The organism is Streptomyces sp. JLSY215 (assembly GCF_059682825.1).
In genome coordinates this window covers 1,841,181-1,897,284 of the sequence record NZ_CM185022.1, presented here as the reverse complement: position 1 = coordinate 1,897,284, position 56,104 = coordinate 1,841,181, and the positions used below count along the sequence as shown (strand labels likewise).

50 protein-coding genes and 1 tRNA gene (1 of these 51 running past the window's edge) are annotated in these 56,104 nt (G+C 72.4%); 30 read left to right on the top strand and 21 right to left on the bottom strand.

The annotated features are described in order from the left end of the window. Positions 1-142 precede the first annotated feature (142 nt). The 6 genes from AC5677_RS08520 to AC5677_RS08495 all read left to right on the top strand — a co-directional run bounded on the left by AC5677_RS08520 (position 143) and on the right by AC5677_RS08495 (position 8,144). Positions 143-1,837, top strand: coding sequence for an FAD-binding dehydrogenase (locus tag AC5677_RS08520; RefSeq protein WP_497194405.1), 1,695 nt, complete (start codon positions 143-145; stop codon positions 1,835-1,837). 259 nt (positions 1,838-2,096) lie between these two features. After that, positions 2,097-3,050 (top strand): hypothetical protein, encoded by a 954-nt coding sequence (locus AC5677_RS08515; RefSeq protein ID WP_497194404.1) that lies wholly within the window; start codon positions 2,097-2,099, stop codon positions 3,048-3,050. 68 nt (positions 3,051-3,118) lie between these two features. Then, the gene (locus AC5677_RS08510; RefSeq protein ID WP_497194403.1) at positions 3,119-4,741 is read left to right on the top strand and encodes an APC family permease; all 1,623 of its coding nucleotides are present in this window, start codon (positions 3,119-3,121) and stop codon (positions 4,739-4,741) included. Then, complete coding sequence (locus tag AC5677_RS08505; RefSeq protein ID WP_497194402.1) at positions 4,738-6,660, top strand: primary-amine oxidase; 1,923 nt, start codon at positions 4,738-4,740, stop codon at positions 6,658-6,660. Before AC5677_RS08510 ends, AC5677_RS08505 begins: the two co-directional genes overlap by 4 nt. Before the next feature lie 79 nt (positions 6,661-6,739). After that, entirely contained in the window at positions 6,740-7,495 is a 756-nt protein-coding gene (locus AC5677_RS08500) for a molybdopterin-dependent oxidoreductase (protein ID WP_497194401.1), read from the top strand. Then, positions 7,479-8,144 (top strand): cytochrome b/b6 domain-containing protein, encoded by a 666-nt coding sequence (locus tag AC5677_RS08495; RefSeq protein ID WP_497194400.1) that lies wholly within the window; start codon positions 7,479-7,481, stop codon positions 8,142-8,144. Before AC5677_RS08500 ends, AC5677_RS08495 begins: the two co-directional genes overlap by 17 nt. Before the next feature lie 30 nt (positions 8,145-8,174). On the opposite strand, the gene AC5677_RS08490 is transcribed toward AC5677_RS08495, so the two are convergent. From AC5677_RS08490 to AC5677_RS08475, 4 genes are all read right to left on the bottom strand, one after another. After that, entirely contained in the window at positions 8,175-9,359 is a 1,185-nt protein-coding gene (locus AC5677_RS08490; RefSeq protein ID WP_497194399.1) for a sensor histidine kinase, read from the bottom strand. After that, positions 9,356-10,132 (bottom strand): response regulator transcription factor, encoded by a 777-nt coding sequence (locus AC5677_RS08485; protein WP_497194398.1) that lies wholly within the window; start codon positions 10,130-10,132, stop codon positions 9,356-9,358. Before AC5677_RS08485 ends, AC5677_RS08490 begins: the two co-directional genes overlap by 4 nt. Before the next feature lie 100 nt (positions 10,133-10,232). Then, complete coding sequence (locus AC5677_RS08480; RefSeq protein ID WP_497194397.1) at positions 10,233-10,748, bottom strand: hypothetical protein; 516 nt, start codon at positions 10,746-10,748, stop codon at positions 10,233-10,235. Between the two features lie 116 nt (positions 10,749-10,864). Beyond that, a complete protein-coding gene (locus tag AC5677_RS08475) occupies positions 10,865-11,266 on the bottom strand; it encodes a (2Fe-2S) ferredoxin domain-containing protein (RefSeq protein ID WP_497194396.1) in 402 nt (133 codons plus the stop codon). Between the two features lie 52 nt (positions 11,267-11,318). Here AC5677_RS08475 and AC5677_RS08470 point away from each other — a divergent pair, with 52 nt between their 5' ends. Both AC5677_RS08470 and AC5677_RS08465 read left to right on the top strand, forming a co-directional pair. After that, positions 11,319-12,710, top strand: a complete 1,392-nt coding sequence (locus AC5677_RS08470) for a cytochrome P450 (protein WP_497194395.1) — start codon at positions 11,319-11,321, stop codon at positions 12,708-12,710. A 171-nt stretch (positions 12,711-12,881) separates the two neighbouring features. Then, the gene (locus AC5677_RS08465) at positions 12,882-14,510 is read left to right on the top strand and encodes an ABC-F family ATP-binding cassette domain-containing protein (protein WP_497194394.1); all 1,629 of its coding nucleotides are present in this window, start codon (positions 12,882-12,884) and stop codon (positions 14,508-14,510) included. On the opposite strand, the gene AC5677_RS08460 is transcribed toward AC5677_RS08465, so the two are convergent. The 5 genes from AC5677_RS08460 to AC5677_RS08440 form a co-directional block, all read right to left on the bottom strand. Then, positions 14,488-15,273, bottom strand: coding sequence for a PIG-L deacetylase family protein (locus tag AC5677_RS08460; RefSeq protein WP_497194393.1), 786 nt, complete (start codon positions 15,271-15,273; stop codon positions 14,488-14,490). The genes AC5677_RS08465 and AC5677_RS08460 overlap by 23 nt on opposite strands. A gap of 14 nt (positions 15,274-15,287) precedes the next feature. Then, on the bottom strand, positions 15,288-15,962 hold the full coding sequence (locus AC5677_RS08455; protein ID WP_497194392.1) for an HAD family hydrolase: 675 nt from the start codon (positions 15,960-15,962) through the stop codon (positions 15,288-15,290). Positions 15,963-16,045: 83 nt separating this feature from the next. Next, positions 16,046-17,047, bottom strand: coding sequence for a pseudouridine synthase (locus AC5677_RS08450; RefSeq protein ID WP_497194391.1), 1,002 nt, complete (start codon positions 17,045-17,047; stop codon positions 16,046-16,048). A gap of 83 nt (positions 17,048-17,130) precedes the next feature. Further along, positions 17,131-18,138 carry a DUF1259 domain-containing protein gene (locus AC5677_RS08445; RefSeq protein ID WP_497194390.1) on the bottom strand — a complete coding sequence of 336 codons (1,008 nt, stop codon included), beginning with the start codon at positions 18,136-18,138 and terminating at the stop codon, positions 17,131-17,133. A gap of 239 nt (positions 18,139-18,377) precedes the next feature. After that, positions 18,378-19,274 (bottom strand): SGNH/GDSL hydrolase family protein, encoded by an 897-nt coding sequence (locus AC5677_RS08440; RefSeq protein WP_497194389.1) that lies wholly within the window; start codon positions 19,272-19,274, stop codon positions 18,378-18,380. A 209-nt stretch (positions 19,275-19,483) separates the two neighbouring features. Here AC5677_RS08440 and AC5677_RS08435 point away from each other — a divergent pair, with 209 nt between their 5' ends. The 3 genes from AC5677_RS08435 to AC5677_RS08425 all read left to right on the top strand — a co-directional run bounded on the left by AC5677_RS08435 (position 19,484) and on the right by AC5677_RS08425 (position 21,862). Next, positions 19,484-20,674, top strand: a complete 1,191-nt coding sequence (locus AC5677_RS08435) for a PucR family transcriptional regulator (protein WP_497194388.1) — start codon at positions 19,484-19,486, stop codon at positions 20,672-20,674. A gap of 221 nt (positions 20,675-20,895) precedes the next feature. After that, the gene (locus tag AC5677_RS08430) at positions 20,896-21,162 is read left to right on the top strand and encodes a hypothetical protein (protein ID WP_497194387.1); all 267 of its coding nucleotides are present in this window, start codon (positions 20,896-20,898) and stop codon (positions 21,160-21,162) included. A 163-nt stretch (positions 21,163-21,325) separates the two neighbouring features. Continuing rightward, positions 21,326-21,862 (top strand): GNAT family N-acetyltransferase, encoded by a 537-nt coding sequence (locus tag AC5677_RS08425; RefSeq protein WP_497194386.1) that lies wholly within the window; start codon positions 21,326-21,328, stop codon positions 21,860-21,862. A 307-nt stretch (positions 21,863-22,169) separates the two neighbouring features. Here AC5677_RS08425 and AC5677_RS08420 read toward each other — a convergent pair. After that, a tRNA-Leu gene (locus tag AC5677_RS08420) sits at positions 22,170-22,254 on the bottom strand. Positions 22,255-22,562: 308 nt separating this feature from the next. On the opposite strand from AC5677_RS08420, the gene AC5677_RS08415 reads away from it, so the two are divergent. The 3 genes from AC5677_RS08415 to AC5677_RS08405 all read left to right on the top strand — a co-directional run bounded on the left by AC5677_RS08415 (position 22,563) and on the right by AC5677_RS08405 (position 25,339). Further along, positions 22,563-23,888: a M20/M25/M40 family metallo-hydrolase gene (locus tag AC5677_RS08415; protein ID WP_497194385.1), complete on the top strand. Its 1,326-nt coding sequence runs from the start codon at positions 22,563-22,565 to the stop codon at positions 23,886-23,888. A gap of 163 nt (positions 23,889-24,051) precedes the next feature. Continuing rightward, a complete protein-coding gene (locus AC5677_RS08410; RefSeq protein WP_497194384.1) occupies positions 24,052-24,285 on the top strand; it encodes a chaplin in 234 nt (77 codons plus the stop codon). Positions 24,286-24,463: 178 nt separating this feature from the next. After that, positions 24,464-25,339: a chaplin gene (locus tag AC5677_RS08405; protein WP_497194383.1), complete on the top strand. Its 876-nt coding sequence runs from the start codon at positions 24,464-24,466 to the stop codon at positions 25,337-25,339. Positions 25,340-25,438: 99 nt separating this feature from the next. Here the strand turns inward: AC5677_RS08405 and AC5677_RS08400 are convergent, their stop codons facing one another. Further along, positions 25,439-25,627, bottom strand: coding sequence for a DUF5703 family protein (locus AC5677_RS08400; RefSeq protein WP_030066661.1), 189 nt, complete (start codon positions 25,625-25,627; stop codon positions 25,439-25,441). Positions 25,628-25,674: 47 nt separating this feature from the next. Here AC5677_RS08400 and AC5677_RS08395 point away from each other — a divergent pair, with 47 nt between their 5' ends. Then, entirely contained in the window at positions 25,675-26,355 is a 681-nt protein-coding gene (locus AC5677_RS08395) for a hypothetical protein (RefSeq protein WP_497194382.1), read from the top strand. 511 nt (positions 26,356-26,866) lie between these two features. Here the strand turns inward: AC5677_RS08395 and AC5677_RS08390 are convergent. Together AC5677_RS08390 and AC5677_RS08385 are read right to left on the bottom strand one after the other, a co-directional pair. After that, positions 26,867-29,224: a helix-hairpin-helix domain-containing protein gene (locus AC5677_RS08390; RefSeq protein ID WP_497194381.1), complete on the bottom strand. Its 2,358-nt coding sequence runs from the start codon at positions 29,222-29,224 to the stop codon at positions 26,867-26,869. Further along, positions 29,221-30,204 carry an aldo/keto reductase gene (locus AC5677_RS08385; protein WP_497194380.1) on the bottom strand — a complete coding sequence of 328 codons (984 nt, stop codon included), beginning with the start codon at positions 30,202-30,204 and terminating at the stop codon, positions 29,221-29,223. Before AC5677_RS08385 ends, AC5677_RS08390 begins: the two co-directional genes overlap by 4 nt. A gap of 127 nt (positions 30,205-30,331) precedes the next feature. Between AC5677_RS08385 and AC5677_RS08380 the strand changes: the two genes are divergently transcribed. Both AC5677_RS08380 and AC5677_RS08375 read left to right on the top strand, forming a co-directional pair. Beyond that, positions 30,332-31,381 (top strand): LLM class F420-dependent oxidoreductase, encoded by a 1,050-nt coding sequence (locus AC5677_RS08380; protein ID WP_497194379.1) that lies wholly within the window; start codon positions 30,332-30,334, stop codon positions 31,379-31,381. 288 nt (positions 31,382-31,669) lie between these two features. Next, positions 31,670-32,458, top strand: a complete 789-nt coding sequence (locus tag AC5677_RS08375; protein WP_497194378.1) for a ferritin-like domain-containing protein — start codon at positions 31,670-31,672, stop codon at positions 32,456-32,458. Between the two features lie 34 nt (positions 32,459-32,492). On the opposite strand, the gene corA is transcribed toward AC5677_RS08375, so the two are convergent. Then, the gene (gene corA / locus AC5677_RS08370) at positions 32,493-33,485 is read right to left on the bottom strand and encodes a magnesium/cobalt transporter CorA (RefSeq protein ID WP_497194377.1); all 993 of its coding nucleotides are present in this window, start codon (positions 33,483-33,485) and stop codon (positions 32,493-32,495) included. Between the two features lie 59 nt (positions 33,486-33,544). On the opposite strand from corA, the gene AC5677_RS08365 reads away from it, so the two are divergent. The 4 genes from AC5677_RS08365 to mshC all read left to right on the top strand — a co-directional run bounded on the left by AC5677_RS08365 (position 33,545) and on the right by mshC (position 37,255). Continuing rightward, positions 33,545-34,243 (top strand): histidine phosphatase family protein, encoded by a 699-nt coding sequence (locus AC5677_RS08365; protein ID WP_497194376.1) that lies wholly within the window; start codon positions 33,545-33,547, stop codon positions 34,241-34,243. 122 nt (positions 34,244-34,365) lie between these two features. Beyond that, positions 34,366-34,956, top strand: a complete 591-nt coding sequence (locus tag AC5677_RS08360) for a DUF3090 domain-containing protein (protein WP_497194375.1) — start codon at positions 34,366-34,368, stop codon at positions 34,954-34,956. A 5-nt stretch (positions 34,957-34,961) separates the two neighbouring features. Then, entirely contained in the window at positions 34,962-35,903 is a 942-nt protein-coding gene (locus AC5677_RS08355; RefSeq protein WP_497196543.1) for an SCO1664 family protein, read from the top strand. A 122-nt stretch (positions 35,904-36,025) separates the two neighbouring features. Continuing rightward, a complete protein-coding gene (gene mshC, locus AC5677_RS08350) occupies positions 36,026-37,255 on the top strand; it encodes a cysteine--1-D-myo-inosityl 2-amino-2-deoxy-alpha-D-glucopyranoside ligase (protein ID WP_497194374.1) in 1,230 nt (409 codons plus the stop codon). A gap of 227 nt (positions 37,256-37,482) precedes the next feature. Here the strand turns inward: mshC and AC5677_RS08345 are convergent, their stop codons facing one another. Next, positions 37,483-38,538, bottom strand: a complete 1,056-nt coding sequence (locus AC5677_RS08345; RefSeq protein WP_497194373.1) for a PAC2 family protein — start codon at positions 38,536-38,538, stop codon at positions 37,483-37,485. Between the two features lie 391 nt (positions 38,539-38,929). On the opposite strand from AC5677_RS08345, the gene AC5677_RS08340 reads away from it, so the two are divergent. The 8 genes from AC5677_RS08340 (at position 38,930) to AC5677_RS08305 (ending at position 47,642) form a co-directional block, all read left to right on the top strand. Beyond that, on the top strand, positions 38,930-40,261 hold the full coding sequence (locus tag AC5677_RS08340) for an enolase C-terminal domain-like protein (protein ID WP_497194372.1): 1,332 nt from the start codon (positions 38,930-38,932) through the stop codon (positions 40,259-40,261). Further along, positions 40,258-41,046 carry an SDR family NAD(P)-dependent oxidoreductase gene (locus AC5677_RS08335; protein WP_497194371.1) on the top strand — a complete coding sequence of 263 codons (789 nt, stop codon included), beginning with the start codon at positions 40,258-40,260 and terminating at the stop codon, positions 41,044-41,046. The genes AC5677_RS08340 and AC5677_RS08335 overlap by 4 nt, the downstream gene beginning before the upstream one ends. A 51-nt stretch (positions 41,047-41,097) precedes the next feature. Continuing rightward, entirely contained in the window at positions 41,098-42,129 is a 1,032-nt protein-coding gene (locus AC5677_RS08330; RefSeq protein ID WP_497194370.1) for a sugar ABC transporter substrate-binding protein, read from the top strand. Positions 42,130-42,134: 5 nt separating this feature from the next. After that, the gene (locus tag AC5677_RS08325; RefSeq protein WP_497194369.1) at positions 42,135-43,763 is read left to right on the top strand and encodes a sugar ABC transporter ATP-binding protein; all 1,629 of its coding nucleotides are present in this window, start codon (positions 42,135-42,137) and stop codon (positions 43,761-43,763) included. Beyond that, entirely contained in the window at positions 43,760-44,809 is a 1,050-nt protein-coding gene (locus AC5677_RS08320; RefSeq protein ID WP_497194368.1) for an ABC transporter permease, read from the top strand. The genes AC5677_RS08325 and AC5677_RS08320 overlap by 4 nt, the downstream gene beginning before the upstream one ends. Before the next feature lie 13 nt (positions 44,810-44,822). After that, complete coding sequence (locus AC5677_RS08315) at positions 44,823-45,833, top strand: aldo/keto reductase (RefSeq protein WP_497194367.1); 1,011 nt, start codon at positions 44,823-44,825, stop codon at positions 45,831-45,833. Continuing rightward, positions 45,833-46,666 carry an amidohydrolase family protein gene (locus AC5677_RS08310; RefSeq protein WP_497194366.1) on the top strand — a complete coding sequence of 278 codons (834 nt, stop codon included), beginning with the start codon at positions 45,833-45,835 and terminating at the stop codon, positions 46,664-46,666. The genes AC5677_RS08315 and AC5677_RS08310 overlap by 1 nt, the downstream gene beginning before the upstream one ends. A 187-nt stretch (positions 46,667-46,853) precedes the next feature. Continuing rightward, complete coding sequence (locus AC5677_RS08305) at positions 46,854-47,642, top strand: 3-oxoacyl-ACP reductase family protein (protein WP_497196542.1); 789 nt, start codon at positions 46,854-46,856, stop codon at positions 47,640-47,642. 196 nt (positions 47,643-47,838) lie between these two features. Here the strand turns inward: AC5677_RS08305 and AC5677_RS08300 are convergent, their stop codons facing one another. The 6 genes from AC5677_RS08300 to AC5677_RS08275 form a co-directional block, all read right to left on the bottom strand. After that, on the bottom strand, positions 47,839-48,510 hold the full coding sequence (locus AC5677_RS08300) for a FadR/GntR family transcriptional regulator (RefSeq protein ID WP_497194365.1): 672 nt from the start codon (positions 48,508-48,510) through the stop codon (positions 47,839-47,841). Positions 48,511-48,627: 117 nt separating this feature from the next. Continuing rightward, on the bottom strand, positions 48,628-49,707 hold the full coding sequence (locus AC5677_RS08295) for a glycoside hydrolase family 18 protein (protein WP_497194364.1): 1,080 nt from the start codon (positions 49,705-49,707) through the stop codon (positions 48,628-48,630). 345 nt (positions 49,708-50,052) lie between these two features. After that, positions 50,053-51,657 carry a glycerol-3-phosphate dehydrogenase/oxidase gene (locus tag AC5677_RS08290; protein WP_497194363.1) on the bottom strand — a complete coding sequence of 535 codons (1,605 nt, stop codon included), beginning with the start codon at positions 51,655-51,657 and terminating at the stop codon, positions 50,053-50,055. 2 nt (positions 51,658-51,659) lie between these two features. Further along, positions 51,660-53,210, bottom strand: coding sequence for a glycerol kinase GlpK (gene glpK / locus AC5677_RS08285; protein WP_497194362.1), 1,551 nt, complete (start codon positions 53,208-53,210; stop codon positions 51,660-51,662). Between the two features lie 49 nt (positions 53,211-53,259). Next, a complete protein-coding gene (locus AC5677_RS08280) occupies positions 53,260-54,048 on the bottom strand; it encodes an MIP/aquaporin family protein (RefSeq protein WP_497194361.1) in 789 nt (262 codons plus the stop codon). A 225-nt stretch (positions 54,049-54,273) separates the two neighbouring features. Further along, positions 54,274-55,038: an IclR family transcriptional regulator gene (locus tag AC5677_RS08275; protein ID WP_497194360.1), complete on the bottom strand. Its 765-nt coding sequence runs from the start codon at positions 55,036-55,038 to the stop codon at positions 54,274-54,276. A gap of 238 nt (positions 55,039-55,276) precedes the next feature. Between AC5677_RS08275 and metH the strand changes: the two genes are divergently transcribed. Next, positions 55,277-56,104, top strand: partial view of a methionine synthase gene (gene metH / locus AC5677_RS08270; protein WP_497194359.1) — the 5' end (the start) only. The gene runs 2,682 nt beyond the window's last position; 828 of the gene's 3,510 nt are visible here — the first part of the coding sequence; its start codon is at positions 55,277-55,279; its stop codon lies beyond the right edge, outside the window.

Below are 56,104 nucleotides of genomic sequence, written 5' to 3'. Positions count from 1 at the left end.
CACCCCCTATTCTTGCGCGAGCCCGCCCGTACCACCGGGTAACAAAGGGTTGACGGCATGGTCCACCGCGCTGAGGATCGTGGACACCACGGCGTCCGGGGCGGCCGGCACGCTCCGGTGCGGAGAGCGGAAGAGAGCGCAGATGGCGTACGACGCTGATGTGATCGTGATCGGGGCGGGTCTGGCGGGACTCGCGGCCACCGCCGAACTGATCGACGCGGGACGCAAGGTGATCCTGCTCGACCAGGAGCCCGAGCAGTCCCTCGGCGGTCAGGCCCACTGGTCCTTCGGCGGCCTCTTCCTCGTCGACTCCCCCGAACAGCGCAGGCTGCGCATCCGCGACAGCCGCGAGCTGGCCTGGCAGGACTGGCTGGGCACCGCCGGCTTCGACCGGCCCGAGGACCACTGGCCGCGCAAATGGGCCGAGGCCTACGTCGACTTCGCCTCGGGCGAGAAGCGCGCATGGCTGCACCGGCAGGGCGTACGGTTCTTCCCCGTCGTCGGCTGGGCGGAGCGCGGCGGCTACGACGCGACCGGGCACGGCAACTCCGTCCCCCGCTTCCACGTCACCTGGGGCACCGGCCCCGGCCTCGTTGCGCCGTTCGAGCGCCGGGTGCGGGCGGGCGCCGCCCGCGGCCTGGCGGACCTGCGCTTCCGCCACCGCGTCACCGCCCTGTCCCGCAGCGCGGGCAGCGTGGACACGGTCAGCGGGGAGATCCTCGCGCCCTCGGACGCCGAGCGGGGCAGGCCCAGCAGCCGTGAGGTCACCGGGGCCTTCGAGCTGCGCGCCCAGGCCGTGATCGTCACCTCCGGCGGCATCGGCGGCAACCACGACCTCGTCCGCGCCAACTGGCCCGAGCGGCTCGGCAAGGCCCCCGAGCGGATGCTCTCGGGCGTCCCCGCGCATGTCGACGGCAAGATGCTCGGCATCACCGAGGCGGCCGGCGGCCGGATCATCAACCGCGACCGGATGTGGCACTACACCGAGGGCATCGACAACTGGAACCCCATCTGGCCGATGCACGGCATCCGGATCCTGTCCGGCCCCTCCCCGCTGTGGCTGGACGCCCGCGGCAAGCGGCTGCCGGTGCCGCTGTTCCCGGGCTTCGACACCCTCGGCACCCTCGAACACATCATGCGGACCGGCCACGACCACACCTGGTTCGTGCTCACCCGGAAGATCATCGAGAAGGAGTTCACCCTCTCCGGCTCCGAACAGAACCCGGACCTGACCGGCAAGAGCGTGCGCGAGGTGCTGGGCCGCGCCAGGGCCGGGGTGCCGGGCCCGGTGCAGGCCTTCATGGACCACGGCGCGGACTTCATCGTCGAACGGTCCCTGACCGACCTCGTACGGCGGATGAACGAAATCACCGAGGACCCGCTGATCGACGAGGCCGCGCTGCGCCGCGAAATCGTCGCGCGCGACCGCGAGATCGCCCACCCCTTCACCAAGGACCTCCAGGTCACGGCCATCCGCGGGGCCCGTAAATACCTCGGCGACCGGCTGATCCGCACCGCCGCCCCGCACCGCCTGCTGGACCCCGGGGCCGGCCCGCTGATCGCCGTACGGCTGAGCATCCTCACCCGCAAGACCCTCGGCGGCCTGGAGACCGACCTGTCCTCGCGGGTGCTGACGGAGGGCGGCGAGCCTTCCCCAAGTTCTGGGCTTCGCTCGAACAGGGGAGACCCCATTCCGGGCCTGTACGCGGCGGGCGAGGTGGCGGGATTCGGCGGTGGCGGGGTGCACGGCTACCGCTCGCTGGAGGGCACCTTCCTCGGCGGCTGCCTCTTCTCCGGGCGCAGCGCGGGCCGGGCGGCTGCCAGGGCGGTTTCCTGAACGCACCGGATCCGCCGCCGCCTTCCGGACGGTGATCAATCAATATCGTTTCCCGGAAGGGGAGTTGGGGGGATCCGGCCATTCCCCTTCCGGCCTTGACGCGACGCTGTGCGTACCGCTTTGCTGTCCGTGAACTTTCCGCGGTGGACCAGACCATTTCACGCCGGCGTGTTACGCGCGCAGATTCCGGTCCACTCCCCGGCCGGACGACACAACGAGGTGGAGCATCGGTGCAGCGCGTCATGGAGTCCTCCGGTCCATGAGTCCGCCTCTTCCGCCCCCGCTGGGACGCGCCCGCCGCAAGGACGCCCCGGTCCTCTCCCCGAGCCTGGACGACGCCCAACTGGTCACCGCCACCGCGGCGCTGACCCAGGGACGATGGACCGAGGTACGGACCCTGCTCGCCGAGACCGGCGCCGACTGGGATCTGCGCGGCCACCGATTAACCGTCCTGGGCGCCTGCGCGGGAAGCGCCGCCTGGGCCCGCGACTGGCAGCTCGCCGAACCGGACAGCGGCGACGCCGCCACCCTCCTGGCCTGCGCACTCGTCCACCTGGCGGTATCCGGGAAGGGCCCCGTCGAGGCCGCCGCCGACGCCTGCCGGGCCGCCACCGTCCTGCTGCCCGACGATCCGACCCCCTGGCTCGGCACGCTGATCCTCGCCCGCAGCACCGGCACCGTCGACGAACGCGAGCAGGCCTTCGACCAGATCCGCGCCCGCCACCCCGACCACCACCACGCGCACCACCTCATGACGGCCTGTCTGGCCGAACTCCAGCAGGGCGACCGCGACGACCCCCTGCACCAGGTCTACGACTTCGCCGCCTGGGCCGCCGAACAGGCCCCCGCCGACTCGCCGCTGGCCGTCCTCCCCGTCGTCGCCCACGCCGAGCGCTACCGTGTCCTCGCCGCCCACGGCCTGGAGCCCGCCGACCCCGCCGCCTGCGACCACTGGGCCACCCGCCGCGCCCGCCAGGCGATGAAGGCCGCCTTCGACTGGTGGCTGGAGTGGGAGGGCGAGGGCCACCCCCGCTCCAAGGTCGACCTCAACTTCCTCGCACACGCAAAGTTCTACGAGGGACGGATGGCCGAGGCGGCCGCGCTCTTCCACCGCATCGGCACCCACGTCACCCCCCAACCCTGGTCGTACGCCGACCGCGACGCCCTCAAGGCGTTCAAGGCCGCCCGCGCCGTCGCCCTCGGCGTCACCTGACCGCCTCCCACCGCCACCCCCGCATCCCCCCCATCGCCCCCAGCGTCCCCGGAAAGGACAACCCCGCCATGCCCATCGGCAGTTCGGGAAAGACGAGCAGCGCCCCGGCCACCGCCCGCCCCGGGCCGACGACCGGCCCCGACGGCGGGATCAGCACCTTCAAGGGCACCGAACGCGCACTGCGGGCCGACCGCATCGGCACCCCCGGTCTGCTGCTGTCCGTACTGGCCGCCAGCGCACCCCTGATGGTCGTCGCCGGCGTCATGGCCACCACCTACCAGGTCATGGGGATCGTGGGACAGCCGCTGCTGTTCGTCCTGCTGGGCGTGGTGATGGCGCTGTTCAGCGTCGGCTACGCCGAGATGAGCCGGCACGTCCACAACGCCGGTGCCTTCTACGCGTACATCGCCCGCGGCCTGGGCGGCACCGTCGGCTCGGGCGCCTCCTTCGTGGCGCTCGCCTCCTACAGCACCCTCCAGTGCGGCATCTACGGCATGTTCGGCTTCGAGGTCTCCGGGCTGCTGGAGCGGCATCTGTCGGTGAGCGTCGCCTGGTGGATCCCGGGGCTGGCCGCCGTCGCCGTCACCGGAGTCCTCGGCGCCCTGAAGATCGACCTCAACGCCAAGGTGCTCGGCGTCCTCCTGTGCATCGAGGTCGCCATGATCGTCGTCTTCGACACCGCCTTCGCCGCCCAGCCCGGACCGCAGGGCCTGTCCCTGCACGCCTTCGACCCCACCACCCTCGGCGGCGCGGGCCTGGGCACCACCCTGTGCTTCGCCGTCACCGCCTTCGTCGGCTTCGAACAGGCCCCCGTCTACGCCGAGGAGACCAGCCGCCCGGGAACGGTCGTGGCCCGGGTGATGTTCCTGTGCGTCGGCATCGTCGCGGTCTTCTTCGCCCTCAGCTCCTGGCTCATGGGCGTCGCCACCGGCCCCGCCCACATCGTCGCCGAGGCGGGCAAATACGGCCCGAAACTCATCTTCGCGCTGTCCGAACCCCGCCTGGGCACCGTCTTCACCGACGTCCTGCATCTCTTCTTCGTCACCGGGATCTTCGCGTCGATGCTCAGCTTCCACAACGTCGTCGCCCGCTACGCCTTCGCCATGGGCCGCGAGGGCCTGCTGCCCGCCCCGCTCGGCCGCACCGCCAAGGCCAGCGGCGCCCCGGCCCTCGGCTCCCTCCTCCAGACCGTCATCGCCCTCATCGTCGTCACCGCCTTCGCCGTCACCGACCACCACCCCGTGGGCGACCCCACCGCCCCCGTCATCCAGCTGTTCACCTGGGCCGGCAACGTCGGCGCGATCGGCGTGATCCTGCTGATGGCCACCGCCTCCGTCGCCGTCATCGTCTTCTTCGTACGCCGCGGAGCGGGCCGCGCCCAGGCCGGCCGACTGGTCTGCGCGGGCCTCGCCGCCATCGCCCTGCTGATCGTCCTCGGCTACGGCGTCACCGACTTCGACGTCCTGGTCGACGCCGACCAGGACTCCGTACTGAGCTGGCTGCTGCCCTCCCTGATCGGCGTCGCCGCCGCCGTCGGCCTTGTCCACGGCCGGGTGCTGCGCGCCCGACGACCCGAGGTGCACGCCCGGATCGGGCTGGGCAACGAGGCCTTCCAACTCGACAAGGCGGCCGGCGCACCGTCCCCGGGCGAGGCGTCCACCCCCACCCCGCACAAGGAGAACCGACGATGACCACCCCCCACGCGCACCCCCTCGACCCGCTGACCGCCGACGAGATAGCCACCGCCCGCACCGTCCTGGAGGAGGCCGGCAAGGCGGGCGAAACCACCCGCTACCCGCTCGTCCTCCTCGATGAACCGGACCGCCACACCGTCGCCGCCCACCACCCCGGCGCCCCCGTCACCCGCCGGCTGCGCGTCACCCTCCTCGAACCGGCCACCGGCAGCAGCCACGAAGCCCTCGTCGACGTCACCGCCCGCACCCTCCTCGCCCACCGCGCACTCGACCCGGAGACCGACGGCCAGCCGCCGATCCTCTTCGAGGAACACGAGCGCTGCGACCGGATCGTCAAGGCCGACCCGGACTGGCGCAAGGCCATGGCCGAACGCGGCATCACCGACACCGACCTGGTCGTCTGCGCCCCGCTCGCGGCCGGCAACTTCGCCGCCGAAGGGGAACGCGGCCGCCGGATGCTGCGCTCGCTGACCTTCCTGCGCTGCACCACCACCGACAACCCCTTCGCGCACCCGGTCGGCGGCCTCGTCGCCGACGTCGACCTCACCGAGGGCCGGGTCATCCGCCTCATCGACACCGGCCCGGTCCCCGTCCCCGCCGAATGCGGCCGCTACGAGGCCGAGTTCACCGGCCCGCCCCGCACCGACCTCACACCACTGGACATCAGCCAGCCGGACGGGCCCTCCTTCTCCCTCGACGGCACCGTCCTCACCTGGCAGAACTGGCAGCTGCGGGTGGACTTCAACGCCCGCGAGGGCCTCGTCCTGCACCAGATCGCCCACCGCGACGGCGACCGCCTGCGCCCCGTACTGCACCGCGCCTCACTCGCCGAAATGGCCGTCCCCTACGCCGACCCCGACGCCTCCCGCAACTGGGTCTGCTACCTCGACGTCGGCGAATACACCCTCGGCCGGAACGCCAACGCGCTCCGCCTGGGCTGCGACTGCCTCGGCGAGATCCGCTACCTCGACGCCGTCGTCGCCGACGACCACTGCGCCCCGCAGACGCTGCCCAACGCCATCTGCATCCACGAGGAGGACCACGGCCTCCTGTGGAAACACAGCAACATGTTCGACGACTTCGCCGCCGAGAGCCGCCGCTCCCGCCGCCTGGTCATCTCCTTCATCGCCACCCTCGGCAACTACGACTACGGCTTCTACTGGTACCTCTACCAGGACGGCACCATCGAGTTCGAGGCCAAGTCCACCGGACTCGTACAGACCACCGCGACCGTCCCCGGCGAGCGCACCGCCTACGCCACCGAGGTCGCCCCCGGCCTCCAGGCGCCCTTCCACCAGCATCTGTTCTGCGCCCGGCTGGACCCGGCGGTGGACGGCCACGCCAACACCGTCGAGGAGATCGACGTCGTCCCGCTCCCGATGGGCCCCGACAACCCCCACGGCAACGCCTTCACCACCCGCACCACACCCCTCGCCGACTCCGCCGACGCGGGCCGCCTCGCCGACCCGGCCGCCGGCCGCCGCTGGCGGATCACCAACCCCGCCGCCTACAACCGCATGGGCCACTCCGTCGCCTACACCCTCACCCCGCAGCCCGGCCCCACCCTCCTGGCCCGCCCCGGCTCCTCCGTCGCCCGCCGCGTCGGCTACGCCACCCGCCACCTCTGGGTCACCCGCGCCCGCCCCGAACGCCGCTTCCCCGACGGCGACTACCCCAACCAGCACCCCGGCGGCGCCGGCGTCCTGGAATGGTCCCGGCCCGGCGAATCCCTCCTCAAAACCGAACTCACCCTCTGGCACACCTTCGGCCCCACCCACCTCCCACGCCTGGAGGACTGGCCGGTCATGCCCGTCGACCGCTGCGGCTTCACCCTCCGCCCCACCGGCTTCTTCGACCGCAACCCCGCCCTCGACCTGCCACGGGAGAGCGGCGGCCACTGCCACACCGCCCCCTGACGGCACCCGGACATGACGAAAGTCTGACGCCCGGCCCCGGACACTGGCACCGGCCGCCGCACGGTGCTCGAATCGAGGAGTGACCAAGGACGCAACCGACCCCCCAGCGGCGGACCACGGCGACGCCGACGGAGCCGGAACCCCCGTCGGCCGCCGCCTGGTGCTCGGCATGCTCGCCGCCGGCGCCGCGGGCATCGCCGCCGGCCCCGTCCTCCAGCGCGCCTACGACAACACCATCGGCGCCGCTGCCCAGAAGGACCCCACCGGCATCTCCGGCCTGCTCCCCGCCGGCGGCGGCTTCCGCTACTACTCGGTGACCGGCGCCGTCCCGCACAAGGACGAACACACCTACCGCCTCACCCTCGACGGCCTGGTCCGCCACCCCGCCGACTACCGCCTCGCCGACCTGCGCCGCCTCCCGCAGACCCGGATCGTGCACGACGTCCAGTGCGTCACCGGCTGGCGCGTCCCGGGCACCCCCTTCGAAGGCGTACGCCTGGCCACCCTCCTCGACGCCGCCGACGTCAGCCCCCGCGCCAGGGCCGTCCGCTTCACCTCCTTCGACGGCGCCTACAGCGAGTCCCTCACCCTCGCCCAGGCCCGCCGCAAGGACGTCCTGGTGGCCCTGCGCATGCAGGACAAGCCCCTCGGCCACGACCACGGCGGCCCCGTCCGCCTCTACGTCGCCCCCATGTACTTCTACAAGTCGGCGAAATGGCTCTCCGGCATCACCGTCACCGACCGCGTGGAGCCCGGCTTCTGGGAAGACCGCGGCTACGACATCGACGCCTGGGTCGGCCGATCGAACGGACGCGACGATGCCCCGACCGGCTGAACACACCGGGCACGGCGCGACCGACGCCACCGGCCCGGCCCGCATCCCCCGCTTCACCCCCGCCGAACGCCGGGTGCACCGCGCCACCGCCACCCTGCTGACCGTCTGCATCCTCACCGCGGCCTGCCTCTACCTGCCCTTCCTCGCCGAACTCGTCGGCCGCCGCGCCCTGCTGGTCACCGTCCACGAATGGTCCGGCATCCTCCTGCCCGTCCCCCTCCTCCTCGGCCTCGCCTCCCGCGCCCTGCGCGCCGACCTCACCCGCCTCAACCGCTTCGGCCCCCACGACCGCCGCTGGCTCCACTCCGCCCTGCGCCGCCGCCACACCGGCCGCCCCGCCGGAAAGTTCAACGCCGGCCAGAAGCTCTACGCCGCCTGGATCGCCGGCGCCGTCCTGGTGATGATGTGCACCGGCCTCCTGATGTGGTTCACGCACCTGGCACCCGTGATCTGGCGCACCGGCGCCACCTTCGTCCACGACTGGCTCGCCCTCGCCGTGATCGTCGTCGTCGCGGGCCACGTCTGGATGGCGTTCGGGGACCCGGAGGCGCGCCGCGGCATGCGCACGGGCTCGGTCGACGCGCAGTGGGCGCGACGGGAACATCCGCTGTGGGTGCACAAGGAACGGGGAAGCGGACCCGGGGAGTAGACCGCCCCAGGGCCGCCCACGGCCCTCGGGTCAGCGGCTCTCCGGCGCCGGCACCGTCGGCTCCCCGGCCGGCAGCTCCACCTCGAACCGGCACCCGGCCCCCGCGTTGCGCACCGTGGCCCGCCCCTCGTGCGCCTCCACGATGCCCCGGACGATCGCCAGCCCCAGCCCGGCCCCGCTCCCGCCGACGGGGGCACCCGTCGCCCGACCGGAGCCGGGAGCGGGGGAGCGGGGGGTACGGGCCGGCGCGCCCCGCCAGCCCGTGTCGAAGACCCGCGCCAGGTCCTCCGGCGGGATGCCCCCGCAGCCGTCCTCCACCGCCAGCACCACCCGCCCCTCCTCCTGCCGCGCGCTGACCGCGACCGTGCCGTCCGCCGGCGTCGCCCGGATCGCGTTGACCAGCAGATTGCCCAGTACGCGGGTGATCTGCTGCGCATCCACCCGGACCGGCAGCGACACCACCCCGCCGTCCACCAGCCGCACCCCGCGCGCCCGCGCCAGCGGCCGCGCCCCCGCCAGCGCATCGTCCACCAGGTCGTACACCGACACCCGCGACCACGTCAGCGTCAGCGCCCCGGCCTGGATACGGGAGAGTTCGAAGAGATCGTCGACCATCGCCGTCAGCCGGTCCGCCTCGACCCGCATCCGGGAGTGATAGCGCCCGGCGTCCTCGGCGACGCCGTCCTCCAGCGCCTCGGCCATCGCCCGCAGCCCGGCGAGCGGGGTCCGCAGATCGTGGGAGATCCCGGCGATCAGCTCCCGCCGCGCGGCGTCCATCGCCCGCTCCCGCTCCCGGGCCGCCGCCAGCCGCCCGCTGGTCTCCTCCAGCGCCCTGGACAGCGCGGCGAGTTCGGCGGTGGGCGGTTCGGCGGGCGCCACGAAGCCACCCTCGCTGCCCACCGTACGGGCGGACCGCGCCAGCTCCCGGCTGCCCGCCGCGATCCGCCGCCCGAACAGCAGCGCGGCGGCCAGCGACACCACCCCGGAGACGCCGACGACGGCCATCACCACGCCCAGGTCGTGCCCCGACAGGAACATCGCCTGCGCGACGGCCACCGTTCCCGCCGCCATCGCGGCGACCGCCAGCGCCGCCACGGCGAACAGCGACAGCGCGACGGAGCGCCGCCGCAGGGCCCGTACGGCGGGCGCGGCCAGCATCCCGACGATTGCCGCACCGAGCGCCGCCAGCGCGACGATGACCAGGAAGTCCGTCATGGCCGCGGCCCGCCGTCCGCCGGCCGGGCCGCCGGGTCGAAGCGGTAGCCCGCGCCCCACACCGTCGTCACCAGCCGCGGCGCCGCCGGATCGTCCTCGATCTTCTCGCGCAGCCGGCGCACATGCACGGTCACCGTCGACAGATCGCCGAACTCCCAGCCCCACACCCGGTGCAGCAGCTCCTCCCGGGAGAAGACCTGCCCCGGGTTGCGCAGCAGAAAGACCAGCAGGTCGAACTCGCGGGCGGTGAGGGAGAGTTCCCGTCCGGCGCGGTCGGCGCGGCGGGCACCGGGGTCGGCGGTGAGATCCCCGGCCCGCAGGACGGGGGAGTGACCGGGGGACGGCGGCGCGGCCTCCGCCCGCCGCAGCACGGAGCCGATGCGCAGCACCAGTTCCCGCGGGCTGAACGGTTTGGTGACGTAGTCGTCCGCGCCCAGTTCGAGCCCGAGGATGCGGTCCGCCTCCTCGCCCCGCGCCGTCAGCATCACCACCGGCACGGCCGGCGCACCGGCCGCCCGGCGCAGCCGCCGGCACACCTCCAGGCCGTCGATGCCCGGCAGCATCAGATCGAGGACGACCAGATGCGGGCGGAAGGCCGCGGCCCGCTCCAGCGCGGCGAACCCGTCGGCGGCGTGCTCGGTGGCGTACCCCGCACGCGAGAGATAGCCGGTGACGACCTCGGCGACCGTCGGATCGTCCTCGACGATCAGGACACGCCGCGGCGGCCCGTGCGGCGGGACCTGCGCGGGCGGCGGGGACACGGGTGACGTCATGCTTCCAGCCAACACCACCGGCCGCCGTGCCGCGCGGACGCCCACGGCCCCGTAAGACTCCGGTAACCGGCCCGCGCACCGGCCCCCGGACCCGCGGGCCCTACGCCCCGTCCCCCCGGCCGTCCGCGGCCCCGAGCGGCGACAGGCCGTTCACCGTGCCGCCGTTCACCGTGCCGCCGTCCACCGTGCCGCCGTCCGGCGTCCGCTCGAAGGCGGCCGCGAGCACGGCGGGGACGTCGGCCTCCGGGACGTCGGCGCGCACCTGCGCCAGCACACCGGGGAACTCGTCATCGGAGACGACGCCCAAGTGCTCCTGCCGCAGCCGGTGAATGACCTCGACCAGCTCGGGCCGCAGCTGCATCCAGGCGCGGGAGGTGCGGATCTCCTCCGCGGCCAGGTCCATGAACCAGCGCATGATCTCGTACGGAACGTCCACCTGCGGCGCCTGGGGATGGAAACACACCACCGGTTCCCGCGCCGGGTCCTCGTCGGGCACGATCGCGGTCACCACGGCGGGCTGACCGCCCACGAGGTCCAGTTCCAGGTACCAGGCGTCGTCGGGTACGGAGTACATCGTGGTGATCGCGTAACGGCCGTCGGGGTGCGGGATGGGCATCGCCGCATGCTGCCACACCCGGCCGGCGGTGCACCCGTCGATTTCGCGGCCGCTCCCGCTGCGCGGCGGACCCGGCCCTGCCCCTCGGACCGCCCCCAACCCTCCAGCCCCTGCCGCTAACCCTCCAGCCCCTCCCGCACCCGCCGCGACACCGTGATCGCGTACAGGTCGAGAACCCCCGGCGGTTCGGCGATCCCGGGGCCCCCGGCCCGTATCCAGGCGGCGATGTCGGCCAGCGCGTCGTCGTCGTTGACCAGCCCCAGCCACACGGGCCGCCCGCCCGCCGCCCGGCCCGCCGCCGACGGCTGGACCACGACCACATTTGCCTGGTCGCACACGTCCAGACACTCCGAGGCGCGCACCGGCGCCGCCCCCGCGAGGGCCGCGCGCAGCCGCGGTATCTGCCCGCTGTGGTCGACGCCGGGGATCTTGGCGGGATCGCCGCAGCAGCAGCCGCGGCAGACCGTGACCCGGCAGGGAGCCTCGCCGGCCGCCCGGCCGGAACGCTTGGTGATCATCCGGCCCATGCTACGTGTCATATCCCGCACGCCCACCGGACAGGATTGCGCCATGACGACTTCCGCTTCGTTACGCCCCCACGCCCCCGGCCCGGCCGGCCTCCCGGTCCTCGGCTCGCTGCTCGACCTGCGCCGCGACTCGCTCGGCACCTTTCTCCGCGCCCGGCGCGAACACGGCGAGGTGGTCCGCCTCCAGGCCGGACCGCCCGGCCTGCGCAGCGTGTTCCACGCGGTGTTCGCGCCGCAGGGCATCCAGCAGGTCCTCGCCTCCGAGGCGGCCAACTTCCGCAAGGACCACCCGCTGTACGAGGAGGTCCGCCAGTCCTTCGGCAACGGCCTGCTCACCAGCCAGGACACCGACTACCTCCGTCAGCGGCGGCTGGTGCAGCCGCTGTTCACCAAGCGCCGGGTCGACGGCTATGCGGCGGCCGTGACCTCCGAGGCCGACGCCGTCGCCGCGCGCTGGCGCACCGCGGACGGCGGCATCGTCGACCTGGTGCGCGAGATGAACCGGCTGGCCCTGTGCACGGTCTCGCGGATCCTGTTCGGTACGGACGCTCAGGAGGCGGCGGACGCCATCGACCGCTGCGCACCGGTCATCAACGCCTATGTCGTCGGCCGCGCCTATGTCCCCGTGAAGCTTCCCCGCGAGTGGCCCACCCCCGCGAACCGGCGGGCGCGGGCGGCCACCGACGAGCTGAACGCGCTGTGCGACCGCATCATCGCCGAGCGGCGCGCGGCGGCCGGGACGCCCGGGGACGGTGCCGTGGCGGGCGACGACCTGCTCTCCCTGCTCACCCGGGCCGGCAACGACGCGGACGGCTCCCTCGACGCGACCGAGATCCGCGAACAGGTCCTGATCTTCCTGCTGGCCGGGCACGAGACCACCGCGACCTCGCTCGCCTTCACCCTCCATCTCCTCGCCCGCCACCCGGAGGAACAGCGCAGCGTCCGCGAGGAGGTCGACCGGGTGCTGGGCGACCGCGCCCCCACCGCCGCCGACCTGGACCGGCTGCCGTGTCTGACGCAGGCCCTCAAGGAGTCCATGCGGCTGTATCCGGCGGCGCCGGTCATCAGCCGCCGGGCGGTCGAGGCCACCGAGATCGGCGGATTCCCGATCCCGGCGGGCGCCGATGTGGTCGTCGCCCCCTGGGTCACGCACCGCGACCCGGCCCTGTGGGAGGACCCCGAACGCTTCGACCCGGGCCGCTTCACGCCCGAGCGCGAGGCGGCCCGGCACCGCTACGCATGGTTCCCGTTCGGCGGCGGCCCGCGCGCCTGCATCGGGCAGCACTTCTCGATGCTGGAGTCCGTACTGGCGCTGGCGACGCTGCTGCGCGCGTACGAACTGGAGGCGGTGGACCAGGAGGTGCCGGTCGCCGCCGGCATCACGCTCCAGGCCACGGGACCCGCCCGGGTGCGGCTGCATCCGCGCGCCTCATAAACGCAACGAAAATAGCGTTTGCGTTTCCGGGGCGGTGCGCGTACGGTCGATACCGGTCCAGCGCGCGCCGCCAAGGCGCCCCCCGCCCGACAGGAGAAGGCGCCCCTCGACGTTCTCCCGCGGTGTCTCCCTGCGCAGTCCCTACCTCGCCCCGCGCACCAGGAGACCTGTATGTCAAAGTCCCCCACCTCCGCCGCCTCCGCGGCCTCCATCGCCTGCACCGGCCTCGGCTTCACCTGGCCCGACGGCACCCCCGTCCTCGACGGCTTCCAGCTCGCCGTGGGCCCCGGCCGCACGGGCCTCATCGGCCTCAACGGATCAGGAAAATCCACCCTGTTGAAGCTGATCGCGGGCGAACTGACCCCCACCGAGGGCCGCATCAAGGTCGCCGGCGACATCGGCCACCTCCCGCAGCACGCCCCCCTCGACACCCACCTCCGCGTCGACCAGGCACTCGGCATCGCCGCCGCCCGCGCCGCCCTGCACGCCATCGAGAACGGCGACGCGAGCGAGGAGCACTTCACCGCCATCGGCGACGACTGGGACGTCGAGGAACGCGCCCGCGCCACCCTCGACCAGCTCGGCCTGTCCGCCCTCGACCTCGACCGCACCATCGGCGAGGTCTCCGGCGGCGAAGCCGTCCTGCTCCGCCTGGCCGCGCTCCTCCTGCGCCGGCCCGACGTCCTGCTCCTGGACGAGCCCACCAACAACCTCGACCGCGCCGCCCGCGCCCGGCTCCACGACGCGGTCGCCGGCTGGTCCGGCGTCCTCCTCGTCGTCAGCCACGACCGCGAACTCCTCGAACACGTCGACCGCATCGCCGACCTCCGCGACGGCGAAGTCCACTGGTACGGGGGCAACTTCACCGCCTACGAACGCGCCCTGGCCGTCGAACAGGAAGCGGCCGAACGGATGATGCGGGTCGCCGAGGCCGACGTCCAGCGGCAGAAACGCGAACTGGCCGACGCCCACATCAAGCTGGCCCGCCGGGTCCGCTACGGCAACAAAATGAGCGCCAACAAACGCGAACCCAAGATCATCATGAACGAGCGGAAAAGGGAGGCCCAGGTATCCGCCGGCAAACACCGCATCATGCACACCGAACGCCTCAAGGAAGCCAGGGAACGCCTCGACGAAGCCGCCGAAGCCGTCCGGGACGACGACGAGATCCGCATCGACCTGCCGCACACCGCGGTACCGCCCGGCCGCACCGTCCTCACCCTCGACGACCTCACCGCACGCCACGGCGCCCACGCCCACCTCGACGTCCGCGGCCCCGAACGCATCGCCCTCACCGGCCGCAACGGATCAGGAAAGACCACCCTGCTGCGCACCCTCGCCGGCGACCTCCCACCCGAGTCCGGCACCGCACAACTCCACGTCCCGCACCGCTTCCTCCCCCAACGCCTGGAGGTCCTCGACAACGACCTGACCATCGTCGAGAACGTCGCCCGCTTCGCCCCCGACGCCGGCAACAACCGCATCCGCGCCCGGCTCGCCCGCTTCCTGTTCAAGGGCGCCCGCGCCGACCAGCAGGCCGGCACCCTCTCCGGCGGCGAACGCTTCCGCGCCTCCCTCGCCGCCCTGATGCTCGCCGAACCCGCCCCGCAGCTCCTGATGCTGGACGAGCCGACCAACAACCTCGACATGGCCTCGGTACGCCGCCTCGTCACGGCCCTGGAGTCCTACGAGGGCGCGCTCCTGGTCGTCAGCCATGATCTGCCGTTTCTGCGCGAACTGGGGATCACCCGCTGGCTGGCCCTGGAGGACGGCGAACTCACCGACTCCGAGCCGCTGTAGCGGGCGCCGCCGCCCGCACCTCGGCGAACCACTCCCGCCCGAGCAGCACCCCGAAAACGGGGACCGGCAGGCGCACCAGCCCCCGCATGACCGGGGCGAGCCTGCCGGTCCCCGCCACCTGCGTCCGGTGGGCGGCGAGCGCCGCCTGCTTGTGCCGGGCGAACCGCCGCACATCCACCGTATGCGTGATCGCCGCCCGCGGACTGAACGCCTTCCGCAACGCCGCATCGTCGTGCCGCATCGGAACCCTCAGCAGCCGCACCAGACGCACCAGCCGCGCGACGACATCCCGCGGCACCGTGGCCTCCAACAAGCGCGGCACCCCGGCCAACTCGGCGGCCCGCCGGCCGACCCGGTGCACCTGGACGTGATCCCGGTGGCCGTACCCGCCATTGGCGTCGTAACTCACCAGCACGTCCACGTCCTCCTCCCGCAGCACCGCCGCCAGCCGCCCGGCCGCCTCCTCCGTCCCGGCCCGCACGAACCGCGCCCGGTCCGGCGGATCCGGATACAGCACCGGACCGTGCCCGCTGTTCGCATACCCGAGGTGAACGACCCGCGCCACCCCCAGCACCCGCGCACTCGCCCGCAGCTCCGCCATGCGCGGCGACTCCGCCGCCCCCTCCGGGACGGCGCCCATCAGACCGTCGGTCGCCACCACGACCACCACCCGATGGCCTTCGGCGGCGGCACGGGCCAGCGTGCCACCGGTCAGCAGCACTTCGTCATCGGGATGGGCATGAAACGCCAACAGGGTCGCCATGCGGGCAAGGTAGTTCAGAAGTGCCGCAGCAACTCGCCGAACGCAGACAACCGCAGCACCTTGTCATCCGCCGGATCCAGCTCGCTGTGCTCCAGCACCCACGTGTGGTCGTTCGGAATGAACACGGCATTGAGCCCGGCCGACCGCGCGGGCAGGATGTCCGACTTCGGGGAATTCCCGATCATCCACGTCGCGTCCGGCACCAGCGCATACGCCCGCACCAGCTCCTCATACGTGGCGACATCCTTCTCCGCCACGATGTGCACGCCCTTGAAGTGCCGCGTCAGCCCCGACGCCACCACCTTCCGCTCCTGCTCCGCCCGTTCCCCCTTGGTCAGCAGCAGCAACTCGTGCCGCCGCGCCAACTCCGCCAGCGTCTCGGCCACCCCCGGAATCAGCTCCACCCGGTCCCCGGCGAAGGCCGCCGCCCACCCCGCGATCCGCGCCGACTCCTCGGCCGTCGCCGCCCGCCCCCGCAGCCGCGCCAGGCACTCCCCGAGGCTGTGCAGAAACACCTTGCTGCCGTACCCGAGCGTCGGCGCGTTCGCCGCCTCGATCTCGTCGAGCACGGCCCGCACCGCGTCCCGGTCGAGCCCGGGACCCGCCATCCACCCCAAGAACTCGTCGATGACCCGCTCAAAGATCACGTTGTTCTCCCACAACGTGTCGTCCGCATCAAAGATCAGCACCGCGACCCCCTCTCCCGCCTGGGCTCTTCCGCCAGGCAACCCGGGCAGCCTAGACACGCCGGGCCCCGTCCCGCACCGGAAAATCAGCGCGCCGGAGCGGCGGCTTCCCACGCCGCCAGCCGCAGCCCGCTCTCGAAGCGGCGCACCCGCCCGTCCACCGGATCCGTGAACTCCAGCCGCTTCGCCAACAGCTGCAACGGCGCACCGAAATCCCCCGGATCCGGCTCGCGGCACCCACCCCGGCCGGCCGCACACCCCGCACCGGCCGAACCGCCCGAACAGCCCGAACAGGCCGGAAAGAGCGGATCGTTGAGGATCGGCAGCCCGAGACCGTTCATGTGCACCCGCAGCTGATGCGTACGCCCCGTGGCAGGCAGCAGCCGGTACCGCCCCAGCCCGCCGCGCCGCCCGACCAGCTCGATCCGGCTCTCCGCATTGGCCTCACCCGGCACCTCCCGGGCGGCCCGCACCCCGCGCTCCTTCACGATCCGGCTGCGCACCGTCACCGGCAGCGCCACCCCCGCGTCGTACGCCGCCACCGCCTCGTACTCCTTGCGCACCCGCCGCCCGGCGAACAGCCCCTGATACGCGCCCCGGTCCCCGGGCCGGACGACGAACAGCGCCAGCCCCGCCGTCAGCCGGTCGAGCCGGTGCGCGGGCTGCAGCTCCGGCAGCCCCAGCTCCCGCCGCAGCCGGGCCTGCGCGGTCTCGGTGATGTGCCGCCCCCGCGGCATCGTGGCGAGAAAATGCGGCTTGTCGACCACCACGATCCGCTCGTCCCGGTGGACGACCCGTATCGCGAACGGCACCGCGACCTCCACCGCGAAATCCCGGTGGAACCACACATACCGCCCGGCCCGATACGGCTCGGCCCCGGTCAGTACGCCTTCCGCCCCGACGAAGCGCCCCTCGCCGAGCATCTCCGCCACCCGCGCGGCCCCGATGGCCCCCGCGAACCGGCCCACGAGATGCTCGCCCACCGTGCCCCACGCCCCCTTCGGATCGGCCGGCAACCGCACCCGCACGGGGTCGATGCCGTGCCGCTGGGGCAGCGGGGCGGGCGGAACGGGCGATCTGCGTCTCACGGAGCCAAGGGAACCCCAGCCCGGCCACCGTTCTCAAATCGCACCCGCGGCCGGGGCGCCCCGGCCGCGGGTGCCCCGGCCGGTCAGCCGCCGGCCGGCACGACGTTGGTGGCCTCCACCGCCGGGCGCAGGGCGCGGGCGAGCAGGACACCGTCACCGACGGCCCAGAAGTGCGTGAAGTACAGATGGGGCTTGTCCGTCAGACCGTGGTTGTGCAGCTCGACGAGCGCGGCCCCGGCGCGCCGCAGCGCCACCAGCACATCCTTGACCTCCTTGGCGATCATGGCGCAGTCGCCGCTGATCGCGGCCCGGCCGCCCCCCAGCGCCTGGAAGTTGAGCGCGGTCGTCGACCCCAGGCCCGGAGGGAGCACCAGATGACCATCGGTGATCGTCTCGCGGCGCACGAAGACGCACTTGTAGATCCCGTCGTCGTCCACCGAACCCTTGACACCCAGCGCGTCATCGATGCCACGGGTGTCCAGACCGACGGGCTGCTGCGGCACGGACAGCAGCGGCGGCGGGGTGCCGGTGCGGTCGAACGCCGCGCGCAGTCCCCGGGCGACGGCCACCGGGTGGTGGCTGTGCGCGTGGAGATGGACCCACCAGATGTCGGGGGTCTGCGACAGCAGGTGCTTGTGGAGCGCGGTCTGCTCGATCCCGTGCTCCTGCAGAACGTCGAGGAACCCCTGCAGCTCCTCCTCGGTGACCACCACATCGCCCATCAGCAGCGTGCTGCCGTCGGCGTAGCGGACGAAGGACACATGCGAACCCAGGGCGAGCGCCGGTTTGACGACGACGCCACGCGAGACCACCAGAAGGTCCCGGCGCGGAAGCCCCGTGTGATACATGACCTTGCGCTTCATATCGCCGGTGCGGCCCAGGGCCCTGGCCACACCCCGCCAGTCCGACAGGGTGGTGTGCACCGGCTTGACCAGCCCGCTGCCGCTCGCCCCGGCCGCCCCGAGGGACCGGGCACGGGCCGGGGACGCCGCGCCCATCAGCACCGGAGCCAGGGCCGCGGCCGCGGCCAGCACGCGCCGCCGCGGCGCACCCGCCTGCGGATGGATCTCCTGCCGTCGGTCTCCACTCATCACATGAGCACCTCCATGACGAGAGGGAAGCATGATCGACCGGAGACTTTGCCCACCTCGCCACCGCTGTGCGGCCAGGTGGGCTAAGCAGTCGTCGCGAAGGGTGAGACAACCGGCCGCCGAGCGCCCACCGGGCCCTCGCGCACGGCCCGTCACAAGCGCCTGCCCGGCCTCCCCGGCGGACCGCCCGCAGTCCGATCGCCGGACCGGGCGACGGCCCCTCACCCGCACCCCGCCGATCAGCGCCCGAGCGCCCTCAGCACCGCATCCGCCATCACCCGCTCACCGGTCGCATTCGGATGCAGCGGCAACGTCGGCGAGGCCGGCAGAAGACCCTCGATCCACGGCTGTGACGAGCAGCTGTCATGGCCCTTGGTCGGACCGAGCGTGTCGACGTACGTGGCACCGGCCGCCTCGGCGGTCCGGCCGACCTTGTCGTTGAGCCGGCCGAGGACGGAGCGCAGAAACCCGAGGTCCCCGGTCGTGACGGGCATTTTCCCCAGGCACCGCTTCGGGTCGTCCGGCAGCACCGACGGATAGCCGACGATCACCACCCTGGCCTTCGGCGCCTTGGCACGGAGCCTGCGGAGGGCCTCGGTCAGCTGCGCGCCCGCCGAGTCCAGCCGGTCGTCGAGCGTGCTGCCGTAGAAATCGCGGCACGGAGCACCGAAGGGATGGGCGACGGCCAGGGCGATGCAGGTGACCGCGAGATCACCGAAGCCGAGATCGGAGGTACCGAGGTCGTCACCGGCGATCGTGAGCGTGACCAGGGAGGTGTCCGGTGTGACGGCATCGAGCTGAGGGCCGTTGACGACGATCCCGGCGTCCTTCTGGGACGCGGTGAGCGCACCCACCTTGGCACCGGCACAGGACACGTCCACATACGACGACGGGGCGAGGGCCGCGGCGACGAGATGGCCGTAGTCACGGTCGGAGCGCAGGCACAGGCCCGCGGAGGAGGCGGGAATCCCGGCACCGGCGGCATACGAATCGCCGAGCGCCACATACTTACCCGTCCCGGCCGGGGCAGCGGCCACGGCGGGCGAGACGGTGGCGGTGAGGGCGGTGGCGACAAGCGCGGCACCGGTCAACGCGGACACCCACTTCGGGGTACGCCTGCCGCGCGCGGCACTCATGTCGCTCGGTGTAGCGGCTCTGGACACAGTTCCTCCTGGGGAGGCAGCAAGACGGAAGGTAAGGTCCGATACCGGCCGGTAACGTGACCGCCATCGTGGCGGGCCGCTGCCCCAGGGGCCATGTGCCGGCACACAGCAGCACCACCGCCCCCGTTGTCCCCCGGCACAACTCCCCGCCTCCGCCCGCCGCTCTTTGTAACCTGCGGTTCATGCACCGCATCCCCGACCCGCCTCCCGAAGTCGCGCCCATCGCCGCCTCGTTGCGCAGCCGCGCCCCGGAACTGGGCACACGGATGGCCCGCCGCATCCGCGACGAGGTGGCGTACTACGGCAGTGCGGGCGGCGTGCCCTTCGCGGAGTTGAGCGCTTCGTGCCAACGCAACGCCGAGCTGGTCTTCCGGCACCTCGCCGGCGACCGCGGCTTCGACATGACACCGGCGCTCGAAACCGGTCGCCAACGGGCCCGCCGAGGCGACCCGTTGGCCGATCTGCTGCACGCCTACCGCGTCGGATCCGAGTTCCTGTGGTCCGAACTCGCCGCCGAGGCCCGTGTCGCGGACGGCATCACCACCGACACATTCGTCTCCCTGGCCGCATGGTGGGTGTGCGAAGGACTCGCCGCGGCGGCCAGCGACGCCTACCGCGACGAGACCTCCGAGCTGGTACTGCAACGCGAGCGCGAACGATCCGCCATGGTCGAGGCGCTGTTCACCGGGATGCTCACCGACCGCACCACCCTCTGGGGCGCCGCCGACATGCTCGGCCTGCCCACCGGCGGGCCGTACCTCGTCGTGGCGGCCGAAGTACCGGCCCCGGGCCGCGAGGCACTGCCCGGCATCGAGGCACGGCTCCAGGCCGAGCAACTGCGCTCGGCCTGGCGCCTGTTGCCCGACCTCCAGATCGGCGTGGTCGCCGTCCACCACCCCGGCGCCGAGGAAACCGCCCTGCGCGTCCTGGGACGGTCTCCCGACTCCCGGGTGGGCGTCAGCCCTCCGTACCGCGCCCTGCAGGACACCCCCAGGGCACTGCGTCTCGCGCGGGTGGCGCTGGCCGGGGTCCGCGGCCGCCCGGCCGGGCTCGCACGGTTCGACGACAGCCCCACCGCCCTGCTCGTCGCCTCGGCCCCGGACGAAGCCGGGCGGATCGCCCGAGCCGTCTTCGAGGGCGTACTGGCACTCCCGGCCACGGAGCGGGACCGCCTGCTGGAGACGCTGGAATGCTGGTTCGCGGCCGCCGGCTCCACGGCCGGCGCGGCGGAGCGGCTGTACTGCCACCGCAACACGGTGCGCTACCGGCTGCAGAGACTGGAGGAACTGACCGGACGCTCCCTGCGGGACCCACGCGCGGTCGCCGACCTGGCAGTGGCACTGCATGCGCTGCCGCTGCTGTCGCTGGAGTAACACCGGGGCGCCACAACCCGGCCGGGCCGCACGACGTCCTCCATACCGGCACACAAGGCACCACTCGCCGACGACCGGACAACTACACATCGACCACCGGCCGTTGACGATCCACGGACACCACGCAGAACGGCAGACGCATTCCGGAACGGAATCCGGATCGAGGGCACCGGAATCCGCCGTGTGCCACCCACACACAACAACAAAAAAAGAGGGACCGGATGTCACCGGGCAGAGAAAACTGGTACGTCGAACAAACCGGGCAGGCGATCGCCGAGGAGATCCTGCGCAGGCGCGCCATACAGCGCGCCAGGGCCGTCAAGTACAGCCGAGAGTTAGCGGAACAGAGCCGCAAGATCGCCCACGAAAACGAAGCCGCCGAACTGGAACGCCTCGCGGTCCTCGGCCAGATCCCCCAGGCCGAATACAAGGCCCGCATGGCCGCCCTGGCAGACGCCGCCGACGAAGGAACCGGACGGGAACCCTAGTCCTCGAACTCGCCCCTCAACGACATCGAAGCCGCGGCCATCGCCTGACCGGGAAGCCGCCAGGGAGCAAAGAGGACCCCTCGGCGCCCCGCCGAGGAGAACGCACAAGACGCAGCGCAGCAATTGCCTGGCCGCCGCACGCCGGAGAGATCATCATGTGGTGATGTCCGAGAAGCAGCTCTCGCCGGCACCGACCGCGGTACGGCTCACCCGGTACACCACGACGGACCAGGCCGAAATCCTCGGCGACGGCGCCGACCCCTTCGGCGTCGCCGCGACCGGTCTGACCTGGCTGCCCAAGGAAGAACACTTCGGCATCAGAATCGGCAACCGACTGGTGGCACACACCGGTCTGCGGCGGCTGCCGATCGCGATCGGCACGGCCGAGACCGAGGTCGTGGGCGTCGGCGGAGTGGCCGTCGCCCCCGACGTACAAGGCCAGGGACTGGCCCGGCTCGCCCTCACCGCCGCACTGGACCACGCCCGCACCATGGGCCCCCGGCACGCCCTCCTGTTCTGCCGGCCGCCCCTGGTGCCGCTCTACCAACACCTCGGCTGGCAGCCGCTCGACGAGGACGTACACGTCGAACAGCCCGAATCCCGCCTGGTGACCATGCCACTGCGGACGATGGTGACGCCCCTTCACCACAACGCACACTGGCCCCCGGGCCCGGTACGCCTGTTCTCCCTCCCGATGTGACGGACGCCTCCCGCCGGCAGCACCATCGTCGGCCGCCCCCGCCACCACTGCGCCGCCCCGGCTCCCGCACGAGCCGCCCTTCACGCCATTACCGAATGCGACCGACCAATTACCCAACCCCATATCGGGTGCCACCGGATACGGGAGCCGCCCCTCAGCTCGTCTCGGCTCATCCGCTCGTCACCGAATCGATCCACCGAACCGCAAGCCGAAAGGAATCGGCGCAACGCACGCACATCGACCCGAAACGAGAAAGAGGGCCGTGACGGTGAAGTCACAACCCTCTTTGCCGTGTACGTACACAGAGTGTCCGAGGGGGGACTTGAACCCCCACGCCCGATAAAGGGCACTAGCACCTCAAGCTAGCGCGTCTGCCATTCCGCCACCCGGACAAGGTGTCTGCCGTTCCGGCCTGGGCCGTTCCGACGTGGAAAACAATAGCAAACCTTCGGGGGTGGTCGATCACCCGTGCATCTGGCCGGTCGCAGGGCCGTGACCAGCGCATGTCGGGAGCATTACGGCCTTGGGCGTGGCGGGCGGGAGGGGGAGGATGGCCGTGGACCCCCGCCGCGGAGCGCGCTCCCCGGAATGCGCGCCGCGGCCGTGAACCAAGAGGAGGCAGTGTGAGCGAGCTCCGCGAGCGAACCATGGAAAGGTGCCGGCCCCGCGCATACGGGGCAGAGCGAAGCGAGGTTCAGGCATGAGCGAGTCGCAGCCGGCCCGTACGGTCACAGGCGAGGACGAGGTCGTCGACCTGTGCCGGGATCTGATCAGGATCGACACCAGCAACTACGGGGACCACTCGGGGCCGGGTGAGCGGGCCGCCGCCGAATACGTCGCGGAGAAGCTCGCCGAGGTCGGCCTGGAGCCGCAGATCTTCGAATCGCACAAGGGCCGCGCCTCGACCGTCGCCCGGATCGAGGGCGAGGACCGCTCCCGGCCCGCGCTGCTGATCCACGGGCACACCGACGTCGTCCCGGCCAACGCCGACGACTGGACCCACCACCCCTTCTCCGGCGAGATCGCCGACGGGTGCGTCTGGGGCCGCGGCGCGGTCGACATGAAGGACATGGACGCGATGACGCTCGCCGTCGTCCGCGACCGGCTCCGTACGGGGCGGAAGCCGCCGCGGGACATCGTGCTGGCGTTCCTCGCCGACGAGGAGGCGGGAGGCACGTACGGTGCGCGTTTCCTCGTCGACAAGCACCCCGAGCTCTTCGAAGGCGTCACGGAGGCGATCAGCGAGGTCGGCGGCTTCTCCTTCACCGTCAACGATCAGGTCCGGCTCTACCTCATCGAGACTGCCCAGAAGGGCATGCACTGGATGAAGCTGACGGTGGACGGCAACGCCGGGCACGGCTCGATGATCCACAAGGACAACGCGATCACCGAACTGTCCGAGGCCGTCGGGCGGCTGGGGCGGCACGAGTTCCCGGTGCGGGTGACCAAGACGCTGCGGTCGTTCCTGGACCAGCTCGGGGACGCGCTGGGGACCGAACTCGACCCGGAGAACATGGACGCCACGCTCGCCAAGCTCGGCGGCATCGCCAAGCTGATCGGCGCGTCCCTGCGCAACACCGCCAATCCGACGCAGCTGGGCGCCGGGTACAAGGTCAATGTGATTCCCGGGCAGGCCACCGCGCACGTCGACGGGCGCTTCCTGCCGGGCTACGAGGAAGAGTTCCTGGCCGATCTCGACCGGATCCTCGGCCCGCGCGTCAAGCGCGAGGACGTCCATGCGGACAAGGCGCTGGAGACGACCTTCGACGGGGCGCTGGTGGACGCGATGCAGTCCGCGCTGCAGGCCGAGGACCCGATCGCGCGCGCGGTGCCGTACATGCTCTCCGCCGGTACGGACGCCAAGTCCTTCGACGACCTCGGGATCCGGGGATTCGGGTTCGCGCCGCTGAAGCTGCCGCCGGAGCTGGACTTCGCCGGGATGTTCCACGGTGTGGACGAGCGAGTGCCGGTGGACGGACTGAAGTTCGGGGTGCGGGTGCTCGACCGGTTCATCGACCAGAGCTGAACAGGGGCTCCGTTCAGCGGAATTCGGTACGAACCTCCTGTCATTCGTGTCGAATTAGCTGAAAAGAGTGAATGTGGCGATGTGTTCGTAGCTTCAACGGCTCGGTCCTCGTTGCAGTGTGTGCGGTCCGCGGCTGGGACCGCATTGCCTACAAGGAGGAACAATGATCAAGAAGGTCGTCGCAGCTGCGGCAATCACCGGCGGTCTCGTGCTCGCCGGCGCGGGGCTGGCCGTTGCCGACTCGGGTGCTCAGGGTGCGTCCCTGAACTCCCCCGGTGCGGTGTCCGGCAACACCGTCCAGATTCCGGTCCACGTGCCGATCAACGCCTGCGGCAACACCGTCTCCGTGATCGGGCTGCTGAACCCGGCCTTCGGCAACACCTGCATCAACAAGTGACGTTCTGACGTTCCGACGTTGTTAGGCGTTGCACAAGAGCCCGTAAGGGCCTGATCCAGTTCGGCTCCGGAATGCATCCCGTGCATTCCGGAGCCTCTGGGTATTTCTGCGCCGTGGTGATCATGTATGAGGGTCGCCCGCGCGCATTCCCGTAAGGCACAAGGCAGGGGAACAACCTATGAGACAGGTCGCACGAAGGGGCCTGATCACGATCGCGGCCGCCGGTGGCGTACTCGCCGCCGTCAGCGGATCCGCACAGGCGGACTCGGGCGCCGCCGGAGGCACGTCACACTCGCCCGGCGTCGCCTCGGGCAACACCGTCCAGGTGCCGGTCCACGCGCCGGTGAACGTGTGCGGCAACACCGTCGACGTCGTCGGGCTGCTCAATCCCGCGTTCGGCAACAACTGCGCCAATGGCTCCGGCGGCAAGCACCACGGCAGTCACTCCGGCCATGGTGGCCAGGGCGGCTCTGGCAGGCACGGCGGTGCCACCGCCGAGGGCGGGGCGTCGCATTCACCCGGCGTCGCCTCGGGCAACACCGTCCAGGTGCCGGTCGACGCGCCGGTGAACGTGTGCGGCAACACCGTCGACGTCGTCGGGCTGCTCAATCCCGCGACCGGCAACGACTGCGGCAATGAAGCCAGCCCGCAGCCGCCGCATCACCCGGGTCACCCCGGGCAGCCGGGTCACCCCGGGCATCCTGGGCACCCTGGTCACCCGGGCCACCCCGGTCATCCCGGGAACCCGGGTCACCCCGGGAACCCGGGTCACCCCGGGAACCCGGGCCACCCCGGTCAGCCGCCCGCCCCGGGCAGCCCGCACAGCCCTGGGACCGGGGGAGGCTCCAAGCCCACTCCGGTGCACCAGCACGGGCCGGGAGTGCGGCCGCAGGCCGAGGCGCCGGGCAAGTCGGCCATCGTCGCGACGCCGAAGGCCCCCGGACATCTCGCTCACACCGGCGCCGACATGATCGGCTACGCCGTACCGGCGAGCGCCGGCCTGCTGCTCGGCGGGGCCGTGCTCTACCGCCGGGCGCGCACCGCGCGCAGGTGATCCGCGCCACGTAGCGCAACACACACAACGCAGCACACGCAACGGAGCGGGCCCTGTCGGTGCGGGGCCCGTTCTGCCGAGGTCATGCCCCAGCGGCGCTCACCAAGTGGCGCGGAGCTGTCGAATGATCCGTCGGCGCAGCCGCACCTTGCGGCTCCCATCGGGGTTGAGGCGAAGTCGGTCCAACTCCCAGTGTCCGTACTCGGCATGGTCGGTCAGCAGGCGTGTGGCGGCCGACCGGGAGACCCCCCGGGGCACGTACACATCGCAGAATTCGTATTCCGGCATCGCATCTATTGTGCGGGACCGGCCCCGGTACGGATAGCGTCTGCACTATGTCTGATGCTGCGCAGCCTTCCGCTGCCGAGGTACGTGCCGCCGCCGAGGCGGTCAAAGCCGCGCTGGACCGTCACCTCGACGCGGTCGAACGCCGCTCGGGGCCGGACGATCCGGCTGTCTACGCCGCGTTCGACGAACTCGCCGCGGCCGCCGAGGTCTATGACGAGCTGCTGTACGACACCCACGACGAGGTCACCCCCTTCGAGATCCCCGGGAACGAGGCGCTGCCCGTCTATGGCGGCCCCGAGGAACCCAGCGCGCTGAGCGTGCTGATCCGCCGCGACTACACCGTCGCCGAACCGCAGCGGCTGCTGCATCAGGCGCAGCGCATCGCCGATCTCGATCCGGACGCCGTCGACGGGACGGCGGCGAACGGCTCCGGTGAGGCCGCCGGCGTGGTCGGCACCAGCGTGCATGCGGCGCTGGGCGTGCTCTTCGGGGAGTTCGAGCCGGACGAGATCGCCTCCCGGCACAAGGAGTTCGGCCTGGAGGAGGGTGACTCCACGCTGTGGGTGGCGGCCGCCGACGAACCGACCGAACCGGGGGAGTGGCTGTCCGCGCCGTTCGATCAGGCCGATCCCCAGCGGGTGGTGTGCCGCTTCGACGTCAGCTCGGTCTTCGACGAGGAGCTGGGCGATGACGATGACTTCCTGGAGCCGCTCGAACGGGAACACTGACCCCCGTCGCCCCGGGGGCCGCGCGGCTGCCCTCGGGGCCCGCATGTTTGGCCGCCCGCCCGCACGACACATGTTTGGCCCGCCTGCACGACGCGAGGGGCAGTCGGGCCGCGGGTGAATGCTCCGGGTGCTCCGGGTGCTTTGGGGCTCCGGGGCTGGCGCACCCGCCCTCCAGCGCGCCGTGGTGTCGTACCGCGGCGCGCTGCGGCGTTGTGCGGTGGTGGCGCGCGGCGGTCGTGGCGGCGGTGGGTAGCGGCGGTGGTGGTGCGCGGCGGTGTGTGGCGGGGTGCGGCGGTCGTTCTGTGGCGGGGTGCGTGCGTCTGCTTGTGTCGATGTGGCGGGGTGTGGCGCTGGGGCTGGCTGTTGTGGTGCTGCGGCGGCGTCCTTGGTCCGTGGTGACGGGCCTTGTGCGCCGCCGCCTCCCTACTTCCTTTTACGGCAACGATTACGGAGAGTTATTTGTTCCCGGGGAATTTTCACTCTCTGTTAGTGGGGTGGGGGTGCTGTCTCCCTAGTTGGGGGTGGCGTCGGGGTCGGACTGGGCGTTCTGGAGTTGGAGCAGTGTGCGCAGGCGGGTGGTGCGTTCCTTCACGGGGATCTCGGCCACTGCGCGTGGGAGGGCCTGGTCGGCGCCCTGGACGACCGAGAGATGGCGTTCGCCGCGGCTGAAGGCGGTGTACACCCAGGCGCGGGTCAGGCCGCCGGCGGCGTCGCCGGGCAGTACGACCACCGCGGCGGGCCAGCGCAGGCCGGCCGCCTGATGGGCGGTGAGGGCCCAGCCGTGGCGTAGCGCGCCGGCCTCGATCTGTTCGCGCGGTACGGCGACGGGCGTGCCCTCGCAGTCGAGCTGGAGGCCCGCGGCGTCGGCGCCCGTGACGGTGCCGGGCAGCGTACGGCCGGGAGCGGGCGCGTAGGCGATGCGGTCGCCGGGGTCGAAGCCGGCGAACCGGCCGGGGCCGGGGTTGAGGCGCTCCTTCAGCGCGGCGTTCAGTGCGCGGGTGCCGGCCGCGCCGCCATGGCCGACCGTGATGACCTGGGTCTGGTCGGCGGGGACGCCGAGGGCCCGGGGTACGGAGTCGGCGACCAGCTGGACCGTGCGGTGCACCGCCTCGCCGGCGTCACGCACCGGGACGATCACCACCTCCTTGCCGGGCGCCTCGACCTGGCTCAGCTCGCCGATGCCGATGCCCGACACCAGCTCGCCGATCGGGCCGAAGTCCGGGGTCCGGGAGGCGATTTGGGGGCAGAAGCGGGCCGCGAGGAGGTCGGCGAAGAGGCGGCCGGGGCCGGCGGACCAGAGGACACCGGGGTCGCCGCTGAGGATCAGCCGGGTGCCGTCGGTCAGCGATTCGATGAGCGTCGCGGCGGTGTCGAGGTCCAGCTGGGGGGCGTCCAGCACCACCAGGAGGTCGAGGGCGAGTGCGCCGTCGGCATCCCGGCCCGGCCCTTCCTGGCCGGCGAGCAGGCCGGATACGGTCACCGCTGCCGCGCGCGGGTCCTCGGCGAGGTAGTCGGGGGCGGCTTCGGCGAGGTGAGCGGCCAGGCGTCGGCGGCCGTTCTCGGTGTGGGTGGCGCCGTAGGCCCGCAGGCCCAGGGAGCGGGCGGCGGCGATCAGCGCCGCGGGCTCGGCGCGGGCCGCCTCGGCGCCGGTGTGGGCCACCAGGCCGCTGCCCGCGGCGGCCCGGATCAGTTCCGCCGCGGACGGCGAGGGGGCGGCGGCCGCGGCGGCCTCCCAGGCGGCGGCGGTGGGGGCGGCCACCGGCCTGGAGGTGTGCTCGTCCGCTTCCTCCGCCGCTGCTTCCGGTTCCTCCGCCGAGTCGGTCTCCTCCCCTGCCTCCGGCTCCGCCGCCGAGTCCGTCGCTTCCGCGGCCTCGAAGGTGTTGAGCAGCCGCGCCAGGCCGTCGGCCACGCTCTCCTCGGCCATGGCGCAGCGGTCCAGGCCGAGCAGGATCCGGACCGGCCGCTCCTCCTCGTCCTCGTCACCGGTCGCGGGACGGGCCCGGCCCGGGGTGTCGATCGCGTCCTGGAAGACCAGCACCGTGCCGTCGGCGATGGCCGTTTGCAGGGCGTCATCGGGGTCCGGTACCGCGCGCTGTTCGAGCGCGGCGCGCAGCACGGACGCCTCCAGGGCGGAGTGGCCCGCCACGGCGGCCTGTTCCAGCAGCCACCGGACCAGGGCCTGCGCGCGCCGCTCGTCCCCAGGGCCGCATTCACGACCGAGCAGCGCCTGCGCAAAGCCGTCGGCCTGGTCGGGGCGCACCCCGGGCACGCCGAGCAGCTGCCAGGGGTCGGCGCTCAGCGCCTGCGCGGCCCGCTCGCCCAGCGCCGCGGCGGTCTTCTCGGCCAGCTCCGCCGGGGCACCGCCGGACGTCAGGATCTGCCGTACGCCTTCGATGCCGGGGGACGTCGGCGCGGCGGGACGGGGAGCGGGGGCGGGTTGCTGGGGTGCGGCCGGGGCGACAGGCGCGACAGGCCGGGCGGGGCCGGGGCCCTCCGCCGCCTCCGGTGCCGGGCGGGTGCGTTCCGCCGGGGCGGCGGCCGGTGGCCGGGCCGCCGCCGGCCGGGGCGCGCGCGGTGTCTCGGCGAAGAAGGAGGCGGCCGAGCGCTCGCCGCTCTCCACGGCCCGTACCGCCGCGGCAAGCTGCGCCGCCGTCGTCGTGGCCGCACCGGAGCGTGCGGCCGGTGTCTCGTCCGTCTTCGCGGCCGCGTCGCCCGGGGACGGTGCCCCGGCGCCCGCCTCGACGGCCGCGCCCGCCTGCGCCGCGTCGCCCGCCGCCGCCCCGGCGTCCTCGGCCGGCTGGGCATCCGTAGCGCCGGGCGCGGCCTCCTGCTCGGGCGGGGTTTCGCCGGCGAGGCGGTCGGTACTCACAGCGTGCTCCAGTCGTGATCGGGATAGTGGTGCACCGGAGCCGATACATCGTCCAGCGCCCGGCGGATCTCGTCAGGAAGACTAAGGGTCTCCACTGACAATGCCGCTCTGAGCTGCGGCGCCGTGCGCGCGCCCAGGATCGGGGCGGTGACGCCGGGCCGGTCGCGGACCCAGGAGAGCGCGACCTGGAGCGGGGTGACGGCCAGTCCGTCGGCGGCGGTGCTGACCGCTTCGACGACCCGGCCCGCCGTCTCGTCCAGATAGGGCGCGACGAACGGCGCCAAGTGCTCCGAGGCACCGCGCGAGTCGGCGGGGGTGGCGTTGCGGTACTTGCCGGTGAGGACGCCGCGGCCCAGTGGCGAGGAGGGGAGCAGGCCGATGCCGAGGTCGACGGCGGCGGGCAGGACCTCGCGTTCGACGCCGCGCTGGAGGAGGGAGTACTCGAGCTGGGCGCCGGCCAGTGGGTTGCGGACGCCGGGTGCCGCCAGCTGCCAGGTGGCGGCCTTGGCGAGCTGCCAGCCGGAGAAGTTCGCCAGCCCCACATAGCGGGCCCGGCCGCTGGTGATGGCCAGGTCGAGGGCGTGGAGGGTCTCCTCCAGAGGGGTGTGCGGGTCGAAGGCGTGCAGCTGCCACAGGTCGACGTAGTCGGTGCCCAGCCGTTCCAGGGAGGCGTCGAGGGCGGCGAGGAGATGGCGTCTGGAGCCGTCGACGCGGCGGTCCGCCTCCAGGACGCTGCCCGCCTTGGTGGCGATCACCAGGTCGTCGCGCGGAACGAGTCCTTCCGTCAGCCGGCCCAGGAGGTATTCGGCGCCGCCGTCGGCGTAGATGTCGGCGGTGTCGACGAGGGTGCCGCCGGCCTCCCAGAATGTCTTGAGCTGGTCGGCGGCTTCCTGCTCGTCGGTGCCGCGCGCCCAGTTGAGGGTGCCGAGCCCGAGGCGGGACACGCGAAGGCCCGTACGGCCGAGGTGCCTTTGCTCCATGGGGCTTGAGATTACGCGCCGCGGGTCCGGATCAGTGGACCTGTGGACAACGGGCCGATGACGCGTGGAGGCGTCGCGCGCTAGAGTCCGCGGAACAGCGACGTTACTGATGAGTAAGGGGAGCGGCATGAGGCTTGGCATCAACCTCGGCTACTGGGGTGCCGGGATGGACTCGGACAATCTCGCCGTGGCGCAGGAGGCCGATCGCCTGGGCTATTCCGTGTGCTGGGCCGCCGAGGCCTACGGGTCCGACGCCGCCACCGTGCTGTCCTGGGTCGCCGCCCAGACCGAGCGCATCGACATCGGCTCGGCGATCTTCCAGATCCCGGCCCGTACGCCGGCGATGACCGCAATGACGGCCGCGACCCTCGACTCGCTCTCCGGCGGCCGCTTCCGGCTGGGCCTGGGCGTCTCCGGTCCGCAGGTCTCCGAGGGCTGGTACGGCGTCAAGTTCGACAAACCGCTGGCCCGCACCCGCGAGTACGTCGACATCGTGCGCAAGGCGATGAGCCGCGAGCGGCTGTCGTACGAGGGCGAGCACTGGACCCTGCCGCTGCCCGGCGGTCCCGGCAAGCCGCTCAAGCTCACCGTCCATCCGGAGCGTCCGCACATCCCGCTCTACATCGCGGCGATCGGCCCGAAGAACCTCCGGCAGACCGGTGAGATCGCCGACGGCGCGCTGCTGATCTTCCCGTCGGCCGACCATCTGGAGGAGACCGCCATCGCGCACCTCCGGGCGGGCCGCGAGAAGGCGGGCAAGACGCTGGACGGGTTCGACGTGTGCCCGACGCTGCCGCTCGCGGTCGGCCCGGACGTCAGTGCGCTGGCCGATATGTTCCGGCCGTACACCGCGCTGTACGTGGGCGGTATGGGCAGCCGGAAGCAGAACTTCTACAACCAGCTCGCGCAGCGGATGGGCTACGAGAAGGAAGCCGCCGAGATCCAGGAGAAGTACCTCTCCGGCGACAAGGACGGCGCGGCCGCGGCCATCCCGGAGCGGCTGATCGACCAGACCACGCTGCTCGGGCCGGTCGACCGGATCGCGGAGCGGATGCAGGCGTACGCGGCGGCCGGGGTCACCACCCTGACGCTGGCTCCGGCGGGCTTCACGCTGGAGGACCGGCTGGCGTCGCTGCGGGCGGGTACCGAGGCCCTGGAGCGCGCCGGGCTGGCGTAACGCCCCCGGCGGCGCGGCGGCCGGGCCCGCACACACGAAGGCCCCGCACACACGAAGGCCCGGCACCCGAAGGCGCCGGGCCGGTGCGGCTCTGCGGCCGTGGTGGGGGCTCGGGGGTCTTCCCCGCCACGGCCGTCACGCAGCACAACGCCCCGATGCCGACGTGGTTACGCCCCGCCACCACCAGGGAGTCGTTCGAACGGGCGCAGGGGCCGGGCGCTGCGGTTGCCGTCCCCGCGGGGCCGCACTTGACTGGATTGCGGTGTGGCCCTGCGGAAGGTGACGCGGATGCTCTCGGCCAGGAGTCTGTTCCAGGAGATCGTCGACAACGACGACGCCTACCGGCTGTTCTGCTCCATCGCGGCCAGCGGGGAGTCCCAGGGCGGCTGGGAGAACGGCCGGATCGCCGCACTGATGCCCGCCTCGCAGCGGGAGCTGGCACCCAAGGTCACCCGGCACGGCGCCGACGAGGACAAGCACGGCCGGATCTTCCGCGCCCTGCTGCGCAAGCGCGGCCTGACCCCCGCCGAGGTCCCCGAGGCGACCGACTACACCATGCTGCTGGAGCGGCGGGGCATCGGCCTGGCCCACGACAAGCTCCGCCGCGACGAGCCGCTCGACGAACTGGACATCGTCACCTACCTCGCACACAGCCGGGTCACCGAGCAGCGCGCCTCCGACCAGATGGACATGCTCAAGACCTACTTCGGCGACCATCCCGAGGTCGGCAGGGCGATCCGGATGATCGCCCACGACGAGGACAACCACCTCGCCTACTGCCATGAGGAGCTGCTGAGGCTGGCCCGCGCCGGGTACGGCCGGACCATCCAGCGGATCCTGCACGAATGCGCACTCGCGGAGGTCGGCGTCTACCGGGACGTCAGCCTGGCCGTGATGGACCACATGGGCCGTATCCTGCGCTGGTCCGCGGCCAAGTCCGCGCTGCTCAGGGCCGCGATCTGGGCGATGTACGGCTATGAACGGGCGGTCGGCTGGCGGCGGATGGTGCGCCTGACGATGCCCGAGCGGCGCAACGCCCTGGGCGGGCCGGCCACCTCCGCGCCGGAATTCGCCTGAGCCGCCCCCGAGAGGACGGCCCCGCACAGCCGTTTCACAGCCACCCGCGCCGCTTGAACAGCCGGAACAGCGACACCTCGATGACCACCATCAGCAACAGGATCGCCGGATAGCCGTAGCGCCACTGCAGCTCGGGCATCCACGCGAAATTCATGCCGTAGACGCCGGCGATCAGGGTGGGGACGGCCGCCAGCGCCGCCCACGACGAGATCTTGCGCATGTCGTCGTTCTGGCGGACGCCCATCTGGGCCAGATGCGCCGAGAGAATGTCCGAGAGCAGCCGGTCCAGGCCCTCCACCGACTCGTTGGCGCGGGTGAGATGGTCGTCCACATCGCGGAAGAACGGCCGGGCGTGTTCGTGCACGAACGGCACCCCGGGGTTCTGCAGGCGGGCCATCGGCTCCAGCAACGGGCCCGTGGCGCGCCGGAATTCCATGATCTCGCGCTTGAACGAGTAGATCTCGGCGGCGGTGTTCTTGGTGTCGCCGCGCACCGGCGCGAACACCTCGGCCTCCAGCCCTTCGAGATCCAGCTGGAGTTCGGCGGCGACCTCGATGTAGTGGTCGACCACGGCGTCGCTGACCGCGTAGAGCACCGCCGTCGGGCCGTGCCGCAGGATGTCCGGCTGGTGCTCCAGCCGCTTGCGCACCGCGGCCAGCGGGCTGGCCTCGCCGTGCCGGACGGTCACCACGAAGGAGTCACCGACGAACAGCATCAGCTCCGACGCCGTGATGGTGTCCGCGGTCACGTCGTAGGTGATCGGCTTCAGCACCAGGAAGAGCGAGTCGTCGTACACCTCGAGCTTGGGCCGCTGGTGGGCATTGAGGGCGTCCTCGATGGCCAGCGGGTGCAGCGCGAATTCGGAGGTGACCATGTCGAACTCTTCCTGCGTCGGCTCGTGCATGCCCAGCCAGAGGAAGGAGTGGCCCTCGGCCCGCGCCTCGTCGAGGGCGTGCCCGAAGTCGGCCGCGCAGTCGATCCGGCGGCCCTCCCGGTAGATGGCGCAATCCACGATCACATCTGGCATTCTCACCCGTCACCCGGCACCCTGCCAGGAATGGCCGCCGGGAACGTAGGGTGGCGGTCATGCCCACGCTGATCCTGGTGCGGCACGGCCGCTCCACCGCCAACACCTCCGGGGTGCTCGCCGGACGGCTGCCCGGCGTCGCCCTCGACGAGCGGGGCGTCGCCCAGGCCGCCGCGCTGCCCGCCCGGCTGGAGCGGATTCCGCTGGCCGCCGCCGTCTCCAGCCCGCTGCAGCGCTGCCAGGAGACGCTGCGGCCGCTGCTGGCCGCCCGCCCCGGTCTGCCGCTGCACACCGAGGACCGGATCAGCGAATGCGACTACGGGGACTGGGCGGGCCGCAAGCTCGCCGAGCTGAACGACGAGCCCCTGATGGAGGCCGTCCAGCGGCACCCGTCGTCGGCCGCCTTCCCCGGTGGCGAGTCGATGCGCGCCATGCAGGCCCGCGCGGTCGATGCCGTACGGGACTGGAACGCCCGCATCGAGGAGCGGCACGGCGCCGAGGCCGCCTATCTGATGTGCTCGCACGGCGACATCATCAAATCCCTCGTCGCGGACGCCCTCGGCATGCACCTCGACCTCTTCCAGCGGATCTCCGTCGAGCCCTGCTCGGTCACGGTCATCCGCTACACGCGGCTGCGGCCCTTCCTCGTACGCCTCGGCGACACCGGTGACTTCGCCTCGCTGGTGCCGCCCGAGGACGGCCCGGCGGCCGCCGAGGGCCGGGATGCCGCCCTGGGAGGCGGTGCGGGAGCACCGTGATCAGTCGGCGCAGTAGGGTGGTGCGACGGCGCTGCTCTGCCGTGCCCCTGTGAACCGCGCAGTGACCGCAGGACGCGCAGCGACCGCAGTGCCCCCGACGTCGAGCAAATCGGAGCAGGACGTTGTCCCGTCAGGTGTTCTTCTACGACGCGCCGGACCGCTTCGTGGCCGGCACGGTCGGGCTGCCCGGACGCCGGAGCTTCTTCCTCCAGGCGACCGCGGCCGGCCGCACCACCAGCGTCGCCCTGGAGAAGACCCAGGTCGCAGCCCTCGCCGAGCGGATCGATGAGCTGCTGGACGAGGTGGTGCGGCGCAGCGGCGGCAATGCCCCGGTGCCCGCCGTCTCGCCCGCCGAGCTGACCGACACCGCGCCGCTGGAATCGCCGGTCGAGGAGGAGTTCCGGGTCGGCACGATGGCGCTCGCCTGGGACGGCGAGGACCAGCGGATGATCGTCGAGGCGCAGGCGCTGGTCGAGCTGGAGGCCGAAAGCGACGAGGACCTCGCGGACGCCGAGGAGCGGCTCCTGCAGGACGACGAGAACGGCCCGCCGATGCTGCGGGTGCGCCTGACCGGCATGATGGCCAGGGCCTTCGCCAAGCGCGCCCTGGAAGTGGTCAACGCGGGCCGCCCGCCGTGCCCGCTGTGCAGTCTGCCGCTCGACCCGGAGGGACACGTATGTCCGCGCCAGAACGGATACCGACGGGACGCCTGAGCGCCATGGAGCCCGCCGTCGAACCCTCCGTGCCCGCGCCCGCGGATCCCCCGGCGAGCGCCGAGGAGCCCGCACACGCTCCTGCGGACCCCGCCCGGGACCGTGCGGACGGCAAGGACGGTACGGGCGGCCCGGACACCGCGGACGCCTTCCTCGCCGACGGCGAGCTGACCGTCCGCGGCCGGATCCGTGAGGCGTCCAACGCCGTGCTCTACTGCATCGTCGAACGCGACGGCCGCAGCGCCCCCGCGGTGTACAAGCCGGTGGCCGGTGAGCGTCCGCTGTGGGACTTCCCCGACGGCACGCTCGCCCAGCGCGAGGTCGCCGCCTACGAGATCTCCCGGGCCACCGGCTGGGACCTGATCCCCGCGACGGTGCTGCGGGACGGCCCGTACGGCACGGGCATGGTCCAGGAGTGGATCGAGCCGCCCGCCGGCGAGGGCGAGGGCGACGGTGACGAGGTGCCCGAGCTGCTGGCCCTGGTGGAGGACGACGAGCCGGGGCCGGGCTGGAAGGCGGTCGGGCGCGCGGACATCGGCGAGGGCCGCACGGCGCTGCTGGTGCACGCCGACCATCCGTGGCTGCGGCGGCTCGCCGTACTGGACGCGGTGATCAACAACGGTGACCGCAAGGGCGGGCATCTGCTGCCCGGCGCCGGCGGACGGCTCTTCGCGATCGACCACGGTGTCACCTTCAACGCCGAGGACAAGCTGCGCACCCTGCTGTGGGGCTGGGCGGGGGAGCCGCTGACCGAGGAGGCGCTGGAGGTCCTGCGGGGCCTTCAGGAGGCGCTGGCGGACGGCGCTCCGCTCGCCGCCCGACTGGCCGAACTGATCACGGATGCCGAGACCGAGGCGCTGCGGGAGCGGGTGGCGGCGCTGCTGCGCACCGGCAGGCACCCCGAGCCGAGCGGTGCCTGGCCCGCCATCCCCTGGCCCCCGGTCTGACCGGCGGCCGCAGCCACCAAGTGGCCTGAAGCACGCTTCGCCGCGGAACACAAGACCGCGAATTCGGCCAAGACCCCTGGTCCGGTTCGTATGTGGAACATGCATCCGGTTACGCTCAAGGCATGCATGCATGGCCCGCTTCTGAGGTCCCCGCCCTGCCTGGCCAGGGCCGCGACCTGAGGATCCACGACACCGCGACCGGCGGACGGGTGACCCTCGCCCCCGGTCCCGTCGCCCGTATCTATGTCTGCGGCATCACGCCGTACGACGCCACCCACATGGGGCACGCGGCGACCTACAACGCGTTCGACCTGGTTCAGCGCGTGTGGCTCGACACGAAGCGCCAGGTTCACTACGTGCAGAACGTCACCGACGTCGACGATCCGCTGCTGGAGCGGGCCGTGGCCACGGGCGACGACTGGACGGCGCTCGCCGAGCGCGAGACCGCCCTCTTCCGCGAGGACATGACGGCGCTGCGGATGCTGCCGCCCCGCCACTACATCGGCGCGGTCGAGGCGATACCGGGCATCGTCCCGCTGGTGGAGCGGCTGCGCGAGGCCGGTGCCGCCTACGAACTGGACGGCGACATCTACTTCTCCGTCGCCTCCGACGCGCACTTCGGTGAGGTCTCCGGGCTGGACGCCGCGGCGATGCGGCTGCTGTCCGCGGAGCGCGGCGGCGACCCGGAGCGCGAGGGCAAGAAGAACCCCCTCGACCCGATGCTGTGGATGGCCGCCCGCGACGGCGAGCCGAGCTGGGACGGCGGCTCGCTGGGCCGCGGCCGGCCCGGCTGGCACATCGAGTGCGTCGCCATCGCGCTGGAGCACCTCGGCATGGGCTTCGACGTCCAGGGCGGCGGCTCCGACCTCGCCTTCCCGCACCACGAGATGGGCGCCTCGCACGCCCAGGCGCTCACCGGCGAGTACCCGTTCGCCAAGGCGTACGTCCACGCCGGGATGGTCGCCCTCGATGGCGCGAAGATGTCCAAGTCCAAGGGCAATCTCGTCTTCGTGTCGAAGGTACGGCGCGACGGGACCGACCCGGCGGCCATCCGGCTGGCGCTGCTGGCGCATCACTACCGTGCCGACTGGGAGTGGACCGATGCGGTGCTGACCGAGGCCGTGGAGCGGCTGGGGCGCTGGCGTGCCGCGGTCTCCCGGCCCGACGGCCCGTCCGCCGATGCCCTCCTGGAAGAGATCCGTGCGGCGCTCGCCGACGACCTGGACTCCCCGGCCGCCCTCGCGGCCGTGGACCGCTGGGCCGCCGAGCAGGAATCCGCGGGGGGCACCGAGGAGGGTGCGCCCGGTCTGGTCTCGCGGGCGGTCGACGCGCTCCTCGGTGTGGCCCTGTGACGGCTGCCGCACGCTGACTCCCGTCCCTCAAGGGGCGCTTCCGCCGGGCGGCGGGGGCGCCCCTTCTTCCGTTTCTTCCGTACGGTCCGGTCGGCCGGCGAGGGCGTGCGCCAGGAGTCGGCGTTCCAGGGTCTGTCCGATGGGTCACCGGATCACCGTGCGGAAAGCGGCGATGGCCCCCAACTCCGTCCGATGGGAAAGGAGTTGGGGGCCATCGCCGGGCCCGGTCAGCTCTCGCTGTCCTCCGGGCCGGAGTCCGGCTCCGCGCCGTCGGACGGCTCCGTGCCGCCCTTGTCGTCCCCAGGCCGGGGGCCGCGCGGGTCCTTGTGTTCCCTGGGCAGCGGCCGCGGCGGCCGCGTACGGCCGCTGGTGGTGTCGCGGAGGAAGCCGTCGGCCAGTCCGCTCTCGCCGGCCACGCCCGGTCCGGCCTGGGGATCGCGGCGGCGCAGATAGCGCTCGAACTCGCGGGCGATGGCCTCACCGGAGGCCTCCGGCAGGTCGGCGGTGTCCCGGGCCTCCTCCAGCGACTGGACGTACTCGGCGACCTCGCTGTCCTCGGCGGCGAGCTGGTCGACGCCCAGCTGCCAGGCGCGCGCGTCCTCGCTCAGTTCGCCGAGCGGGATGCTGATGCCGAGCAGGTCCTCCAGGCGGTTGAGGAGCGCCAGGCTGGCCTTCGGGTTGGGCGGCTGGGAGACGTAGTGCGGCACCGCCGCCCACAGGCTCACCGCGGGGACGCCCGCGTGGGTGCAGGCTTCCTGGAGGATGCCGACGATGCCCGTGGGGCCCTCGTAGCGCGACTCCTCCAGGTCGAGCCGGGTCGCCAGATCCGCGTCGGAGGTGACGCCGCTGACCGGCACCGGCCGGGTGTGCGGGGTGTCGCCGAGCAGCGCGCCCAGCACCACCAGCATCTCCACGCCCAACTCATGGGCGAAGCCCAGGATTTCGTTGCAGAACGAGCGCCAGCGCATGCTCGGCTCGATGCCGCGGACCAGCACCAGGTCGCGGCGCCGCCCCTTGCCGCCCGCGTCCCCGACGCGGACGACGGAGAGCCGGGTCGTCGGCCACGTGATCTTGCGTACGCCGCCGTCCAGGAAGACGGTCGGGCGGTTCACCTGGAAGTCGTAGTAGTCCTCCGCGTCCAGCGCGGCGAAGACCTCGCCCTTCCATTCCCGGTCCAGGTGTGCGACCGCGGCGGAGGCGGCGTCGCCGGCGTCGTTCCAGCCTTCGAACGCGGCCACCATGACCGGGTCGATCAGCTCGGGAACCCCCTCGAGCTCGATCACCCAGCGCCTCCTTCCGACCGGTTGGGCCACCTCGCGGCGGCCACCGGTTGCCGTTCCATTGCGTGCGGTCTCCACACTACGGCGTCCGAGGCGTCCGCTCGCAGCCCCTGTGCGTGATTGGGTACTGATTCATCCGACCTGTTGCGGGGTTGTCTGCCGTTGATCGTTCTGCTTCCGTGCGCGGTTTCCGTATCGGGTTTCCGTATCGGGTTTCCGTACGGGGTCTGGACGCGGTCTCGGGCACGGGTCTATACATCGGATGACCCGGAAAGGTCCGATGTTCCGCTCCGACGTTTCGCTCTGATGTTCCGCTCCGACGTTCGAGGCCCGATGCGCCGCCGCACCACCGCGGTCCCCGGGCCGGTCTTCCGCGACATCCCAGGGGGCGCCCATGGCCGCGAGCAACACCGTCACCGAGCTGGAGGTCCACGACGTCCGCTTTCCCACCTCGGAGCAGCTCGACGGCTCGGACGCCATGAACCCCGACCCCGACTACTCCGCCGCCTACGCCGTGCTGCGCACCGACGGCGGGCCGCCGGGGCACGGCTTCTGCTTCACCATCGGGCGCGGCAACGAGGTCATGGCCGCCGCGATCCGGGCGCTGGCGCCGTATGTCACCGGCCGCCCGGCACCCGCCACCGCCGCGGACCTCGCCGCCCTGCACCGCGCGCTCACCCATGACTCCCAGCTGCGCTGGCTCGGCCCGGACAAGGGCGTGATGCAGATGGCGGCGGGCGCGGTCATCAACGCCGCATGGGATCTGGCGGCCTCCCGCGCGGGCCTGCCGGTCTGGGAGTTCCTCGCCGCGATGACCCCCGAGGACCTGGTCTCCCTCGTCGACTTCCGCTATCTGACCGACGTGCTGACGCCCGACGAGGCGCTGGCCCTCCTGCGCGCCGCCGAACCCGGCCGCGCCGAACGCGCCGCCCGCCTGCGGGCGGAGGGCTATCCCGCGTACACCACCTCGCCGGGCTGGCTCGGCTACGACGACGGCAAGCTGGTGCGGCTCGCGAAGGAGGCGGTGGCCGACGGCTTCGGGCAGATCAAGCTCAAGGTGGGCGCCGACCTCGCCGACGACACCCGCCGGATGCGGCTGGCCAGAGAGGCCGTCGGCCCCGGCGTACGGATCGCGGTGGACGCCAACCAGCGCTGGGGCGTGGCCGAGGCGGTCCGCTGGATGACCGCGCTGGCGCCGTTCACCCCGCACTGGATCGAGGAGCCGACCAGCCCGGACGACGTCCTGGGACATGCCGCGGTGCGCTCCGGGCAGCCCGTGAAGGTCGCCACCGGCGAGCATGTCGCCAACCGGATCGTCTTCAAGCAGCTGTTGCAGGCCGGCGCCGTGGACTTCGTCCAGATCGACGCGGCCCGGGTGGCCGGCGTCAACGAGAACCTCGCCGTCCTGCTGCTGGCCGCGAAGTACGGCGTGCCGGTCTGCCCGCACGCCGGGGGAGTGGGGCTGTGCGAGCTGGTGCAGCACCTCGCGATGTTCGACTACGTGGCGGTGTCCGGGAGTTGGGAGGACCGGGTCATCGAGTACGTCGACCATCTGCACGAGCACTTCACCGACCCCGTGGTCATCGAACGGGGCCGCTACCGCGCCCCGGCCGCGCCCGGCTTCTCGGCGCGGATGAAGCCCGCGTCGCTGGCCGCCCACCGCTTCCCCGACGGGCCGGTGTGGCGCGGCCGCCGGGAACGACACGAGCAGGAGGTCTCCGTATGAGCGACGGAAGGCAGCCCGCCGATTTCCAGGGCATGGCCGCCCTCGTCACCGGCGGCGGCTCCGGCATCGGCGCGGCCACCGCCGCCCTGCTGCTGGCGCGCGGCGCCAAGGTCGCCGTCCTGGACCGCGATCCGTCCGGCGCGCCCGCCGGGGCGGTCCGGGTGACGGCCGATGTCACCTCCGGCGCCGCCGTCCGCACCGCCGTCGACGACGCCGTACGGGAGCTGGGCGGCGCCCTGCACACCCTCGTCGGCAACGCCGGGATCGGCGCCGTCGGCACCGTCGAGGACAACGACGACGCGGAGTGGGGCCGGGTCCTGGACGTGAACGTCCTGGGGCTGGTGCGCGCCGCCCGCGCCGCGCTGCCCCATCTGCGCCGCAGCGCCGCCGCGGCCCCGGGCCGCGTCTCCATCACCCACACCTGCTCCATCGCCGCCACCGCCGGGCTGCCGCAGCGCGCGCTCTACAGCGCCAGCAAGGGCGCGGTCCTCTCGCTGACCCTGGCGATGGCCGCCGACCACGTCCGCGAGGGCATCCGGGTCAACTGCGTCAACCCCGGCACCGCCGACACCCCGTGGATCGGCCGCCTTCTGGACCGGGCGGACGATCCGGCCGCCGAGCGGGCCGCGCTCGGCGCCCGCCAGCCGATGGGGCGGCTGGTCACCGCGGGTGAAGTCGCCGCCGCCATCGCCCACTTGGCGTCCCCGGGCGCCTCCGCCGTCACCGGCACCGCGCTCGCCGTCGACGGCGGCATGCAGGGCCTGCGCCTGCGCCCCACCGTCTGAGGGCCGCCCCCGCCCCGTACCCCAGCCGCCCACCACGACCGAGGGACCACCATGAGACTGCGTACGACCGGCGCGGCGGCCTGTGCCGCACTGCTCGCCACCGCCGCGCTCGCCGGCTGCAACCGCGGCAGCGACGCCGCGGGCGGCAAGGTCGGCATCGACGTGCCCCGTACGGACACCGACTTCTGGAACTCCTACCAGCAGTACTTCGAAAAGGGCCTGGACCGCGGCGAGGTCCGGGCGCTGCCGCTGACCAACTCGCAGAACGACATCGCCAAGGTCGTCGCCAATGCGCAGGCGCTGACCGACCAGGGCGCCAAGGCGATCGTGATGGCGCCGCAGGACACCGGCGCCATCACCGCCGAACTCCGGCGCCTGGCGGAGCGGAACATCCCGGTGGTGAGCGTGGACACCCGCCCCGACGAGGGCAAGGTCTACATGGTCGTACGCGCCGACAACCGCGCGTACGGCGAGAAGTCCTGCGACTACCTCGGCCGTCGGCTCGGCGGCCGGGGACGGGTCGCCGAGCTCCAGGGCGACCTCAGCTCCATCAACGGGCGGGACCGCTCGCAGGCGTTCGCGTCCTGCATGAAGAAGAAGTTCCCGAAGATCACCGTGCATGAGCTGGCCACCGACTGGAAGGGCGAGGTCGCCTCCGCCAAGCTGCAGAGCCTGCTCGCCCAGCACAACGACCTCGACGGGATCTATCTGCAGGCCGGGGGCGCCTTCCTCCAGCCGACGCTGGCCCTGCTGCAGCAGCGGAAACTGCTCCGGCCCGCCGGGACCGAGGGCCACATCACCATCATCTCCAACGACGGCATACCGGACGAGCTGGCCGCGATCCGCGCCGGGAAGATCGACGCCACCCTCTCCCAGCCCGCGGACCTCTACGCCAAGTACGCCCTGTACTACGCCAGGGCGGCACTGGCGAAGAAGACCTTCCGGCCCGGTCCGACCGGCCACGGCTCCACCATCGTGAGGATCGGCAACGGCCTGGAGGACCAGCTGCCGGCGCCGCTGGTCACCAAGGCCAATGTCGACGACGCACGGCTGTGGGCCAACCAGCTCGCGAAGAAGAAGTAGCCGCCATGGAACCGGACATGGCGGAGCGGCCCGCGGTCCGCGCCTCGGGCATCGTCAAACGCTACGGGCCCACACTGGCCCTCGACGGCGCCGGGCTGACCGTACGGCCGGGGGAGGCGCATGCGCTCGTCGGCCGCAACGGCGCGGGGAAGTCCACCCTGGTGTCCGTACTGACCGGCATGCAGCGGCCGGACGCCGGCGAGGTCGGCTTCGGCGGCGCGCCGGCGCCCGGCTGGGGCGACACCGCCGCCTGGCGGCGCAAGGTCGCCTGCGTCTACCAGAAGTCGATGACCGTGCCGGAGCTGACCGTCGCGGAGAACCTCTACCTGGGCCGCCTCCCCGGCCGGCGCGCCATCCGGTGGCGGGCGCTGCGCGAGCGGGCCCGCGAGCTGCTGGCCGCCTACGGCGTCGACGTCGATCCGGCCGCCCGCATCAAGGAACTGGGCGTCGAACAACGGCAGTTCGTGGAGATCGCCCGTGCGCTCTCCTTCGGCGCCCGCTTGATCGTCCTCGACGAGCCCACCGCCCGGCTGGACGCGGCCGGTATCGCCCGGCTCTTCACCAAGCTGCGCGCGCTGCGTGCCCAGGGGGTGGCCTTCGTGTTCATCTCGCATCATCTCCAGGAGGTCTACGAGCTGTGTGACACCGTCACCGTCCTGCGCGACGCCCGGCAGGTGCTGACCGCGCCCGTCCGGGGGCTCGCCGAGGACGAGCTGGTGGCGGCGATGACGGGGGAGGCGGCGGGCGGGGCGCGGCGGCGGGTGCGGGCGGCGGCCGGCGCGGCGGCGCGCACGGCGGGGGAGCCGGTGCTGCGCGCTCAGGGGCTGGCGCTGGAGGGGCACTTCGCGCCGCTCGATCTGACCGTGCACGCCGGTGAGGTGGTCGGCCTCGCGGGCGCCACCTCGAGCGGGACCACCGTGATCGGCGAGACGCTGGCGGGGCTGCGCGCCCCGGACGGCGGGCGGATCACGGTGCGCGGGCGGCCGGTCGCGACGGGCAGCGTGCCGCGCGCCCTCGACGCGGGCATCGGCTACGTCCCCGAGGACCGGCACCGCGAGGGGCTCGTCCCGGGCCGCAGCGTCGCCGAGAACGCCACGCTGACGGTCGCCGGCCAACTGGGGCCGATGGGGACCGTACTGCCCTCCAGGACCCGCGAGTTCGCCCGGCGGATGATCGCGTCGCTGGACATCGCGACGACCGGGCCCGGCCAGCCGGTGTCCGGGCTCTCCGGCGGCAATCAGCAGAAGGTCGTGATCGCCCGTGCACTGGCCCGCGAGCCGAGCGTGCTGGTCGCCGTACGTCCGACGAACGGGGTGGACATCAAGGCGAAGGAGGCGCTGCTGGGGGTCGTACGGGAGGTCGCGGACGGCGGCAGCGGCGCCGTGATCGTCTCCGACGAGCTGGACGATCTGCGGGTCTGCGACCGGGTGCTGGCGTTCTTCCACGGCCGGGTCGTCGCCGAGTTCGGCAGCGGCCGGCGGGACGGCGACCTGGTCGCCGCCATGGAGGGGGTGGGCTGCGCCGGGTCCCCGGGCGCGGGAGGCGGAGGCAGGCAGGACGAGCGGGACGAGCAGGACGAGCGAGGCACAGAAGGCGAGCAAGGAACGGACGGCACGGAGGGAGCCGCGTCATGACCGGGACCGCAGCGACGAGGAAGGCCCCGCCCTCGGCGGCCGAGGCGGTGGAGACGCCGCCGGTGCGCGGCCGGCCCCGGATCGGTCCGGCCCGCTGGCGGGACTTCTCCCTGGTGCCGGTGATCTTCGTGCTGGGTGTCATCGGTTTCATCGTCTCGCCCGCCTTCCTCACCCAGGACAACCTCATCGGCGTCGTCCAGCAGTCCACGGAACTGGGCCTGCTGGTGCTCGGTGAGGCGCTCGTCCTGATCAGCGGGCGGATGGATCTGTCGCTGGAGTCGACCATCGGGCTGGCGCCGGTGGTCGCCCTGTGGCTGGTGCTGCCCGCGCACGGCGCCCGTTTCGCCGGTCTGGAGCTGTTCCCGGCCTGGACGGCGATCCCGCTCTGTCTGGCCGTCGGGGCCGCGGTCGGCGCCGCCAACGGCTTCCTCATCCTCACCCTGCGGGTCAACGGCTTCATCGCCACCCTGGGCATGCTCACCATGCTGCGCGGCCTCCAGGTGGGCCTCTCCGAGGGCCGCTCCATCGGCGATGTCCCCGAGTCGTTCGCCTATCTGGGCCAGGCGGCCTGGTTCGGCGTGCCGGCCGCCGTCTGGATCTGCCTGGCCCTCTTCGCGCTCGGCGGCGTGGTCCTGGGGTATTTCCGGCACGGCCGGGCGCTGTACGCCATCGGCGGCAACCCGGAGGCGGCCCGCGCGGCCGGGATACGGGTGGACCGCATCACCTGGACCGTGCTGACCGTCGGCGGGGTGCTCGCCGCCTTCGCGGGCATCCTCTACACCGGTCACTACGGCGCGGTGTCCGCCTCCCAGGGCAACGGCTGGATCTTCCAGGTCTTCGCGGCCGCGGTGATCGGCGGAATCGGCCTCAAGGGCGGCCGCGGCACCCTCTTCGGGGCGCTCACCGGTGTCCTCACGCTGCAACTGGTCATCAACGTGATGACACTGGGCGGAGTGCCGCCGCTGTGGACGCAGTTCCTCAACGGCATGATCATCATCATCGCGCTGGTCATCTCCCGCTTCACCAGCGGCGAGAAGCAGGACTGAGAGGCCCCGCGCCATGCCGCATCCGCCCGGCGCGGCCCGGGAGCTGGGGCGTACGGGAGTCACCGTCCCGCCCCTGGGCCTGGGCTGCGCGCCGCTCGGCAACCTCTACCGCGCCGTCCCCGAGGAGCGCGCGCAGGAGGTCGTCCGGGCCGCCTTCGCCACCGGCGCAGGCCATTTCGACACCGCCCCGCACTACGGCCTCGGCCTGTCGGAGGAACGCCTGGGCCGGGCGCTGCGCGGCCGCCGTCGCGGCTCCTACACCCTCTCCACCAAGGTCGGCCGCCGGCTGCGTCCGCTCGCGCCGGGGGAGGCGGTGGACGGCCAGGGCTTCGTGGAGACCCCCGCCCGCGCGCGGGTATGGGACTTCACCCGCGACGGTATCCGCGCCACCCTCGAGGCGTCGCTGGAACGGCTCGGCGTGGACGCGGTCGACATCGTTTATCTCCATGACGTCGAGGACCACCTCCCCGAGGTCCGCGCCACCGGCTTCCCGGCGCTGGCCGAGCTGCGCGACCAGAAGATGGTGCGCGCCATCGGCTTCGGCATGAACCACAGCGGCGTCCTGGCCCGCCTGGTGGGCGACCTCGACGTCGATGCCGTCCTGTGCGCGGGCCGCTGGACCCTCCTGGAGCGCACCGCCTTCGACGACCTCCTGCCGGTGTGCGAGCGGCGCGGCACCTCGGTGGTGGTCGGCGGGGTCTACAACTCCGGTCTGCTGGCCGATCCGTCGCCCGGCGCCCCGTACAACTACGCTCCCGCGCCCGCCGCCCTACTGGATCGGGCCCGTCAACTTGCGGCCGTCTGCGCCGAGTTCGACGTCCCGCTGAAGGCCGCCGCGCTGCGCTTCCCGTTCGGGCACCCCGCCGTCGTCTCGGCCGTCGTCGGCGCCGCCTCCCCCGAGGAGGCCGCCGAGAACGCCACACTGTTCGCCCGGGACATTCCCGACGGGCTCTGGCGCGCCCTCGTCGCCCGTGGCCTGCTCGACCCGGACCTGCCGCTGCCCCTCACCGCCCCGGGAGCCTGATGCGTATCGACGCCCACCACCACCTGTGGGATCTGACCCGACGCGACCAGCCGTGGATGGACGGGCCCTGGGCCGACCCGATCCGCCGCAGCTACGCGCTGCCCGACCTCACCCCGCAGCTGGCCGCGCACGGCGTGGCGGGCACCGTTCTCGTCCAGTCCTCGGCCTCCTATGAGGAGACCGCCGAACTGCTCGCGGTCGCCGCCGGGGACGCCCCGGTGCTCGGCGTCGTTGGCTGGGCCGACCTCACCGATCCCGGGCTCGCCGACGTCCTCGCGGCGCCGCCCCGCGCACTGGTGGGCATCCGCCATCAGGTGCAGGACGAGCCGGACCCGGACTGGCTCATCCGCCCCGAGGTCCTGCGCGGCCTGGCCGTGCTCGCCGACGCGGGCCTGGTCTACGACCTCCTGGTCACCCCGCGCGAACTCCCCGCCGCACGGGCCGCCGTACGCGCCCTACCGGCGCTGTCCTTCGTCCTCGACCACGCCGGCAAACCCGCGGTCGCCCAGGGCGCATGGCAGCCCTGGGCCGATGAGATCACCGCCCTCGCCCACCATCCGAACGTCAGCTGCAAGCTCTCCGGACTGGTCACCGAGGCCGACTGGGCCGCCTGGCGCCCGCAGCAGATCCTCCCCTACGCCCGCCATGTCCTCGACGCCTTCGGCCCCGACCGGCTGCTCTTCGGCTCCGACTGGCCGGTGTGCACCCTGGCCGCCGACTACGACGACGTTCTCGCCCTCGCGGAGTCCGCCACCGGCCGGCTCACCGCGGCCGAGCGAGCGGCCGTGTTCGGCGGGACGGCGGGGCGGGTGTACGGGATCGGGGCGCCGTAGCCGGGCGGTGCCGCACGGCGTTGCGGGCCGTCGGGTCGCCGTCCGGATTCCGCCAGCTTCGGATCCGGCCGCGCCGGAGGATCGAGTCGTACCAAGAAGGGGCGCTCCCCGCCGCGGGCCACCGGGCCCACGGGTGCCGGCGGCTTCAGCGCCCCCACGAATCGATACGAAGGTGACGGTGAGGACGATGGCGGCCGATGTGATGACGGTGACGGCGGCGGCGACGGAGGGCGGCGGCCGGCCGCTCACCGGCAAGGTGGCGCTGGTGACCGGCGGCAGCCGGGGGATCGGCGAGGCGATCGCGCTGCGGCTGGCCGCCGACGGGGCGGCCGTGGCCCTGACGTACGTGAGCCGGGAGGACCGGGCCGAACAGGTCGTCAAGGAGATCGAGCGGTCCGGCGGGCAGGCCTGGGCGGTACGGGCCGACAGCGGTGAGGCGGAGGAGGTGTGGGCCTCGGTGGCCGGCGCCGTCGAGCGGTTCGGACGGCTGGACATCCTGGTGAACAACGCGGGCGTCGGGGTGCTCGGGCCGTTCGAAGGGCTCTCCCTGGAGGATGTCGACCGGGTGCTGCGCACCAACGTCCGGGCGCCGTTCCTGGCGGCGCAGGCCGCGGCCGCGCATCTGACCGAGGGCGGGCGGATCATCTCCATCGGCAGCTGCATGGCCGAGCGGGTCGCCTTCCCCGGCGGCACCCTCTACGCCACGAGCAAGGCTGCGCTCACCGGCCTGACCAGGACCCTGGCCAAGGAGCTGGGTCCGCGCGGCATCACCGCGAACCTCGTGCACCCGGGCCCCATCGACACCGAGATGAACCCGGCCGACGGTGACAGCGCGGAGCTGCAGGCCGGACTGACCGCACTGGGCGCCTACGGCCGGGCGGCGGACGTGGCGGCGACCGTGGCCCATCTCGCGGGCGAGGGCGGGCGCTACATCACGGGTGCGTCGATCGCGGTGGACGGCGGATTCGCGATCTGACGCGGCGGGTCCGCGGTCCGGGCGGCCCCGCGGTCCGGGCGGGCGGCGGCCGAGGGCACGCGGGCTCCGTCACGGCGCCGGCGGGGCGGGGCGGGGCGGGCGCAGCGACGCGGCGGAACCGCGGCGTGCGCCCGTGCCCGTCTGCCCGTGCCCGTCTGCCCGTGCCCGTCTGCCCGCGCCCGTCTGCCCGTGCCCGTCACAGCGACGCGCGCAGCCACTGCTCCACGCTGGCGATGTGCACCGTCGCCCAGGACCGCGCCGCCTCCGCGTCCCGGTCGCGCAGTGCGCCGAGGATCGCGCGGTGCTCGGTGAGGGTGCGCCGCACCGCGTCCTTCTGCGTCAGGCCGCGCCAGATCCGGGCCCGGGTGGTGGGGCCGGACAGGCCGTCCAGCAGGGAGCAGAGCACGGAATTGCCGGACGCGGCGACGATCCCGCGGTGGAACTCCAGGTCGCCGGCGACCAGGTCCTCGACGGACGGCTCCGCGCCCAGCGCGTCCAACTGGCGCTCCAGGGCGTCCAGTTCCACCGTGGCTATCCGGCCGGCCGCCATCGCCGTCGCGGCCGGCTCCAGGATCCGGCGGACGGCGAGGAACTCCAGCACGGTGTCATCGCGGTGGAAGTCCACCACAAAACTCATGGCCTCGAGCAGGAGTTGCGGGTCGAGACTGGTGACGTAGGTGCCGTCGCCCTGGCGGACGTCCAGGATCCGGATCAGCGAGAGCGCGCGCACCGCCTCGCGCAGCGAGTTGCGGGACAGGCCGAGCTCGGCCGCCAGCTCGCTCTCCTTCGGCAGCCGGTCGCCCGGCCGCAGCGCACCGGAGACGATCATGCCCTTGATCTTCTCGATGGCCTCGTCGGTGACCGCCATGGCCGCCCTCCCCGCCGGGACCCGCCCGGATGGTGTCGCTCCGGATACCGTCGCCTCGCCCGGATGTCCAAGAGGCCGCAGCCGACAGCGCCGACCAGACATCCGATGTCTGGGTCATTATGACCCCTGACGCCTTCCCCAGCCGCTCCCGTACGCCGACCAGTCCTCCTCCGTGGCCGCGAAGTCGACATACAGCGCCGTGCCGAACTGCTGCCGGCCCCGGTCCTCGCGGGTCAGCCCCAGCCGCACACCCCGCACCGCGGCGCGTACCGTCTCCGCCGAGGCGTGGTGGCCCATGTCGTCGGTGTGGAAGAAGGGCAGCCCCATCAGCAGGTCCGTGCGCTCCGGCGTCGCCTCCAGCGCCAGCCGGGTCTGCTGGGCCACATAGCCGCCGTACAGGCTCTCGGCCGGCAGCGCCGTGTCGTACGACATCAGCGCGATCTGATCGACCCGGCGGGCGACCTGCCCGAAGAAGCGCTGGGATATCCACTTGCGATGGCCCGTCACGGCGTTGCTGACCGTGTGGAGATGGGGCAGGGGATCTATCTGGTGGACGGCGACGGAGAGGATCCCGCCCCGCGCCCGGACCGCGGGGGCGAGCCTGTCCAGCAGCCGCAGATAGTCGGGGTTGTCGGAGTGCAGCGGCTCGACGTCCAGATGCACTCCGGCGAAGCCGTCCGCCAGGACCTGCCGGGCGCTCGCCACGATCGCCTTCCGGGCCCCGGCGTCCGACAGCCGCAGCCCGCCGCGCTCACCCGGCGCGTACACCAGCCGGTCGCCCAGCCAGGCGTGCACCCTGACCCGGGGCAGCTCGCGGTGCACCGCGGCGATCAGCCACCGCGCCCGAGGGTAGGCCTTGCGGGCCGGCGGCAGCGTGCCGTCGTGCTCCAACGGCCCGGCGTGGACGTACAGATCGCGGATGCCCGTGCCCTCCAGGCGGCGCCGCAGCGCCGTCACGTCGGAAGCGTCGCGCCGCCCGTCCACCCAGGCATGGCCGAGCCAGAGCGCATCACGGCCGCGGGTGGTGGCGTCGGGCGCGACCTCCCCCGCGTACCCGGCCCGCAGCGCCGCGGCCGCCACCGTCACCGGCAGCACGAGCAGCACGGCCACCAGCCAGGACAGCCACTTCGCCGTACGCCGCAGCGTCCACTTCCCCGTACCCGATTTCCCCGTACCCCGCAGACTCCACCGAGCCATCACAATCCCCCCGTTGATCCGTTTCGGTGACCATCATCGCAGCCGTCACTGACAGTGACCATCCCGGCCGTCGGCCTGTGGAAAACGGCCTGTGGGCAACGGCGGACGGGTGTGGCGGCGGACGGGGGAGGCGGGGGCAGGGCGGGTCGGGGCGGCGGGCGAACACGACGATGGGGCGGCCCCGTGGCCCGCCCCATCGTCCTTCACCGTACGGCACCATGACGCTCCGTCAGCGACGTGCCGACACCAACACCGACACCGACGCCGACGCCGACCCGGAAACCGCCACTGCCGCCGTCATCGTCACCGCAAGCGGCCCGTGCCCGGTGCGCCTCTCTGTGGGCCTCAGCCCTCCAGCATGTCCTTCACCTTGGCCCGGACATCCTCCGTGTCCAGTCCGCGGATCATCAGCGTGGTGCGGCGGCGCAGCACGTCGTCGACCGTCTCGGCCCACTCGTGGTCGCGGGCGTAGGCGACCTGCGCCCAGATCTCCGGCGCGTCCGGGTGGATGCGCTCGGCCAGCGCCGGGTTGTCGTTGGCCAGCCGGGCGATGTCGAAGGACAGCGAGCCGTAGTGGGTGGCCAGGTGGCGGGCGGTCTCCGGCGCCATCCGCGGGCCGGGCGTGCCGCCGTCGATCAGCAGGCGGTGGGCGACCGCGTTGGGGTTGGCGATACCGGGCAGCGGGAGCTTCTTCGGCAGCTGGGAGATCGGCTCCATGTCCTCGGCCAGCGGGTGGCCGGGCAGCGCCGCGAGCTTGTTCATCACCGTGCGGCCGATGTGCCGGAAGGTCGTCCACTTGCCGCCGGCGACGGAGAGCATGCCACCGCTGCCCTCGGTGACGACGGTCTCGCGCTTGGCCTTGGAGGTGTCGCCGGGGCCGCCGGGCAGCACCCGCAGGCCCGCGAAGGAGTACGTGATCAGGTCGCGGGAGAGCTGCTGGTCACGGATGGAGAAGGCGGCCTCGTCCAGGATCTGGGCGGTGTCCTTCTCGTTGACCGCGACATCCGCCGGGTCGCCCTCGTACTCCTCGTCCGTGGTGCCGAGCAGCAGCATGTCCTCCCAGGGGAGGGCGAAGGTGATGCGGTACTTGTCGATCGGGGTGGCCAGCGCCGCCTTCCAGGGGGCGGTCCGCTTGAGGACCAGGTGCGCGCCCTTCGAGAGGCGGATGGAGGGCGCCGCGTTCGGGTCCTCCATCTTGCGCAGGTGGTCGACCCAGGGGCCGGTGGCGTTGAGCACCAGGCGGGCGTTGACGCCGAACTCCTGGCCGTCCATGCGGTCCTTGAGCTCGGCGCCGGTGACCCGGCCCTGGGTGAAGCGCAGTCCGGTGACCTCGGCGTGGTTGAGGACCGTGGCGCCCGCCGCGACCGCCGCGCGGACGGTCATCAGGGCCATCCGCGAGTCGTTCATCTGGTCGTCGCCGTACACGGCCACGGCCTTGAGGTTGTCCGTGCGCAGCTCCGGCACGTCCCGCTGGGCCTTGGCCGGGGATATGACGTGGCCGACGCCGTCGCCGAACGCGGACAGCGCGGAGTAGGCGAAGACGCCCGCGCCGAGCTTGGCCGCGCCGTGCGGGCCGCCCTTGTAGACGGGCAGGTAGAAGGTCAGGGGGTTGGCGAGGTGCGGTGCCACCTGGCGCGACACCGCACGACGCTCGAAGTGGTTCTCCGCCACCAGCTTGACCGCTCCGGTCTGCAGGTAGCGCAGACCGCCGTGCAGCAGCTTGGAGGAGGCGGAGGAGGTGGCGCCGGCGAAGTCACCGGCGTCCACCAGGGCCACCCGCAGTCCGGCCTGCGCGGCGTGCCAGGCGGTGGAGATGCCCAGGATGCCGCCGCCGATCACCAGGAGGTCGTACGTCGCCTTGGAAAGCTGCTCCCGAGTCTCGGCGCGGCTCGCGTGCGAACCGTTGGCCGGGTGCGTCCCGAGTGCCGGGACGCTCTGCAGGGTGCTCATGTTTACTCCTCGACAGTGCTGTCATCGAGCCAGCCCATGGAACGTTCCACAGCCTTGAGCCAGCTCTTGTACTCGCGGTCACGGGTGGCCGCATCCATCCGGGGGGTCCATTCGGCGGCCCGGCGCCAGTTGGCGCGCAGCTCGTCGGTGCTGGACCAGAAGCCGACGGCCAGTCCGGCCGCGTAGGCGGCGCCGAGGCAGGTGGTCTCGGCGACCATCGGGCGCACCACGGGTGCGTCCAGGAAGTCCGAGATGGTCTGCATCAGCAGGTTGTTGGAGGTCATTCCGCCGTCGACCTTGAGCGCGGTCAGCTCGACGCCGGAGTCCTTGGTCATGGCGTCGGTGATCTCGCGGGTCTGCCAGGCGGTGGCCTCGAGCACGGCGCGGGCGATGTGCGCCTTGGTGACGTACCGGGTCAGGCCCGCGATCACACCGCGCGCATCCGAGCGCCAGTAGGGGGCGAACAGGCCGGAGAAGGCCGGGACGAAGTAGGCGCCGCCGTTGTCCTCGACGGTGCTGGCCAGCGTCTCGATCTCGGCCGCGGAGTTGATGAGCCCCATCTGGTCGCGCATCCACTGGACGAGCGAGCCGGTGACGGCGATGGACCCTTCCAGGGCGTAGACCGGGGTCTCGTCGCCGATGCGGTAGCCGACGGTGGTCAGCAGTCCGTTGTACGAGTTGACCGGCTCGTGGCCGGTGTTCATCAGCATGAAGGTGCCGGTGCCGTACGTGGACTTGGCCTCGCCCTGGCTGAAGCAGGTCTGGCCGAACAGCGCGGCCTGCTGGTCGCCGAGCGCGGAGGCGACCGGGACGCCGGCGAGGACACCGGTGGCGGTGGTGCCGTAGACCTCGGCGGAGGACTTGATCTCCGGCAGCACGGCGGCCGGGATCTCCATCGACGCGAGGATCTTCTCGTCCCACTCCAGGCTGTGCAGGTTCATCAGCATGGTGCGCGAGGCGTTGGTGACGTCGGTGACGTGGTGGCCGCCGTTCACGCCGCCGGTGAGGTTCCAGATGACCCAGGAGTCCATCGTGCCGAAGAGGATGTCGCCGCGCTCGGCGCGCTCGCGCAGGCCCTCGACGTTGTCGAGCAGCCAGCGGATCTTCGGACCGGCGAAGTAGGAGGCCAGCGGCAGGCCGGTCTCGCGGCGGAAGCGGTCCTGGCCGACGTTGCGGCCCAGTTCCTTGCAGAGCGCGTCGGTGCGGGTGTCCTGCCAGACGATGGCGTTGTGGACGGGCTCACCGGTGTTCTTGTCCCAGAGCACGGTGGTCTCGCGCTGGTTGGTGATGCCGATGGCCTTGACGTCGCGGGCGGTGATCCCGGCCTTCTCGACGGCGCCGTCCACGACCTGCTGGACGTTGGTCCAGATCTCCGTCGCGTTGTGCTCGACCCAGCCCGGCTTCGGGAAGATCTGCTCGTGCTCCTTCTGGTCGACCGAAACGATCCGGCCGTCCTTGTCGAAGACGATGCAGCGGCTGGAGGTGGTGCCCTGGTCGATCGCGGCGATGAACGGGCCGTGCCCGTGGGAGGAGGTGCTGGGGGTGTCGCTCATGGTGTGCTCCAAGAAGTCTGTGCGGGCTCAGTCGGGGCGGTCAGGCGGCTCAGGCGAACGCCACCTGGTAGATGCCTCCGGCGATGGCTCCGCCGATGAGCGGGCCGACGACCGGGATCCATGCGTAGCCCCAGTCTGAACCGCCCTTGTTGGGCAGCGGCAGCAGCGCGTGCACGATGCGCGGGCCGAGGTCGCGGACCGGGTTGATGGCGTATCCGGTCGGACCGCCGAGCGAGAGGCCGATGCCGACGACGACCAGCGCGACCAGCAGGGTGCCGATGGTGCCGACGCCCTTGCCGTTGTCGCTCAGGCCGAGGGTGAGGATCGACAGCACGAGCACGGTCGTGGCGATGATCTCGGTGGCCAGGTTCTGCACCGTGTGCCGGATCTCCGGGCCGGTGGAGAAGATGCCGAGCACCGGGCCGGCCTTGGGCGCGGCCTTCGGGTCGACCAGGCCCTCCTCGCTGGTGTGGTCCGCCAGCACCTGCTTGTCGGTCAGATGCGCCTGGAACTGTCCGTAGTAGACGATCCAGACCAGCACCGCGCCGATCATGGCGCCGAGCATCTCACCGGCGAGGTACACCGGCACCTGGCTCCACTCGATGCCGCCCTTGATGGCGAGACCGATGGTGACCGCAGGGTTGAGATGTGCGCCGGACTTCGCGGCGATGTAGGCACCCGTAAGGACGGCGAAGCCCCACCCGAAGGCGATGGCGACCCATCCGGCGTTGAACGCCTTGGAGCGCTTGAACGTGACGGCGGCGCAGACGCCACCACCCATCAAAAGCAGAACAGCGGTACCGATGGTCTCGCTGATGAAGATGTCGGAGCTGGACACCCGCGACTCCTTTGTCCTTCGTCCAGGGGAAGGCGAACCCCGGGTCCCTCCGGTGGTCCGCGCCCTCAGAGGGCGGTAGTCGGCCCGCGGCAGTGCCCACCATAGCGAATATTGTCGTTAGGTGTTCGACAATGCCGACCGACGAACGGCAGTTTTGTTCACCGTAAGAACCCCGTCAAGGGCTACGTGGCGAAAAACTTACGTGAACATAAAGGAGGAAAACGGTCAGAATCGGCCTGCGCCAAGATCCCTTGACACTGCGCGTGCGCAATCCCTCACCGCAGCGATGATTTCCGGCCGCAGTTCACCCTCCCGGCAGACCCGCTCCACGGCACCTGTGACACCCACCGCACCCACCGGCATCCGCCGCCGGTCATGGATCGGCGCGGCCACCGAGGCGACGCCGTCCCAGGTCTCCTCCACGTCCGCGGCCCAGCCGCGCGCACGGGTCAGGTCCAGCAGCTTCTCGAAGTCCCCCAGGTCCGTCACGGTGCGCGGCGTGAACGCCTCCCGCTCCGCCTCGGTGATCTCGCTGTGCGCCACCGGGTCGTACGCCGAGAGCACCTTGCCCAGCGCCGTGCAGTGCAGCGGCTGCATCGCCCCGACCTCGAGGACCTGCCGGCTGTCGTCGGGCCGGAAGACGTGGTGCACGATCAGGACGCCCTGCTGGTGCAGCACCCCCAGATAGACGCTCTCCCCGCTGGAGCGGGCCAGGTCGTCGGTCCACACCAGGGCGCGGGCGCGCAGCTCGTGCACGTCCAGATAGCTGTTGCCCAGGCGCAGCAGCTCCGCGCCCAGCTGGTAGCGGCCGGACGCCCCGTCCTGCTCGACGAAGCCCTCCTGCTGCAGGGTGCGCAGGATGCCGTGCGCGGTCCCCTTGGCCAGCCCCAGGGAGGAGGAGATGTCGGAGAGTCCCAGTCGCCGTTCCCCGCCTGCGAGCAGCCGCAGCATCGCGGCTGCTCGCTCCAGCGACTGGATGGTGCGTGCCATCGGGCAACCTCCGAAGTATGCGGTTCGACAATGCCAAACGATATCGGCCCATGCCGACTCTTGGTTAGCGGACAGGGTCTGTCAACGATCATGGATAGTCCATGGACCCCCCACCCGGCCCCGCTGTCCACGGCGTGGAACGGGGAACCCCTGTACGGGACCGCCAGCTACGCTGACCGGGTGCGCCGTCTTCCGGAGGGCGCAAAGCCGACAGCCGTCGCAACCAGGGAGCATCTCCATGGCCTCGTACACGCCATCGTCCACCAGCACATCCCGAGTCGAATCACTGCGTGAGGCGCTCGCCTCCAGGGTGGTGGTAGCCGACGGGGCGATGGGCACCATGCTGCAGGCGCAGGATCCGTCGCTGGAGGACTTCCAGCAGCTCGAGGGCTGCAACGAGATCCTCAACCTCACCCGCCCGGACATCGTCCGCTCGGTCCACGAGGAGTACTTCGCGGTCGGCGTCGATTGCGTCGAGACCAACACCTTCGGGGCGAACTTCGCGGCGCTGGCCGAGTACGACATCCCCGAGCGGGTCTTCGAGCTGTCCGAGTCCGGCGCCCGCATCGCCCGCGAGGTCGCCGACGAGTTCACCGAGAAGACCGGCCAGCAGCGCTACGTCCTCGGCTCCATGGGCCCCGGCACCAAGCTGCCGACCCTGGGCCACGCCCCCTACGTCACCCTGCGCGACGCCTACCAGCAGAACGCCGAGGGCATGATCGCGGGCGGCGCCGACGCGCTCCTGGTGGAGACCACCCAGGACCTGCTGCAGACCAAGGCCGCGATCCTGGGCGCCCGCCGCGCCCTCGACGTCACCGGCACCAACCTGCCGATCATCTGCTCCGTCACGGTCGAGACCACCGGCACCATGCTGCTGGGCTCCGAGATCGGCGCCGCGCTCACGGCCCTGGAGCCGCTGGGCATCGACATGATCGGCCTGAACTGCGCCACCGGCCCCGCCGAGATGAGCGAGCACCTGCGCTACCTCGCCCGGCACTCCCGGGTCCCGCTCTCCTGCATGCCGAACGCCGGTCTGCCGGTCCTGGGCAAGGACGGCGCGCACTAC

What these genes read in the sequence shown, in the direction of transcription:
- AC5677_RS08355 (WP_497196543.1), top strand. Translation starts at nt 34,962, where the DNA reads ATGGAGCCCGCCGTCGAACCCTCCGTGCCCGCGCCCGCGGATCCCCCG.
- AC5677_RS08445 (WP_497194390.1), bottom strand. Translation starts at nt 18,138, where the DNA reads ATGAGTGGAGACCGACGGCAGGAGATCCATCCGCAGGCGGGTGCGCCG.
- AC5677_RS08340 (WP_497194372.1), top strand. Translation starts at nt 38,930, where the DNA reads ATGGCCGCGAGCAACACCGTCACCGAGCTGGAGGTCCACGACGTCCGC.
- AC5677_RS08435 (WP_497194388.1), top strand. Translation starts at nt 19,484, where the DNA reads ATGCACCGCATCCCCGACCCGCCTCCCGAAGTCGCGCCCATCGCCGCC.
- AC5677_RS08400 (WP_030066661.1), bottom strand. Translation starts at nt 25,627, where the DNA reads ATGCCGGAATACGAATTCTGCGATGTGTACGTGCCCCGGGGGGTCTCC.
- AC5677_RS08460 (WP_497194393.1), bottom strand. Translation starts at nt 15,273, where the DNA reads ATGGCGACCCTGTTGGCGTTTCATGCCCATCCCGATGACGAAGTGCTG.
- AC5677_RS08505 (WP_497194402.1), top strand. Translation starts at nt 4,738, where the DNA reads ATGACCACCCCCCACGCGCACCCCCTCGACCCGCTGACCGCCGACGAG.
- AC5677_RS08395 (WP_497194382.1), top strand. Translation starts at nt 25,675, where the DNA reads ATGTCTGATGCTGCGCAGCCTTCCGCTGCCGAGGTACGTGCCGCCGCC.
- AC5677_RS08375 (WP_497194378.1), top strand. Translation starts at nt 31,670, where the DNA reads ATGCTCTCGGCCAGGAGTCTGTTCCAGGAGATCGTCGACAACGACGAC.
- AC5677_RS08480 (WP_497194397.1), bottom strand. Translation starts at nt 10,748, where the DNA reads ATGCCCATCCCGCACCCCGACGGCCGTTACGCGATCACCACGATGTAC.
- AC5677_RS08520 (WP_497194405.1), top strand. Translation starts at nt 143, where the DNA reads ATGGCGTACGACGCTGATGTGATCGTGATCGGGGCGGGTCTGGCGGGA.
- AC5677_RS08415 (WP_497194385.1), top strand. Translation starts at nt 22,563, where the DNA reads ATGAGCGAGTCGCAGCCGGCCCGTACGGTCACAGGCGAGGACGAGGTC.
- AC5677_RS08305 (WP_497196542.1), top strand. Translation starts at nt 46,854, where the DNA reads ATGGCGGCCGATGTGATGACGGTGACGGCGGCGGCGACGGAGGGCGGC.
- glpK (WP_497194362.1), bottom strand. Translation starts at nt 53,210, where the DNA reads ATGAGCGACACCCCCAGCACCTCCTCCCACGGGCACGGCCCGTTCATC.
- AC5677_RS08275 (WP_497194360.1), bottom strand. Translation starts at nt 55,038, where the DNA reads ATGGCACGCACCATCCAGTCGCTGGAGCGAGCAGCCGCGATGCTGCGG.
- mshC (WP_497194374.1), top strand. Translation starts at nt 36,026, where the DNA reads ATGCATGCATGGCCCGCTTCTGAGGTCCCCGCCCTGCCTGGCCAGGGC.
- AC5677_RS08300 (WP_497194365.1), bottom strand. Translation starts at nt 48,510, where the DNA reads ATGGCGGTCACCGACGAGGCCATCGAGAAGATCAAGGGCATGATCGTC.
- AC5677_RS08335 (WP_497194371.1), top strand. Translation starts at nt 40,258, where the DNA reads ATGAGCGACGGAAGGCAGCCCGCCGATTTCCAGGGCATGGCCGCCCTC.
- AC5677_RS08320 (WP_497194368.1), top strand. Translation starts at nt 43,760, where the DNA reads ATGACCGGGACCGCAGCGACGAGGAAGGCCCCGCCCTCGGCGGCCGAG.
- AC5677_RS08510 (WP_497194403.1), top strand. Translation starts at nt 3,119, where the DNA reads ATGCCCATCGGCAGTTCGGGAAAGACGAGCAGCGCCCCGGCCACCGCC.
- AC5677_RS08470 (WP_497194395.1), top strand. Translation starts at nt 11,319, where the DNA reads ATGACGACTTCCGCTTCGTTACGCCCCCACGCCCCCGGCCCGGCCGGC.
- AC5677_RS08425 (WP_497194386.1), top strand. Translation starts at nt 21,326, where the DNA reads ATGTCCGAGAAGCAGCTCTCGCCGGCACCGACCGCGGTACGGCTCACC.
- AC5677_RS08495 (WP_497194400.1), top strand. Translation starts at nt 7,479, where the DNA reads ATGCCCCGACCGGCTGAACACACCGGGCACGGCGCGACCGACGCCACC.
- AC5677_RS08380 (WP_497194379.1), top strand. Translation starts at nt 30,332, where the DNA reads ATGAGGCTTGGCATCAACCTCGGCTACTGGGGTGCCGGGATGGACTCG.
- AC5677_RS08315 (WP_497194367.1), top strand. Translation starts at nt 44,823, where the DNA reads ATGCCGCATCCGCCCGGCGCGGCCCGGGAGCTGGGGCGTACGGGAGTC.
- AC5677_RS08325 (WP_497194369.1), top strand. Translation starts at nt 42,135, where the DNA reads ATGGAACCGGACATGGCGGAGCGGCCCGCGGTCCGCGCCTCGGGCATC.
- AC5677_RS08290 (WP_497194363.1), bottom strand. Translation starts at nt 51,657, where the DNA reads ATGAGCACCCTGCAGAGCGTCCCGGCACTCGGGACGCACCCGGCCAAC.
- AC5677_RS08430 (WP_497194387.1), top strand. Translation starts at nt 20,896, where the DNA reads ATGTCACCGGGCAGAGAAAACTGGTACGTCGAACAAACCGGGCAGGCG.
- AC5677_RS08295 (WP_497194364.1), bottom strand. Translation starts at nt 49,707, where the DNA reads ATGGCTCGGTGGAGTCTGCGGGGTACGGGGAAATCGGGTACGGGGAAG.
- AC5677_RS08410 (WP_497194384.1), top strand. Translation starts at nt 24,052, where the DNA reads ATGATCAAGAAGGTCGTCGCAGCTGCGGCAATCACCGGCGGTCTCGTG.
- AC5677_RS08485 (WP_497194398.1), bottom strand. Translation starts at nt 10,132, where the DNA reads ATGACGTCACCCGTGTCCCCGCCGCCCGCGCAGGTCCCGCCGCACGGG.
- AC5677_RS08365 (WP_497194376.1), top strand. Translation starts at nt 33,545, where the DNA reads ATGCCCACGCTGATCCTGGTGCGGCACGGCCGCTCCACCGCCAACACC.
- AC5677_RS08465 (WP_497194394.1), top strand. Translation starts at nt 12,882, where the DNA reads ATGTCAAAGTCCCCCACCTCCGCCGCCTCCGCGGCCTCCATCGCCTGC.
- AC5677_RS08385 (WP_497194380.1), bottom strand. Translation starts at nt 30,204, where the DNA reads ATGGAGCAAAGGCACCTCGGCCGTACGGGCCTTCGCGTGTCCCGCCTC.
- AC5677_RS08405 (WP_497194383.1), top strand. Translation starts at nt 24,464, where the DNA reads ATGAGACAGGTCGCACGAAGGGGCCTGATCACGATCGCGGCCGCCGGT.
- AC5677_RS08490 (WP_497194399.1), bottom strand. Translation starts at nt 9,359, where the DNA reads ATGACGGACTTCCTGGTCATCGTCGCGCTGGCGGCGCTCGGTGCGGCA.
- AC5677_RS08330 (WP_497194370.1), top strand. Translation starts at nt 41,098, where the DNA reads ATGAGACTGCGTACGACCGGCGCGGCGGCCTGTGCCGCACTGCTCGCC.
- AC5677_RS08515 (WP_497194404.1), top strand. Translation starts at nt 2,097, where the DNA reads ATGAGTCCGCCTCTTCCGCCCCCGCTGGGACGCGCCCGCCGCAAGGAC.
- AC5677_RS08310 (WP_497194366.1), top strand. Translation starts at nt 45,833, where the DNA reads ATGCGTATCGACGCCCACCACCACCTGTGGGATCTGACCCGACGCGAC.
- AC5677_RS08440 (WP_497194389.1), bottom strand. Translation starts at nt 19,274, where the DNA reads ATGAGTGCCGCGCGCGGCAGGCGTACCCCGAAGTGGGTGTCCGCGTTG.
- corA (WP_497194377.1), bottom strand. Translation starts at nt 33,485, where the DNA reads ATGCCAGATGTGATCGTGGATTGCGCCATCTACCGGGAGGGCCGCCGG.
- AC5677_RS08475 (WP_497194396.1), bottom strand. Translation starts at nt 11,266, where the DNA reads ATGATCACCAAGCGTTCCGGCCGGGCGGCCGGCGAGGCTCCCTGCCGG.